This is a genomic window from Desulfovibrio oxyclinae DSM 11498 (genome assembly GCF_000375485.1).
Lineage (GTDB): Bacteria > Desulfobacterota > Desulfovibrionia > Desulfovibrionales > Desulfovibrionaceae > Pseudodesulfovibrio > Pseudodesulfovibrio oxyclinae.
Genome location: NZ_AQXE01000005.1, coordinates 1 through 57,671 on the forward strand (window position 1 = coordinate 1; position 57,671 = coordinate 57,671).

Annotated in this window: 45 protein-coding genes (1 of these 45 running past the window's edge); 19 read left to right on the forward strand and 26 right to left on the reverse strand. The window is 60.6% G+C overall.

Annotated elements, in window-relative coordinates; genetic code table 11:
• Positions 1 to 491: 491 nt before the first annotated feature.
• The 6 genes from lon to galE form a co-directional block, all read right to left on the reverse strand.
• A complete protein-coding gene (gene lon, locus B149_RS0106445) occupies positions 492 to 3,041 on the reverse strand; it encodes an endopeptidase La (RefSeq protein WP_018124362.1) in 2,550 nt (849 codons plus the stop codon).
• A gap of 85 nt (positions 3,042 to 3,126) precedes the next feature.
• A complete protein-coding gene (locus B149_RS0106450; RefSeq protein ID WP_040372346.1) occupies positions 3,127 to 3,399 on the reverse strand; it encodes an acylphosphatase in 273 nt (90 codons plus the stop codon).
• 1 nt (position 3,400) lies between these two features.
• On the reverse strand, positions 3,401 to 4,081 hold the full coding sequence (gene radC / locus B149_RS0106455; RefSeq protein WP_018124364.1) for a RadC family protein: 681 nt from the start codon (positions 4,079 to 4,081) through the stop codon (positions 3,401 to 3,403).
• Positions 4,082 to 4,117: 36 nt separating this feature from the next.
• Positions 4,118 to 5,116 (reverse strand): DNA polymerase III subunit delta, encoded by a 999-nt coding sequence (locus tag B149_RS0106460; protein ID WP_018124365.1) that lies wholly within the window; start codon positions 5,114 to 5,116, stop codon positions 4,118 to 4,120.
• On the reverse strand, positions 5,116 to 5,607 hold the full coding sequence (lptE, locus tag B149_RS0106465; protein WP_018124366.1) for an LPS assembly lipoprotein LptE: 492 nt from the start codon (positions 5,605 to 5,607) through the stop codon (positions 5,116 to 5,118). Before lptE ends, B149_RS0106460 begins: the two co-directional genes overlap by 1 nt.
• Before the next feature lie 64 nt (positions 5,608 to 5,671).
• Positions 5,672 to 6,646 (reverse strand): UDP-glucose 4-epimerase GalE, encoded by a 975-nt coding sequence (gene galE / locus B149_RS0106470; protein WP_040372365.1) that lies wholly within the window; start codon positions 6,644 to 6,646, stop codon positions 5,672 to 5,674.
• 166 nt (positions 6,647 to 6,812) lie between these two features.
• On the opposite strand from galE, the gene B149_RS0106475 reads away from it, so the two are divergent.
• Positions 6,813 to 7,685 carry a transglutaminase-like domain-containing protein gene (locus tag B149_RS0106475; RefSeq protein ID WP_018124368.1) on the forward strand — a complete coding sequence of 291 codons (873 nt, stop codon included), beginning with the start codon at positions 6,813 to 6,815 and terminating at the stop codon, positions 7,683 to 7,685.
• A 9-nt stretch (positions 7,686 to 7,694) separates the two neighbouring features.
• On the opposite strand, the gene uvrA is transcribed toward B149_RS0106475, so the two are convergent.
• The 5 genes from uvrA to B149_RS0106500 form a co-directional block, all read right to left on the reverse strand.
• On the reverse strand, positions 7,695 to 10,463 hold the full coding sequence (gene uvrA / locus B149_RS0106480; protein ID WP_018124369.1) for an excinuclease ABC subunit UvrA: 2,769 nt from the start codon (positions 10,461 to 10,463) through the stop codon (positions 7,695 to 7,697).
• A 69-nt stretch (positions 10,464 to 10,532) separates the two neighbouring features.
• Positions 10,533 to 10,994 carry a WbuC family cupin fold metalloprotein gene (locus B149_RS0106485; RefSeq protein ID WP_040372367.1) on the reverse strand — a complete coding sequence of 154 codons (462 nt, stop codon included), beginning with the start codon at positions 10,992 to 10,994 and terminating at the stop codon, positions 10,533 to 10,535.
• Positions 10,995 to 11,411: 417 nt separating this feature from the next.
• Entirely contained in the window at positions 11,412 to 12,194 is a 783-nt protein-coding gene (locus B149_RS0106490) for a hypothetical protein (RefSeq protein WP_156816769.1), read from the reverse strand.
• A gap of 826 nt (positions 12,195 to 13,020) precedes the next feature.
• Positions 13,021 to 13,629: an XTP/dITP diphosphatase gene (locus tag B149_RS0106495; protein WP_018124372.1), complete on the reverse strand. Its 609-nt coding sequence runs from the start codon at positions 13,627 to 13,629 to the stop codon at positions 13,021 to 13,023.
• A 45-nt stretch (positions 13,630 to 13,674) separates the two neighbouring features.
• Positions 13,675 to 15,153, reverse strand: coding sequence for a two-component system sensor histidine kinase NtrB (locus B149_RS0106500; protein ID WP_018124373.1), 1,479 nt, complete (start codon positions 15,151 to 15,153; stop codon positions 13,675 to 13,677).
• 109 nt (positions 15,154 to 15,262) lie between these two features.
• On the opposite strand from B149_RS0106500, the gene rimO reads away from it, so the two are divergent.
• The 3 genes from rimO (at position 15,263) to B149_RS0106515 (ending at position 19,078) form a co-directional block, all read left to right on the forward strand.
• A complete protein-coding gene (gene rimO, locus B149_RS0106505) occupies positions 15,263 to 16,582 on the forward strand; it encodes a 30S ribosomal protein S12 methylthiotransferase RimO (protein ID WP_018124374.1) in 1,320 nt (439 codons plus the stop codon).
• Positions 16,583 to 16,763: 181 nt separating this feature from the next.
• The gene (locus tag B149_RS0106510) at positions 16,764 to 17,954 is read left to right on the forward strand and encodes a pyridoxal phosphate-dependent aminotransferase (protein WP_018124375.1); all 1,191 of its coding nucleotides are present in this window, start codon (positions 16,764 to 16,766) and stop codon (positions 17,952 to 17,954) included.
• 242 nt (positions 17,955 to 18,196) lie between these two features.
• Positions 18,197 to 19,078 (forward strand): LysR family transcriptional regulator, encoded by an 882-nt coding sequence (locus B149_RS0106515; RefSeq protein ID WP_018124376.1) that lies wholly within the window; start codon positions 18,197 to 18,199, stop codon positions 19,076 to 19,078.
• A 596-nt stretch (positions 19,079 to 19,674) separates the two neighbouring features.
• Here the strand turns inward: B149_RS0106515 and folD are convergent.
• Positions 19,675 to 20,523, reverse strand: a complete 849-nt coding sequence (gene folD, locus B149_RS0106520; protein WP_018124377.1) for a bifunctional methylenetetrahydrofolate dehydrogenase/methenyltetrahydrofolate cyclohydrolase FolD — start codon at positions 20,521 to 20,523, stop codon at positions 19,675 to 19,677.
• A gap of 95 nt (positions 20,524 to 20,618) precedes the next feature.
• Positions 20,619 to 21,014: a hypothetical protein gene (locus tag B149_RS0106525; RefSeq protein ID WP_018124378.1), complete on the reverse strand. Its 396-nt coding sequence runs from the start codon at positions 21,012 to 21,014 to the stop codon at positions 20,619 to 20,621.
• Here B149_RS0106525 and B149_RS0106530 point away from each other — a divergent pair.
• The gene (locus tag B149_RS0106530; protein ID WP_156816770.1) at positions 20,996 to 21,508 is read left to right on the forward strand and encodes a hypothetical protein; all 513 of its coding nucleotides are present in this window, start codon (positions 20,996 to 20,998) and stop codon (positions 21,506 to 21,508) included. The two genes, B149_RS0106525 and B149_RS0106530, sit on opposite strands and share 19 nt — an antisense overlap.
• A 63-nt stretch (positions 21,509 to 21,571) precedes the next feature.
• On the opposite strand, the gene eno is transcribed toward B149_RS0106530, so the two are convergent.
• Complete coding sequence (gene eno, locus B149_RS0106535; protein WP_018124380.1) at positions 21,572 to 22,861, reverse strand: phosphopyruvate hydratase; 1,290 nt, start codon at positions 22,859 to 22,861, stop codon at positions 21,572 to 21,574.
• Positions 22,862 to 23,871: 1,010 nt separating this feature from the next.
• On the opposite strand from eno, the gene B149_RS0106540 reads away from it, so the two are divergent.
• Positions 23,872 to 24,645, forward strand: a complete 774-nt coding sequence (locus B149_RS0106540) for a polysaccharide deacetylase family protein (RefSeq protein WP_018124381.1) — start codon at positions 23,872 to 23,874, stop codon at positions 24,643 to 24,645.
• Positions 24,646 to 24,744: 99 nt separating this feature from the next.
• Here the strand turns inward: B149_RS0106540 and B149_RS0106545 are convergent, their stop codons facing one another.
• Together B149_RS0106545 and B149_RS0106550 are read right to left on the reverse strand one after the other, a co-directional pair.
• Complete coding sequence (locus B149_RS0106545) at positions 24,745 to 27,174, reverse strand: glycosyltransferase (RefSeq protein ID WP_018124382.1); 2,430 nt, start codon at positions 27,172 to 27,174, stop codon at positions 24,745 to 24,747.
• 26 nt (positions 27,175 to 27,200) lie between these two features.
• Positions 27,201 to 27,551, reverse strand: a complete 351-nt coding sequence (locus tag B149_RS0106550) for a TraR/DksA family transcriptional regulator (RefSeq protein ID WP_018124383.1) — start codon at positions 27,549 to 27,551, stop codon at positions 27,201 to 27,203.
• A 162-nt stretch (positions 27,552 to 27,713) separates the two neighbouring features.
• Here B149_RS0106550 and B149_RS0106555 point away from each other — a divergent pair, with 162 nt between their 5' ends.
• The 7 genes from B149_RS0106555 to B149_RS0106585 all read left to right on the forward strand — a co-directional run bounded on the left by B149_RS0106555 (position 27,714) and on the right by B149_RS0106585 (position 36,433).
• Positions 27,714 to 28,157: a DMT family transporter gene (locus B149_RS0106555; RefSeq protein ID WP_018124384.1), complete on the forward strand. Its 444-nt coding sequence runs from the start codon at positions 27,714 to 27,716 to the stop codon at positions 28,155 to 28,157.
• Positions 28,158 to 28,174: 17 nt separating this feature from the next.
• On the forward strand, positions 28,175 to 29,038 hold the full coding sequence (locus B149_RS0106560) for a UbiA-like polyprenyltransferase (protein ID WP_018124385.1): 864 nt from the start codon (positions 28,175 to 28,177) through the stop codon (positions 29,036 to 29,038).
• Positions 29,039 to 29,053: 15 nt separating this feature from the next.
• Positions 29,054 to 30,397 (forward strand): mechanosensitive ion channel family protein, encoded by a 1,344-nt coding sequence (locus B149_RS0106565; RefSeq protein WP_018124386.1) that lies wholly within the window; start codon positions 29,054 to 29,056, stop codon positions 30,395 to 30,397.
• Positions 30,398 to 30,432: 35 nt separating this feature from the next.
• Positions 30,433 to 32,568 (forward strand): ATP-binding protein, encoded by a 2,136-nt coding sequence (locus tag B149_RS17875; RefSeq protein ID WP_018124387.1) that lies wholly within the window; start codon positions 30,433 to 30,435, stop codon positions 32,566 to 32,568.
• Between the two features lie 107 nt (positions 32,569 to 32,675).
• Complete coding sequence (locus B149_RS0106575) at positions 32,676 to 34,379, forward strand: hydantoinase/oxoprolinase family protein (RefSeq protein ID WP_018124388.1); 1,704 nt, start codon at positions 32,676 to 32,678, stop codon at positions 34,377 to 34,379.
• Positions 34,380 to 34,410: 31 nt separating this feature from the next.
• Positions 34,411 to 35,745 carry a histone deacetylase family protein gene (locus B149_RS0106580; protein WP_018124389.1) on the forward strand — a complete coding sequence of 445 codons (1,335 nt, stop codon included), beginning with the start codon at positions 34,411 to 34,413 and terminating at the stop codon, positions 35,743 to 35,745.
• A gap of 46 nt (positions 35,746 to 35,791) precedes the next feature.
• Complete coding sequence (locus B149_RS0106585; RefSeq protein WP_018124390.1) at positions 35,792 to 36,433, forward strand: lactate utilization protein; 642 nt, start codon at positions 35,792 to 35,794, stop codon at positions 36,431 to 36,433.
• 164 nt (positions 36,434 to 36,597) lie between these two features.
• On the opposite strand, the gene B149_RS0106590 is transcribed toward B149_RS0106585, so the two are convergent.
• Both B149_RS0106590 and B149_RS0106600 read right to left on the reverse strand, forming a co-directional pair.
• Complete coding sequence (locus B149_RS0106590; RefSeq protein WP_018124391.1) at positions 36,598 to 37,941, reverse strand: glutamine synthetase family protein; 1,344 nt, start codon at positions 37,939 to 37,941, stop codon at positions 36,598 to 36,600.
• 267 nt (positions 37,942 to 38,208) lie between these two features.
• Positions 38,209 to 39,171: a radical SAM protein gene (locus B149_RS0106600; RefSeq protein WP_018124393.1), complete on the reverse strand. Its 963-nt coding sequence runs from the start codon at positions 39,169 to 39,171 to the stop codon at positions 38,209 to 38,211.
• A 102-nt stretch (positions 39,172 to 39,273) separates the two neighbouring features.
• On the opposite strand from B149_RS0106600, the gene B149_RS0106605 reads away from it, so the two are divergent.
• Together B149_RS0106605 and B149_RS0106610 are read left to right on the forward strand one after the other, a co-directional pair.
• A complete protein-coding gene (locus B149_RS0106605) occupies positions 39,274 to 40,404 on the forward strand; it encodes an efflux RND transporter periplasmic adaptor subunit (RefSeq protein WP_018124394.1) in 1,131 nt (376 codons plus the stop codon).
• A complete protein-coding gene (locus tag B149_RS0106610; protein WP_018124395.1) occupies positions 40,401 to 43,631 on the forward strand; it encodes an efflux RND transporter permease subunit in 3,231 nt (1,076 codons plus the stop codon). The genes B149_RS0106605 and B149_RS0106610 overlap by 4 nt, the downstream gene beginning before the upstream one ends.
• A 61-nt stretch (positions 43,632 to 43,692) precedes the next feature.
• Here B149_RS0106610 and B149_RS0106615 read toward each other — a convergent pair whose 3' ends face one another.
• From B149_RS0106615 to B149_RS0106650, 8 genes are all read right to left on the reverse strand, one after another.
• Positions 43,693 to 45,801 (reverse strand): methyl-accepting chemotaxis protein, encoded by a 2,109-nt coding sequence (locus B149_RS0106615; protein ID WP_018124396.1) that lies wholly within the window; start codon positions 45,799 to 45,801, stop codon positions 43,693 to 43,695.
• Between the two features lie 303 nt (positions 45,802 to 46,104).
• Complete coding sequence (glpX, locus tag B149_RS0106620; protein WP_018124397.1) at positions 46,105 to 47,088, reverse strand: class II fructose-bisphosphatase; 984 nt, start codon at positions 47,086 to 47,088, stop codon at positions 46,105 to 46,107.
• Between the two features lie 10 nt (positions 47,089 to 47,098).
• Positions 47,099 to 49,075: a transketolase gene (gene tkt, locus B149_RS0106625; RefSeq protein WP_018124398.1), complete on the reverse strand. Its 1,977-nt coding sequence runs from the start codon at positions 49,073 to 49,075 to the stop codon at positions 47,099 to 47,101.
• Between the two features lie 20 nt (positions 49,076 to 49,095).
• Positions 49,096 to 49,533 (reverse strand): ribose 5-phosphate isomerase B, encoded by a 438-nt coding sequence (rpiB, locus tag B149_RS0106630; protein ID WP_018124399.1) that lies wholly within the window; start codon positions 49,531 to 49,533, stop codon positions 49,096 to 49,098.
• Positions 49,530 to 49,826: a hypothetical protein gene (locus B149_RS0106635; RefSeq protein ID WP_018124400.1), complete on the reverse strand. Its 297-nt coding sequence runs from the start codon at positions 49,824 to 49,826 to the stop codon at positions 49,530 to 49,532. The genes rpiB and B149_RS0106635 overlap by 4 nt, the downstream gene beginning before the upstream one ends.
• A gap of 37 nt (positions 49,827 to 49,863) precedes the next feature.
• Positions 49,864 to 50,658: a hypothetical protein gene (locus B149_RS0106640; protein WP_018124401.1), complete on the reverse strand. Its 795-nt coding sequence runs from the start codon at positions 50,656 to 50,658 to the stop codon at positions 49,864 to 49,866.
• A complete protein-coding gene (locus B149_RS0106645; RefSeq protein WP_018124402.1) occupies positions 50,655 to 52,385 on the reverse strand; it encodes a tetratricopeptide repeat protein in 1,731 nt (576 codons plus the stop codon). Before B149_RS0106645 ends, B149_RS0106640 begins: the two co-directional genes overlap by 4 nt.
• Positions 52,386 to 52,404: 19 nt before the next feature.
• Positions 52,405 to 53,430 (reverse strand): sigma-70 family RNA polymerase sigma factor, encoded by a 1,026-nt coding sequence (locus tag B149_RS0106650; RefSeq protein ID WP_018124403.1) that lies wholly within the window; start codon positions 53,428 to 53,430, stop codon positions 52,405 to 52,407.
• 225 nt (positions 53,431 to 53,655) lie between these two features.
• Between B149_RS0106650 and B149_RS0106655 the strand changes: the two genes are divergently transcribed.
• The 4 genes in view from B149_RS0106655 to hpt are tightly spaced (at most 51 nt apart) and all read left to right on the forward strand, a layout consistent with a single transcriptional unit that may run on beyond the window.
• Positions 53,656 to 56,076, forward strand: a complete 2,421-nt coding sequence (locus tag B149_RS0106655) for a homocysteine S-methyltransferase family protein (protein ID WP_018124404.1) — start codon at positions 53,656 to 53,658, stop codon at positions 56,074 to 56,076.
• A 51-nt stretch (positions 56,077 to 56,127) separates the two neighbouring features.
• Entirely contained in the window at positions 56,128 to 56,646 is a 519-nt protein-coding gene (locus tag B149_RS17880; protein ID WP_018124405.1) for a TlpA family protein disulfide reductase, read from the forward strand.
• 12 nt (positions 56,647 to 56,658) lie between these two features.
• Positions 56,659 to 57,117: an N-acetyltransferase gene (locus B149_RS0106665; RefSeq protein WP_018124406.1), complete on the forward strand. Its 459-nt coding sequence runs from the start codon at positions 56,659 to 56,661 to the stop codon at positions 57,115 to 57,117.
• A 20-nt stretch (positions 57,118 to 57,137) separates the two neighbouring features.
• Positions 57,138 to 57,671, forward strand: partial view of a hypoxanthine phosphoribosyltransferase gene (hpt, locus tag B149_RS0106670; RefSeq protein ID WP_018124407.1) — the 5' portion only. Its footprint extends 6 nt past the window's final position; the window shows 534 of its 540 coding nt (coding positions 1-534); the start codon lies at positions 57,138 to 57,140; its stop codon lies off the right edge, out of view.

Consider the following 57,671-nt stretch of genomic DNA (forward strand, 5'->3'; position numbering starts at 1 on the left):
CCCCCGCCTCCCCTCGAACTCCCCTCCACCCCCTCTTCAAAAACCTTTGCCTTGCGCTTGCGCGCGGTGGACGGAAGACGGTTCGGGTTTTGGAAGACGGGAAGATTTCGAGGGGAAATGCAGGAAAGGGGAAAGAGGGGGAATGGTAGTCGAAAATTGCGACCTTTTATCGGTTGCCTTACACCGCGAGCACGCTGTCCCTCATTCATTCATACCGAAACAACCACACAACCCAAAGCTGTCCCCCTACCCCATTATTCCTTCTGCCAATTACTCCCGACAAACAGTTCACCGACCTCAGCCATCGCGCACCAGCGCAACACAAAGGTCTTTGGGGAGGGGAGAGGGGGAGTCTGAGGGGGAGAGGGGAACCCCTTTCGCGAAAGGGGTTCCCCTCTCCCCCTCAGTCCACACCCACACTCACAAAGGGAAAGCCCTCCCGCTGTACAGCGGGAGGGCTTTCCCTTTGTCTTGTTTGGCAGACAGCCGCGTTAATCGGTGGCAGCTGCGAGGGGCCAGACTTCGTCGACGCGTTCCACGAGTTTGATGGCGATGCGTTGCCTGAGGTCTTCGGGGACGTCGTCGAGGTCCTTGCTGTTCTGTTTGGGGATGAGCACGGTTTTCATGCCTCGGCTCACGGCGGCGAGGATTTTTTCCTTGATGCCGCCGACGGGCAGGACGCGTCCGCGCAGGCTGATTTCGCCGGTCATGGCGGTTTCGGCGTTGACGGATTGGCCGGAGAGCGCGGAGATGAGCGCGGTGACGAGGGTCACGCCGGCAGAGGGGCCGTCTTTTGGGGTGGCTCCTGCGGGCACGTGGATGTGTATATCCAGGTTTTCCGCAAAGTCCGGGTCTATGCCGTATTCGTCGGCCTTGGCGCGCGCTATGGACAGGGCGGCCTGTGCGGATTCCTTCATGACGTCGCCGAGTTTTCCGGTGAGGGTCAGCTTGCCTTTGCCGGGCATGGTGGAGACTTCCACGTGCAGCATCTCTCCGCCCACGGGGGTCCATGCGAGGCCGGTGGCCACGCCGGGGGGCAGGACGGTTTCGCGCTCGTCGTCGAGGAATCTGGGCGGTCCGAGCAGTTTATGCAGGGACTGCGGGGTGACCTTGAAGGGTCCTTTCTCGCCTTCTGCCTTGCGGCGGGCCATCTTGCGGCAGATGGTGCCCACTTCGCGTTCGAGGTTACGGAGTCCGGCCTCGCGGGTGTATTCGCGGGCCACGGCGGCGAGTGTCTTGTCGCCGATCTGGAGTTCCTTGTCTTCGAGGCCGTTGTCCTGCGTCTGGCGCGGGACGATGTAGCGTTTGGCGATGGCGACCTTTTCCTGCTCGGTGTAGCCGGGAATGCGGATGACTTCCATGCGGTCCAGCAGCGGGGCCGGGATGGAGTCGAGCATGTTGGCGGTGCAGATGAACATGACCTTGGACAGGTCGAAGGGCACGTTCAGGTAGTGGTCGGTGAAGGAGTAATTCTGTTCGGGGTCGAGCACTTCGAGCAGCGCGCTGGAGGGGTCGCCGCGGAAGTCTTTTCCGAGCTTGTCTATTTCATCGAGCATGACCACGGGGTTGCGCGTGCCGCACTGCTTCACGGCCTGAATGATGCGGCCGGGCATGGCGCCGATGTAGGTGCGGCGGTGTCCGCGGATCTCGGCTTCGTCGCGCATGCCGCCGAGGCTCATGCGGTGAAACTTGCGGCCGAGGCTGCGTGCGATGGAGCGTCCGAGCGAGGTCTTGCCCACGCCGGGGGGGCCGACGAAGCACAGGATCGGACCTTTCATCTTGGGGTTGAGCTTTCTGACGCTCAGGTATTCGAGGATGCGCTCCTTGACCTTTTCGAGGTCGAAGTGGTCCTCGTCGAGGATGGTCTTGGCTTTCTTGATGTCGAGCCGGTCGCGGGAGACCTTCTTCCACGGCAGCTCGGTCATCCAGTCCAGATAGGTGCGGATGACGGTGGCTTCCGAGGATTCGGCGTGCATGGATTCGAGGCGGCCGAGTTGTTTGTAGGCCTCCTTGAGCACGTCGCGGGGCATTCCGGCCTTTTCGATGGCGCGGCGGAGCTGGTCCATCTCTTCGTCCTGCGAGTCGGTGTCCCCCAGCTCGCGCTTGATGGCCTTCATTTGCTCGCGCAGGAAGAAGTCGCGCTGTGCCTTGTCCATGCCTTCCTTGGCCATGGACTGAATCTTGTTCTGCATGGAGGCGACTTCCACCTCCTTGACCAGCTGCGAGTTGACCTGTTCAAGGCGTTCGAGCGGGTCCTCGCATTCGAGGATGCCCTGTGCGTCGGGCACCTTCATGCGCAGGTTGGAGGCGATGAGGTCCGCGAGGCGTCCCGGCTCCTGAACGTTGTTGAGCACGCTCATGATGTCGGCCGAGGAGATGCCGCGCAGGGAGAGAATCTTTTCGCTCTGTTCGCGGGAGGAGCGCATGAGCGCTTCCTGCTCGGGACTCAGCGTGATTTCTTCGGGCTCAAGAATGGGTTCCACTTCAGCGAGGTGGTACGGATCGTCACTGGTGAACTGTTTGACGCGGGCGCGGGCCAGCCCCTGCACAAGCACCTTGAGACGCCCGTCCGGCATCTTGAGCATGCGCATGATCATGGCCACGGTGCCGGTGCGGTAGAGATCGTCCGGTCCCGGATCGTCCACGGTCTCGTCCTGCTGGGTGAGGATGAGGATGTAGCGGTTTCCGGAAAGGGCCGCGTTCACGGCCTCCACGGATTTCTCCCTGCCCACGAACAGCGGCAGGATCATGTAGTTGAAGACCACGATGTCCCGTACCGGGAGCACGGGCAGCGAGGTCGGAATATTCGGATGACCGGATTCGTTTTCTCCGTCGCCGAACACGGGCTTTCCGGGGCCGGAGGCCAGCGCTTCCAGCAGTTCGGGAAGGCTGGAGGAGCCCGGAAAATCACCGCTGTCGGAGCCGCCTTGCGAGCCGCCCTGCGGGCCGCCGGGCCGGATGGGGGCGCGGGTGGCCCCGGTCGGCTTGCGGCGCACGATGCGGCGCGGCTTGATCGGTGTCTTCTTTTTCTTTTTACTCAAAAGGAACACCCTTCCTTCATTGGTTTTTTCGGAGTTACAACCTAAGAACCCAAAACCATTTGGCAAGGGGTTGCGGTGAAAAAAATCAGCGTACTACGCGAAACGCCCCCTGGTGGGCGTCGGATTCGCGGTACTGTGTCTCCACTTCGGTGACCCGTGCCAGAGGTGGGCCGTCGTGGAGCCTTTCCAGAAATTCGTCCAGTTCGTCGCGGCTGCCGGAGGCCTCAAGCTCGACGTTTCCGTCGCTCATGTTGCGCACCCAGCCCGAAAGCTTCATTTCGGCGGCGAGGTCGCTGGTCCACGCCCGGAACCAGACTCCCTGAACCTTGCCTTTCACCACGGCGTGCATTGTCGGCATGTCAGATCATCCCCTTGTCGCTGAAGCTGAAAAAGTCCGTTTCCGATACGATGACATGATCCGCCACCAGCACGTCAAGGGCCGATGCGGCGCGAATCATCCCGAGGGTCAGCAGCTGATCGTCGTCCGATGGCGTCGGGTCGCCGCCGGGATGATTGTGAACAAGTATCACCGAGCGGGCCTTGTGCCTCAGGGCCAGCGCCATCACTTCCCTCGGATACGCTTCCACCCGGTCCACGGTTCCCGCTCCCACGCGCTCCCACGCGATGACGCGATTGCGTGTGTCCAGCAGTGCCACCCAGAACTCTTCTGTGCGGCAACCGCCGAGCCTCGCCATGGCGGCGCGGGCCACGGCGTCCGGGTCGCCCAGCACTTCCCGCGAGCGCATGCCGTCTTCGGCCACGCGGGCCAGCAGTTCACGCATCAGGTGCCACTGGGCGGTCACGGCGGGGCCTGCGCCCTCGAAGCGTTTCAGGTCTTCTGGCTGGGCCTGCATCACCGCGCCGAGGGAGCCGTATGCCTCCATGAGCGTCTTGGCCAGCGGCTTGGTGTCCCTGCGAGGGAGCACCGAGGCCAGCAGCAACTCCAGTATTTCATAGTCGGCCAAAGCGCGCGGATCGCGGGTCAGCCGCTCCTTCAGCCGCTGCCTGTGTCCGTGGTAGTGCGGTTTGTCCTTGCTCATGATGCTAGCGCGTCGGGCTTCGGGTTCGTATGATTATCATCTCCCGCCGGAACGGGAGCGGAACAGGTCCACGAGGCTGGCAATGAGGATGTCCAGCACTTCCTCCTGACGGCGGAGGCCGGTCTTGACGGAAAATTCGGCGTCCATGGCAAGGTCGATGAGCCGCTTGATCCCGGCCTCGCCCAGCATGTTGCCCTTGGCGGTGAGCTTCTTCTTCACGAAGGGATGCGCCTTGACCGCCTGCTCCTCGCCGTGGGTCAGCATCCACATCTGCCGCGCCTGCGAGGCGAGGTAGCCTATGAGGTTGAACAGCATGCGGTCCTGCGCCCGCTTGAGGTGGTCCTCCAGCACGCGCTTCCAGACATGGGCTTCGGCGCCGGGCTTGCCCAGCGCGTCCATGAGCTCGAAAAACTGCATCTCGCCCGTGGGGGCAACAAGGTCCAGATGCTCGCGTCGAACGGTCCGGTCGTCCATGACGGCCAGTTCGAGCTTGTCCAGTTCCAGACGGACGGCCACGGCATCCTCGGGCAATGCCTGCGCCAACAGGTTCTCCACGCCGGAGTCGAACCGAATCTGATTCTGCGAGGCCCACGAGCGCACGAAGTCGCGCATGCCGTTGCGGTCAAGCCCCGGCGACTGCCAGACCCAGCCGTTCTTGTCGGCGCGCTTGTATATCTCGCGCTTGGCGAGATGCGCGGGGACCGGCGCCTTTTGGGTCTTCCACTCGGATTCGAGGCAGAAGATGGGCCAGACATCGGAGGACGCGCCGGTGATGGCGTTGCCCAGCTTGTCCCACTGGTCCACCTTGAAGTTGTTGGCGCGCCGCACCACGAGCGCCTTTGGCTGCGAGAACAGCCCCTTGATGGTCAGGTCGGTCCAGAAGGCGTCCGGCAGCGGCACCTCGTCGTCGCCCCAGAAGACGCGCTTTTCCCACCCGGACACGCCGGACTGGGCCAGCATATCCTCGATGCGGGACTTGATGAGTTGCGGGTCGGGGCAGACCAGAAAAGAGTAGGCTGGACGTTTCATGGGCATCAGAAGTCGTTGGCCATGCGGTCCGCGAGGCGGCGGATGCCCAGCTCGGTGACCTTTGCGTCGGCCTCGTCCTCTTCCCCGGCCTGGAAGGGCCAGTCCTGAGAAATGGTGCCGGAACGCCAGATCACGCTGCCGTCCACCGAGGAACGGATGATGCCTTCGAACACGAACTTGGCGTCAGACTGAAGGGTTTCTTCATCCTCGCCCGTCACTGAAGCGCGGCGGTAATATTTTTCGATTTCTATGGTGATAAGCGCGTCGGCCCGCTCGCCGGAGGCCCATTCCGCGAGCCCGCGCCGGGTCACCTCGTCGCGCAGAAGGGAGCGCACGCGAGGCTCCAGCCACGAGAGCGGGGCCGGATTCTTCACCTCGGCGATGGCCAGGGTCCGGTACTGTTCGGGCAGCACGCTCTTGCCGCGTGAAAAGCCGTAGCCGCATCCCGCCACGGCGAGCAGGGTCAGCAGAAGCAGTGCGTTTCTGAAAAAGTGCATGGATTCTCCCTGATAATGGCGTTGGCTCCGGTGTAACCCGTATCGCCCGCAGAGTAAACGGAAGTCACGCCCAGTCGCGACGATGCCAGTTCCAGGCCGAGGCCACCACGGAACGAACGTCCTCGAACTGAGGATGCCAGCCCAGCACGCGCCCTGCCTTCTCCGGTGAACTGACCAGCGCGGGGGTGTCTCCGGCACGGCGCGGCGCTTCCTGCACCGGCACGTCCAGTCCGGTGACTTCGCGCACTACTTCGATGATCTCGCGCACGGAAAACCCGTTGCCGTTGCCGAGGTTGAACACGTCCGAGGGACGGCCGTCCGCCAGGTGGTCCAGTGCCCGCACATGCGCGTCGGCCAGGTCGGCAACATGGATGTAGTCGCGCAGGCAGGTGCCGTCCGGAGTGGGGTAGTCCGTTCCGAAAACCTTGATGCAGTCCCGGCGTCCGGCGGCTGCTTCGAGCACCAGCGGGATAAGGTGCGTTTCCGGGCGGTGGCGTTCGCCCACTTCGGCATCCGGGTCCGCGCCCGCGGCATTGAAGTAGCGCAGGGAAACGGAGCGAAGGCCATAGGCCGTGCCGTAATCGGCGAGCACCTGCTCAATGATGCGCTTTGACCATGCATATGGGGAGATGGGGTTCAGCGGATGCTCTTCCGCCAGCCGTTCGGTTTCCGGCTCGCCGTAGACCGAGGCCGAGGAAGAGAACACGATGCGCTCAACGCCGTGTCGGACCATGGCGTCCAGCAGGGTGAAGGTGTGCGAAACATTGTTGCGGTAATAGATGTCCGGCTTTTCCACGGACTCTCCCACGGCGATGAATCCGGCGAAGTGGACCACCTCGTCGATGCCGTGCTTCTCGAAAACCCTGTCGAGAAAGACGGAGTCGGCAAGATCGCCTTCTTCGAAGGCTCCCCAGCGCACGAAATCACGGTGGCCGGTGGAGAGGTTGTCCAGCACCACCACCTTGCGTCCGCGTCGCGCAAGTTCCTTGGCCGTATGTGAGCCGATGTATCCGGCGCCGCCGGTGACGAGAGTAGTCATTTCGTCGCAATATCCCACTCGGCCCGCGGATGCAACTTTCCGGGGGGCATGGAATGCTTGGGATGCCGGGGTGTAGAGATGTCGAGGTCGACATCGCGATTTTTCTGCAATAAGGAGTGTCGAAGATCGACCCATTGGGGAGAAGAACCGTCAAAAAGCAGGAAATATGAAGCGTACCAGTTATTTACGAATTATCTCCGCGTGCCTTGCCGTTTTTGCTCTTGTGGCATGGTACGGATTTCTGAAAAGGCCGTTTCCCTTTTTGGATGTCCATTACGTGACGCAACGCGCCGTTTTTGACGCCCCGCCGTCTCAAGGTGATTCGAATGGCTCGGTATACGCGGTCCCAGACCTTCCAGCACAGGTTCTTGACAAAGGCCGCGCCCTGCTGTCCAAGACAATTGGAAAAAGCTCACCCCCTCCTGAGGAATTGCTCAAAGCATTGGTATTCACGACACGAGAAGTAATGAACCAGACGGCAGGCGATACATGCCGTGCCCCTCACGAGGTTTTCGAAAGGTCACCTGATTTCCAAAGAATTTGCTCAGAGTACGCCAAGGTGTTCTGCGTGCTGTCACAGGCCAATGGCTATACAGCGCGTGCCATCTGGACGCAGGGGCACACCACCGCCGAAATCCATCTGCCGGGTGAAGGTTGGGTTCATGCTGATCCATACGGTAACATCGGTTTTCGAGATAAAAATGGAAACCTGTTGGGATTGCTTGAGTACCGCGCGTCACCTGAATCAGCTTCCTTGTTGCGGCTTGACAGTCACCCTGGACATAGGGGCCAGCCAGATTTCGTGGATTCTTTTGAGTCGGTCAGACATCTTTATGAATCCAATGAGTTATATCTGGTGCTTTTTGGGGGCAGTCTCTTTGGGTATCCTTCCAGTCACCGAGACCCCGTACGCATATTCCAGAGCGTGTTCAATGCGCGCGATCTCGGTGAGGGGATGCAGTTCCTTGGGGAGGGCGGCTCGCTGCCCATGGTCGGCAATTTCGGGCTGGATGCGGTCCGTCGCATTCCCCACCTGTAGTCCTTCTGCCTATACCAGAAACTTCCCTGTTACCGAATCCGGGTTGGCGATGATTTCCTCGGGGCTGCCGGAGGCCACGATGCGGCCGCCGTGTTCGCCGCCGCCGGGGCCGAGGTCCAGCACGTGGTCCGCGCTCATGATCACATCCGTGTTGTGCTCGATGACAATGACGGTCGCGCCCTTGTCCACCAGCTGGTGCAGCACCTTGATGAGCTTGCCCACCTCATGCATGTGCAGGCCGGTGGTAGGCTCGTCAAGAATGTACAGCGCGCCCGGCAGGCGTCGTTTGCCCAGCTCGCGGCTGATCTTGATGCGCTGGGCCTCGCCGCCGGAGAGCGTGGTGGCGGGCTGGCCGAGGTGCAGGTATTCCAGTCCCACCTGCTCCAGCACCGACAGCCGCCGCTTGAGCGCGGGATGGTTCTCGAAGAACGCCGAGGCCTGCCGCACGGTCATGTCCAGCACGTCCGCGATGTTCTTCTCCCGGTAGGTGACCTCCAGCGTCTGGGCGTTGTAGCGGCGTCCCTTGCAAGTGTCGCAGGTCACGTACACATCCGGCAGGAAGTGCATCTCGATCTTGAGCTGTCCGTCCCCGCGGCATTTCTCGCAGCGGCCGCCCTTGACGTTGAAACTGAAGCGACCAGGCTGGTAGCCGCGCTTTCTGGCTTCCTTGGAGCCCGCGAAAATCTTGCGGATTTCGTCGAATATCTTGGTGTAGGTGGCCGGGTTGGACCGTGGCGTGCGGCCGATGGGCGTCTGGTCGATGGCGATGACCTTCTCCACCTGATCCAGCCCCTCAATGCCGCCGATGCGGCCTGGATTGTCCGCCCGATGCCCCTGATGCAGCTGCAGATGCTTGTAGAGCGAATCCACCACCAGCGAACTCTTGCCGGAACCGGAAACTCCGGTGACGCAGGTGAGGGCTCCCAGCGGAATATCGACGTCCAGATCCTTGAGGTTGTTGGTGGAAACCTTCTTGAGCCGGATGTTGCCGTTGGGCTTGCGGCGTTCGGTGGGCACCTCGATGCGCAGGTCGCCGCGCAGGTATTTGCCCGTGAGCGAATCCGACTTCAACAGCCGTTCCGTATTGCCCTGATAGACGATCTCGCCACCGAGCATCCCGGAGCCGGGACCGAGTTCGATGACGTGGTCCGCGTGTCGGATGGTAGGCTCGTCGTGCTCAACCACCAGCACGGTGTTGCCGCGCTCCTGCAGCGAGCGAAGCGTGTTCAGTAAACGCTCGTTGTCGCGCGGGTGCAGGCCGATACTCGGCTCGTCCAGAACGTAAGTCACGCCCACCAGACCGGAGCCGAGCTGCGACGCCAGCCGGATGCGCTGCGCCTCGCCGCCCGAAAGGGTGGACATGTTGCGGCCGAGATTGATGTAGTCCAGCCCCACGTTGACCATGAAGCCAAGGCGGTGTGTCAGCTCTTTCATGAGCGGTTCCGCGATAAGGGTGTCATGGCCTTCGAATTCAAGCGATTCCAGCCACTCCAGCGCACGGCGGATGCTCATGCTCACGAATTCGAAAATGTTGACCTCGCCCACGCGCACGGCCAGCGCCTCGGGCTTGAGACGCGCGCCCTCGCACGCGGGACACGGGCGCGTCTGCCGGAAGCTCGCCAGCCAGTGGTCCCATGCGTCGGCCTGACGGTAACCGAATTCCAGAATCGGAATGACGCCCTGCCAGCCGGTCTTCTCGCTGCCATGGAACAGCGCGTTCCAAGCCTCGTCCGAGAAGTCGGCAAGCGGGGTTTCCGGCGTGAAGCCGTAAGTCTTGCCCAGCTTCTTGAGTGCGGGTCCGTATTGCTTCTGCCGATACGGGGACTTCCACGGAATCACGCCACCTTCGGAAAGCGAAAGTCCTTTGTTGGGTGCCACAAGATCCGGTTCGAAATACTCCATGGAGCCGATGCCGTTGCAGGTCCTGCATGCGCCCTGAGGGCTGTTGAAGGAGAAAAGCTGCGGGGTCAGGCGCGGAAGCGAGATGCGGCATTCCGGGCACGTGGAAAGCGTGGACATGGGAATCTCCTCCCCGCCGCGCTCACCGCCCACGATGGCGATGGTCAGCCGTTCCTCGCCCTGTTTCAGGGCCAGCTCCACCGAGTCAGCCAGACGCTTCTTGATGCCGTCCTTGATGACCAGACGGTCCACCACCAGCTCCACCGTGTGCCGCTTGTTCTTCTCAAGCTCCGGCACGTCGTCGAGGGTATGCACGGTGCCGTCCACGCGCACGCGCACGAATCCTTCCTTGCGCAGCTTGTCGAACAGGTCCTTGTGGGTGCCCTTCTGATGCTCGGCCATGGGAGCCAGGAGCATGAATTTGGTGCCTTCGTCGAGGTCAAGGATGGTGTCCACGATCTGGTCCGTGGTCTGGGCCTCGATGGGCCGTCCGCATTCCGGGCAGTGGAATTTGCCAAGCCGCGCGAAGAAAACTCGCAGAAAATCGTATATCTCGGTGACGGTGCCCACGGTGGAGCGGGGGTTCCGGCTGGTGGTCTGTTGTTCCAGCGAGATGGCCGGGGACAGGCCTTCCACCTTTTCCACCAGCGGCTTGTCCATCTGCGGCAGGAACTGTCTCGCGTACGCCGAGAGCGACTCCACGTACCGTCGCTGCCCTTCGGCATAGACGATGTCGAACGCCAAGGTCGATTTGCCGGACCCCGAGGGGCCGCAGACCACCACGAGCTTCTCGCGGGGGATGTCGAGGGTCAAGTCCTTGAGATTATGATGCTTCGCGCCTTCAATATATATGCTTTCGCGTCTGGGATCGGTGTTCATCAGGGCATGATAAGCATTCCTGAGAGAGTGGCAAGGAAGGATTCCGCATGAGTGGCTGAAAGTCGTTCGCTAGCCCTTCATCATCTGCTCCAGCCACAGCCGTGCCTCATCCGTGTCTTCCTCAGGCGCCCATGGTGCGAATTCCTTGTCCGAAGCCTTGGTGTACGGCCCCGGCTTGACCTCGAATGCCACCGTATCCGGTTCAAGGACGATCCAAGAATGCCAGACACCCGGTTCGATGTCGCCGCCAAAGACCTCGGAGCCGGCCCGTACCTCGAACGACTCGGTCACCTTGCCCAAACCATCAAAGACAAGCTGCCGTAACGCACCGGCAATCAGCATGAAACTTTCCGGTTTCGGCGGATCGACATGCCGGTGGGGGCGGATGTACGTCCCCGGCTGCATGCAGTTCAGCATGCGATGCAGCGAAGCATCCGGACCCTTGTGAAGCGGCTGGATGATGCGGCCGCGAGGGCTGCGGCGGGACATTTCCACGGCATAACGCATCAACTCCCCGTCAATGCGAGTCATTTGCCCTTCAGGGGCCGGTAGGGCCAACGGAAAATCCTTTTCGGTCATACTCATCCCATCCTTTTTGCCTGGCACAGGTACTTCATGTAAGCTTTGGAACTGATATGGGTAGTTCTCAGATTTAGTTATGGCGAGAAGAATGTCTAGGTTGTTGGCTTAAGCAGGCTCGTTTGATGGAGCAATTACATTGCTGGGACAATGGCTGGGATTGCATGAGAGCCTGTGCGCGAGTGTTAAAACAGCTCGGACCTTAGATTTATTTAGCGGGTCGGCACTATATAATCAGTCTTCGTCAAACATGAAGAAAAATTTCCTGGAGACAGTGAACGGCTAGGCTTAGAACGAAGGTGTTGCTTACACGGACAGCCTGCTTTTATTAAGGCGCTTTATGTGGACGAAGTCCCTATTCTTATAGTGTTATAATAGATGTTTAAGTTTTTTTGAGAATGTGATTAGAAGCAGGTAAGGGATACACAATAGTATGGGTATCAACCATTTTAACGAGTAAAATACCGGCTCCAACTGTGAACGTCTGGGTTGATAGTCGCGACTGCCTCTGGGACAAAGAGTGTAGCTGTCTTGGTAAATACTGCGTAAAACGCGAGACGCTTTTTGAGTATAAAAGTCAGCTATAATTTTAGGTTTTTTCTGTATTTCAGCAATTGAATAGGGAATCACGACACCGTAGTCGGGGTCAAGGACCATGCCTGCACCTTCGTCAAGGCCGACAACAACATGCCCGTTCAGGCCGATGATGGCTGGACTCATCCCTTTGTCCCGAAGTATTGCGCTCAATAAAATTGCATGTTGTGAACATAACCCCAATCCTCTCTCCACGATTTTATCTTTGCGGAAAAATTCATATAGTTGATATTGAGGGTAGATTTTTGCGAATAAAAAGATCAGCCAGTTCTCCCAAATTGGGAGACTGATGTTGGTTTTTTCAGGGTGTGTCGTGTCCCAAAAGTGCTTGATTCCGATGTGAACCAAGAACGTCATGCGGCGAGCCCAGTTGAGATCGCTTTCTCCAGTAAGAATTCTGGTTTCTTTAAAGAATTCTTCTTTGGTTATTGGGATCTGAAGCTCAGTAGGCCTCAATGACTGAGACAGCCCGTAGATGTTTACTATAATAAGGAACGCCCCCAGCACGAAGAGAAAGAAGGCGAGCCGTCGCCCGACACTTTTTTTTAAATCTACCAAGTAAATATACCTATAAAGAAAGGAGATGGTGTTCGTTTGAATCCTGCAGATAATAACAATAGTTGCGACAGCCTTGTTCACATGGTGACGTATTAACGGTCAAATGCTATCCGAAAAAGCTTCGATTATTAAAGTGATAATTGGTAGTGGAAAATGGTCGCTTGTTTCTCTGTATGCAAAACACCTACTGGTTCTCGCGAGCATGCCTGCCAAAGACCCATGCTTAAAGAAAATTCTGTGCTAGTTGTCATAAAAGTCAATAAATCCTGCTGTAAAAGATGTCTAAAACACGTTTTTAGAAAACATTCTTGAGGCAGGGCGATATATAGGGTGTTTGGCGTCGGGGTTCAATGTCGGATTGCTCGGTATGAGATTGTTTTCTGCGGCGCAGAAAAAAAGAAGGCAAAAACTGCGCTGCTTGAGGTGAGCCGCCGTTCTCGGCGAGTGGCTCTATGACGCGGTCACTGCTCCGGGTAAAACATCTGTGACTACAGCCCCCCACGACCTGCGTGACCGATTAAAGGAGCCTCTATGCCTCGATCGGCATTGCTGCGGCACTTAGTCGGCGGGAGTGTATGCTTTGTTGGAGGTCCGAAGGGAAATGTACGAACTGGGAAAGTCCTGTTTAGCTGAGCTCTGCTAACGGAGTTCGTCAGCCAAGACCCATAGAATCCTAAATCCCCGTCAGCGGGGTTGCAGCTGGTACGCGGATTATGCGGTCGCATGAATCCAACAGCTGCAACCCCGCTGACAACTCAGGGATTCCAAAGGGGGCCCGCCCTATGGCGGGGTGCAGGGGCAGCGCCCCTGCCGCCGGAGGATCTCTTTACGCCTGTGCTTTTTCCCAGAAGTCCGGCCAGGCTTCGAGGAGTTTGGTGATGGCTTCGCCTCGGTGTGAGCGGGAGTGTTTTTGTTCCGGGGTGAGTTCTGCTGCATGCAGTCCGGATTCGGGGTCGATGAAGATGACGTCGTAGCCGAAGCCGCCTGAGCCTTTGTACTCGTGGGCTATGTGGCCTTCGTAGGAGCCGTCGGTGGTGGTTTCGGCTCCGTTGGGGGCTACGGCTGCCATAACGCAGCGGTAGCGGGCGGTGCGTTTTTCGTCGGGGACGTCTTTGAGCTCGGCAAGGAGTTTTTCGTTGTTGGCGTGGTCGTCGCATTCTGGACCGGCAAAGCGAGCGGAGTAGACGCCGGGGGCACCGTTCAGGGCGTCTACTTCTATGCCGGAGTCGTCGGCTACTGCGACAAGACCGGTGGCTTTTGCCACTTCGCGGGCCTTGATGAGCGCGTTTTCCAGGAATGTATCTCCGGTTTCGGGGATTTCGCCGATTTCGGGAAACTCGTCGAGACTGCGTACGGTGAGACCGAAGAGTTGCAGCAGGATGTTGAATTCGCGGATTTTGCCTTTGTTACGCGTGGCGAGAACGATTGCGTCCATGATGTCGGCTTCCTTGATTGCTTCGTTTCAGGGGAGCCCTACATACTAGGAGGCGTCTTCTTGCGCAACTGGGCGGACGGCGGCGACCGGGGGCAGATTGAGAGTCACGGTGGTGCCGACCCCTTCATGGCTGACGAGTTCCACTTCGCCGCCCAGTTCGTCCATGATCTTCCGGATCATGGCCAGGCCGAGGCCGGAGCCTTTGCCCTTGGTGCTGTAAAAGGGGCTGAAAAGCTTGTCGCGTTTGTCCGGGGGAATGCCGATGCCGGTGTCACTGACGGTCAGGCGGACAAAACCGTCGTTCATGCCTGTTTCGATGCGCAGTTCGCCGCCTTCCGGCATGGCTTCCACCGAGTTTTTGACGAGGTTGATGAGGCTTTGGCGAATCTGATCCTCGTTGGCTTTCACCTTGGCCACGTTCGGGTGCAGATCGAGTATGAGCCGGATGTTTTTTTCATCAAAGCCGATTCCCATGACATTCATGGTGTTGTGTACGGCGTCGTTGAGGTTCATTTCTCTGGCGTCCGCATCGGTGGGACGCGTGAAATTCATGATGCTCTTGAGAATCTTGTCGAGCCGTTTGGATTCTTCGAGGATGATCTGGATTTTCTCGGTGGTCTTTTCGTCCAATCCTTCCGAGCGCATCAGGGAGTTGGCGAAGCCGGAAATGGAAAAGAGCGGGTTCCTGATCTCGTGCGCGATGTAGGTGGAGAGTTCGCCGATGGAAGCAAGTTTTTCCGACTGTTGCAGCCGCTGTTCAAGATGGGTGCGACGCGTGATGTCGCGGCGCATGGCCACGATGTGCGTCACCTGTCCTTCTTCGCTGGAGATGGGATATGTATATATCCTGTGATAATGGGCGCGCCCTTCGTGGTCCACGCTGGTGGCGGTGGACTCGGAAGATTGGCCGGTCTTTATGGTCTTTTCCAGCGCCTTTGCCTCATCGGGACCGAAGACCCTTTCCACCGTGCCGCCGACGATGGCTCGTTTCGGACTGCCCAGCCGGTCAGCAACGGTCTTGTTGCAGCCGAGGATGGTACCTTCCAGATCAAGAAAGAGTATTTCCTCATCGAGCTGGTCGATGATGGTCTTGAGCATGGTCTGGGTGTGCATGAGGTCGAGCTTGCAGGCCACCCATATTTTGTCTGAGGTGAGCAGGCGGATGAAAAAATTGGCACAGTCCCGTTCGACCAACGTGACATGGGCCGGGAGATTGGTGCGAAGCTCGGACTGCAGCGTCTGCCGCCCGGTGGCCTCAATGACCATGTTGATTTCGGGGTGGTCCTCCAGCATGCCCTGCCACGTCTTGTGCAAAGGAATGCCGTGAGCCTGCTCGTAGATGCCCGGCAGCGCGTTCTGGCCCGGCAGCGCGGCTGCCACGATGCCAATTTCGCGCAGCACCGCGTCGTTGGCCTGGTCTCGGAACATTTCCCAGAAAGCCAGAAGGGCCGGGATGTCTCCGATGACGCCTATGGAGTATTGTTTGTCCGCAGAGAGATCTTTGGTTATTGTATCGTCCAGCATCGGCACCCGCCTGTTTGACAGAATTCTGGTATTCATTCTACACGGCGTATCCGAAAGCGCAATGCTTAACTGAACCCCCTGTCGCAACTCGCGATCCACCGGAGGAAACATGAGCGAACCCGTTCGCGTCCATACCGTCAGCCTTGGCTGTCCCAAGAACCTCGTCGATACCGAACGGCTGCTCGGCGCTCTCGGCGGAGCCATGACTCCCGTTGACGAACCGAAGGAGGCCGACCTCGTTCTGGTCAACACCTGCGGTTTCATCCAGCCTGCCATCGAAGAGTCGGTGGAGACAATACTTGATCTGGTGGAGGAAGTGCGCGAGGCGCGCGAGTCCGGCAAGCGCCAGCCGGTCATGGTCGTCGCGGGCTGTCTCGTGAGCCGCTTTCGCGACGCGCTGCGCAACGAGATGCCCGAGGTCTCGCTGTGGCTCTCCACGGATGAGCTTGACTGCTGGTCCGACATGATCCGGGACGCGCTGGGGGCCGAAACCGACAAGACCATGCCGCGCAGGGTGTCCACTGCGCCCTCATTCGCGTATCTCAAGGTCGGGGAAGGGTGTTCGCACAACTGCCGGTTCTGCACCATCCCGTCCATCCGCGGTCCGCAGCACAGCTTTCCGCTCGAAACGCTGGCCGCAGAGGCCCGCCTGCTTGTAACCTCCGGCGTGCCGGAGCTGGTGGTGGTCGGGCAGGACTCCACGGCCTACGGTTCGGACCTGGGAATCAAGGACGGCTTTCGCAAGCTGATGGACGAACTGCTCATCATTGAAGGGCTGCACTGGCTGCGCGTCATGTACCTGTACCCGGCGGGACTTTCGGAATCCAACCTGAAATATCTTGCCACAATGGGCCGTCCGTTCGTGCCGTATTTCGACATACCCCTTCAGCACGCACACCCGGACATCCTCAAGAACATGGGCCGCCCTTTCTCGCGCGATCCGCAGAAAGTGCTGGAGCGCGTGAAGCGATTCTTCCCGGAGGCTGCCATCCGCACAACGTTCATCGTGGGGTTTCCGGGCGAGACCGAGGAGCATTTTCATTATCTCATGGATTTTGTCCGGGAACACCGGCTGCATCACGTGGGTGTGTTCCCGTACTGGCCCGAGGAGGGCACTCCGGCGGCCGAGCTGCCGGATCAGGTGCCGGACGACGTCAAGGAAGCCCGTCGCGATGCGCTCATGGCGCTTCAGGCGGAGATATCCGCCGAGCTGATGGAAGAGTATGTGGGGCAGGAGATCGAGATACTCGTGGAACGCCCGTCCCCTGAATGGCCCGGGCTGTATGAAGGTCGCGCATGGTTTCAGGCCCCGGAAGTTGACGGCAAGACGTACATCAGCGTTCCCGAAGGCACCGAGCTCACCCCCGGCACCTTCGTCACCGCCGAAGTGGAAAGCGCTTCCACGTACGACCTTTCCGTACTGCTGTAATAGCCGCCATCCTTTTCAGATGACTTCAAGCCCCCGTCCATGCGGGGGCTTTTTCATACCCGGGCCGTGCCCGCAAGAGTACTGCGAAGATCTGTCTCCGGAAGAAGCACAATCCCGCTTTATTCCCGAAATGAATTGCCGTATCCTCCCGTGACGCAAAAAACACTAGGAAGGAGAAACTATGCAGCTGGTTTCCGGACAAATAGGCGAATACATGGACAAGGCGTCATGGATTCGCAAGATGTTTGAAAAAGGTGCCGAACTCAAGGCCGAGTTCGGTGCGGACAATGTTTGCGATTTCAGCCTCGGCAACCCCGACCTGCCGCCGCCGCCGAGTGTGGGACAGGGACTGGCGGAAATGGCCGAGCAGGCCGACAAGCCTTTCGCCTTCGGCTACATGCCGAATTTCGGGTATCCCGATGTGCGCGAATCCCTGGCGGAGCACGTCTCGCGCGAGCAGGGAACTGACGTTCCGGCAGAAAATCTTATTATCACCTGCGGTGCAGCCGGAGCGATCAATGCTTTTCTGCGCACCGTCATTGATTCCGGCGAAGAAGTGGTCGTGCCTGCGCCCTTCTTTGTCGAGTACGGCTTCTACTGTGAAAACCATGGCGGCGTGCTCAAGCCGGTCCCGGCCAAGCCCCTGACCTTCGAGCTCGACATCGAAGCTATCGACAAGGCCATCACACCCAAGACCCGCGCCGTGCTCATCAACTCCCCCAACAATCCCAGCGGCGCCGTCTATTCCGAAGAGAGCCTCAAAGAACTGGCTGCCGTGCTCGAAAAGCATAACGAGGGTCGCAACCGTCCCATCTTTCTGCTTTCCGACGAGCCGTACCGTTTTCTGGCATACGACGACACCGAGGTCCCGAGCCTGTTGCCGCTCTACCCGTACACCGTTGTCTGCTCCTCGTTCTCCAAGAATCTGAGCCTCGCGGGCGCCCGCATCGGCTACGCGTTGGTGAACCCCGCCATGCCCGATTCCGAAGCACTGCTGGCCGGGCTGGTCATGTCCAACCGCATCCTCGGCTTCGTGAACGCACCGGCTATAGGACAGCGCCTTCTGCACCGCTCCCTCGGCTCCGGCGTGGACATCTCCGTCTACGACGAGCGCCGCAAGGCCATGGCCGAAGTGCTGGACAACGCTGGCCTGCGCTACACCATGCCCAAAGGCGCGTTCTATTTCTTCCCGGAAGCACCCGGCGGAGACGACGTGGCCTTCACCGAACTGTTGCTCAAGGAGCGCATCCTTGCGGTTCCCGGCAAGGGCTTCGGCTTCCCGGGGTACTTCCGTCTGACATTCTGCGTGGGTGAAGACGTGATCCGTCGCAGCGCCGAAGGCTTCAAGAAAGCCGTGGAAGCGGCGTCGTAAATGGCATAAACGAAAAGTGGAAGCCCGGACGGGCTTCCACTTTATCGCTTCGCAGGGGTTCGCGGCTCCCTCGAAGCTTGCCGTATGCCCACGGAGAGGGTAATGGGCTGCGGCGTGTGTTCAACTGTATTCCTCAGCGAGAACGAGTACACAATACCCACACCTCACGTTTTGATCTATTTGCAATGCGTGAAGTTCGGTTTCAGAAAAACTGATGCCTAAAAAATGCTATTTGGGAAAATATGGAACTGTATCAGCTCAGGACGTTCGTCACCGTGGCCGAAGAGGGCAGCCTGACCAAGGCGGCATCGCGTCTTTACGCCAGCCAGCCCGCAGTCAGCGCGCACATCAAGGCCCTTGAGGACGAGCTCGGCCTAGCCCTGTTCAAGCGCACCCCGCGCGGCATGGTCCTCACCGAGGCGGGAAAGGTCCTGCGCAAGCGTGCAGATCACATATTGCACCAGACGGACATCATGCTGGCCGAAGCCAAGCAGCTTTCCGGGGAGGTCTCCGGAGAACTGAGGGTTGGCCTCAACACCGATTCCGAGTTTCTGCGCATAACCGAACTGCTTGAACTGCTCGCGGAGCGGTATCCGGAGTTGAAGCTCCATCTCGTGCAAAGCTCCACGGAGGGCATTCTGCGGGAAGTCCGCGCCAGAAGGCTCGACGCCGGATTTGTCTTCTACGGCCTGCCGGTCAACGACCTTGCCACCGAGACGTTGGCGAAATCCCGCCTTCAGATTGTTGCTCCCGCCCACTGGAAAGACCGCGTCGAGGGTCAACCCGCAGAAAAGCTGCTCGAACTCCCGTGGGTCTGGCCCGCCACGCATTGCCCGTTCCGCAACATCCTTGCCGAAAACGCGGATCTCTTTCATACGGATCCCGCCAACCGCATTGAAGTCGATTCCGAGGACATCATCCGCCAGCTCGTCGCCGCTGGCAAAGGCCTCTCCATCATGCGCGAAGACGAAGCCCAGTCCGCCGTCAAGGCCGGAAAAGTCATCCTCTGCCTTGAAGACCGCGACTTCACCACCAACATCCTCTTTACCTATCTGAAAAACAGACAGGACGACCCGGCCGTTACCGCACTGGTTCAGGCTGTAAAGGACGTCTGGAAAGATTAGCAGCAACCAACCTCTCGGCCATGTTTTTCGATGGCCACAGCCCCACCTTCAATCCTCCTGAAAGGTCCGCCGCATGCGTACCTACTTGTACCAGTTGCAGGTTTCGGCCTGTCGGCCGACCTTCTTTTTTGCTGGCGCAGAAAAAAGAAGGCAAAAACTGCGCTACTTGAGGCGAGCCGCCGCTCTCGGCGAGTGACTCTATGACGCGGTCACTGCTCCGGGCGAAACGTTTGTGGCTACAAACACCACCCGGATCTGCGTGACCGGTCAAAAGAGCCTCTATGCCTCGATCGGCATTGCTGCGGTACTTGGTTGGCGGGAGTGGATTGTTAGTTGGGAGTTCCGAAGGGAAATGTCTGAACTGGGAAAGCTCTGTTTGGCTGAACTCTGCTAACGAAGCTCGTCAGCCAAGACGCACAGCCCCTAAATCCCCGTCAGCGGGGTGGCAGCTGGGACGCGAATTGTGCGGCCGCATGAACCCGGCAGCTGCAACCCCGCTGACAACCCAGGGATTCCAAAGGGGGCCCGCCCCTTTGGTCCGCCTGAAGGGCCCGCCGGAGGCAAAAAGCGCTCCAGCCCGCCGGAGGCACCCAACCTTATGCGTTCACGTGTTGTTTGAAGGCTTGGACGGTGTTGACCAGCAGTTGTGCGATGGTCATGGGTCCTACGCCGCCGGGCACAGGGGTGATGGCGTGCACTTTGTCTTTGACGGCATCGAAGTCGCAGTCGCCTTTGAGGCCGTCTTCGGTGCGGTTGATGCCTACGTCGATGACGATGGCGCCTTCCTTGACCATGTCTTCGGTGACAAAGCCGGGTCTTCCGAGGGCGGCGACGAGGATGTCGGCATCGCGGCATTCGGCTTTGAGATCTTTGGTGCGGGAGTGTGTGATCACCGGGGTGGCGTTCTTGGCGAGCATCATGAGTGCCTGCGGCTTGCCGACGATATTGGAGCGTCCGATGATGACGCATTTCTTGCCGGAGGGGTCGATGTCGTAGCGTTCGAGCAGGTTCATGACGCCTGCGGGGGTGCAGGAGCGGAAGCCGGGCAGGCCGAGGGTGAGTTTCCCGACGTTGACGGGGTGAAAGCCGTCCACGTCTTTTTCAGGGTCGATGAGTTCGAGGCAGCGTTGGCTGTCGAGCCCTTTGGGCAGGGGCAGTTGCAGCAGGATGCCGTCAACGGTTTCGTCGGTGTTGAGGTCGCTGATGAGTTTTTCGAGTTCCTGCTGGGAGGTATCCGCGGGCAGTTTGTGCGGCACGGAAATGATGCCGGCCTCGGCGCAGGCGCGTTCCTTGTTGCGGACGTATACCTGCGATGCCGGGTCTTCGCCCACGAGGATAACCGCCAGTCCGGGTGCGCGTCCGTGTTTGGGCGCGAGCGCCTCAACCTCTGCCTTGAGTTCGCCGCGGATGGTTTTCGCGGTCTCTTTGCCGTCGAGCAGAATCATGTCTCAAATCCCCTGATTGGATGACTGTAAAAAAGAACGGATGAAGAAAAGGCCGCTTCGCATGAAGCGGCCCTGTTCGTCAAGCTGTGCGGGGATTAGCGGCGTTTCAGGATCGTTTTGTGAACGCGCGGCTTGGGCGGCCCTTCGGTGTAGAAGAGCACCATCATGTCGCCGGGCAGCAGGCTCCCTTCGGCTTCTCCGTCCACGTGTTCCTGCATGATGATTTCATTGTCATCAGTGATGCTGCCGCTAAGTGCTTCGGAATACTTCTTCCCTCCACGAATCCAGTGTTTGGTGCCGGAAAAAAGCGGGCCGTCCTGTGATGTGATTTCGATGTACCCGTCAACGGCCTTGGGGTTTTCGACTTTCTTGCCGTCAAGATACATTTCGATCTGCTGCACGTCCCATGTTCCGACGATGGACTCGGCCGCAAAGGCGCTTGTTGCGGTAAAGGCAACCATACAGACCAACAATGCAATTGCTTTTTTCATACCCTCTCCCTTGTTTCATGCTGCGTCAGCCAATTCATCCTTGGAGCAACTTTGGCATTTCCCGGCTTTCATTGCACTTATTAAATGCCACCCATGGACATTCCATTATCTTGTTCTTCCCGAACACCAGTGCTATCCAAATTCAAAATCGGAAGGACATGATGCGCAGGGCTCTTGAATACACGTGGGTCGTCTTCGGGCTGGCTCTGGCCGTCAACAGTGGGCTGAAGCTGGCTGAATCGCTTCATGTTCCCGTTCATTCAGCGGCGCTGGCCGCCGGGATGCTCTTTACGCTCGCGGGCGTTTTTTCTCTTTTGCGTGTTCGCTTTGCACGGTTGATGCTTTGGGCCTCAGCACTGATTGCCGGCATATACTCCTTTAGCGCCATGCTCATGATCGGCACAGAATTTCCGCTCCCCATGGCGACGCTGGCTGTCCCCGTATTCGTTCTCGCACTCGCCACGGTCGCCAGCCTCAGAACAGGTCGAATCTGATATCATTCAAAGAAAAAGGCCGCCCCGACGGGACGGCCTTTGAATGTCGCAAAACGGCGTTTGCTAGTCTTCTTCGAACCAGCTTTCGCCAAGGATGGGGCCGAAGTAGACGCCGTCCTCTCCCAGCTCTTCCTCGATGCGGATGAGCTGATTGTATTTGGCGAGTCTGTCGGAACGGCAGAGGGAACCGGTCTTGATCTGGCCCGCGTTCACCGCCACCGCGAGGTCCGAAATGAAATGGTCTTCGGTCTCGCCGGAACGGTGGGAAACCACGTTGGTGTAGCTCGCGGTCTTGGCAAGCTCAATGGTGTCGAGCGTCTCCGTCACGGTGCCGATCTGGTTCAGCTTGATCAGGATGGAGTTGCCGCAGCCGCGCACGATGCCTTCGGCCAGAATCTCAGGATTGGTCACGAAGACGTCGTCACCAACAATCTGGATGCTCTCGCCGAGCTTCTCGGTCATCAGCTCCCAGCCCTCCCAGTCTGCCTCGGCCAGTCCGTCCTCAATGGAAACGAGGGGGAACTTGTCGCACAGCTCGGCGTAGTAATCCACCAGTCCGGCCGCATCAAAGTCGCGCCCTTCACCGGTAAAGACATACTTGCCGTTCTTGTAGAACTCGCTCGCCGCCGCGTCGATGGCCAGCGCGATGTCCGCACCCGGCTCGTATCCGGCTGCTTCAATGGCCTTCATGATGTACTGGAAGGCTTCCTCATGGGACTTGAGGTTCGGCGCGAAACCGCCCTCGTCGCCCACGCTGGTGACATGACCGTCGTTCGCCAGCAGCTTCTTCAGCGCATGGAAGGTCTCGGCACCCATGCGAAGCGCCTCGGCAAAGGTTTCGGCTCCCAGCGGCATGATCATGAATTCCTGAATGTCCAGGTTGTTCGGCGCATGCTCACCGCCATTGATGATGTTCATCAAGGGAACCGGAAGCAACTTGGCGTTGACACCACCCAGATACTGATACAGCGGCAGACCCAGCAGATTCGCCGCAGCACGGGCAACAGCCATGGAAACGCCCAGCAGCGCATTCGCGCCCAGACGCTCCTTGTTCTCGGTGCCGTCCAGATCCAGCAGCGCATTGTCCACCGTCACCTGACGCAGCGCGTCCATGCCCATGATGCGCTCGGCAATCTCGCCACGCACGTTCTCCACGGCAGTCTGCACACCCTTGCCGCCGTAACGGTCTTCCTTGTCACGAAGTTCCAGCGCCTCGCGGGTGCCCGTGGATGCACCGGACGGAACCGCAGCACGGCCACGCGCACCAGACTCCAGCACGACCTCCACTTCAACCGTGGGATTACCTCGACTGTCGAGAATTTCCCTTGCCCAGACTCCGGAAATAATGCTCATGGAAGACTCCTTATTCTTGAATGATTAAAGGCTGTTTTGATTACGATGCAGGGAATGTAAACGAAAACGCCTCACTATACAAACACCGAACAGCCCATGAATGTTATTATTTCACGTCAATTGGATAGTAAAGTGGTGCCTCCGGCGGGCTGGGGCGCTTTTTGCCTCCGGCGGGCCTTTCAGGCGGACCAAAGGGGCGGGCCCCCTTTGGAATCCCTGGGTTGTCAGCGGGGTTGCAGCTGCCGGGTTCATGCGGCCGCACAACTCGCGTCCGAGCTGCCACCCCGCTGACGGGGATTTGAGGGCTGTGCGTCTCGGCTGACGAGCTTCGTTAGCAGAGTTCAGCTAAACAGAGTTTTCCCAGTTCAGACATTTCCCTTCGGAACTCCCAACAAACAATCCACTCCCGCCAACCAAGTACCGCAGCAATGCCGATCGAGGCATAGAGGCTCTTTTGACCGGTCACGCAGGTCCGGGTGGTGTTTGTAGCCACAAACGTTTCGCGCGGAGCAGTGACCGCGTCATAGAGCCACTCGCCGAGAGCGGCGGCTCACCTCAAGCAGCGCAGTTTTTGCCTTCTTTTTTCTGCGCCAGCAAAAAAGAAGGTCGGCCAACAGGCCGAAACCTGCAACTGGTGCGAAACAGCAATGCCCCCGGCGGGCCCTTCAGGCGGACCCTTTCAGGGGGACCAAAGGGGCGGGCCCCCTTTGGAATCCCTGAGTTGTCAGCGGAGTTGCAGCTGCCGGGTTCATGCGGCCGCATAATCCGCGTCCCGGCTGCCACCCCGCTGACGGGGATTTGGGATTCTATGGGTCTTGACCTAACAGCTTTGAACTCTCTGGAGCCTACGCTCGCCATAGCCATAAATCGCCGTCAGCCACCCCGCCAAGACGTCTAAGAGCTTCAGCGATCCGAGCGCCCCAGATTCGGCTTGGCAAACCAAAAGATTTTGGAGATTCTTAAGAACCTTTTGCCAAAAAGGTTCTTAAGCCCCCGGAGGGAAATAATATATGATCATCAGACCGGGCGTATCTCCGATATGGTCCGAGCCGTTTCCGGACATGGCGGCTGCTCTGGATGCTGCGTTTGAGCGAGCGGCTTCAGGTGTTCGGATTTTTTTTCGTGCTGACGACGTGGCCGTTCCGTCGGCTGGCTTCAGGCGTATGGTGGAGATATTCAGGACACATGAAGTGCCTTTGGAGATGGCGGTGACGCCCGCGTGGTTGCGTAAGGACCGCGCTTTGGGGCTGATGCGGCTGTGTCCGGAAACGGAGCTGTTCCGGTTCCATCAGCATGGATGGCGGCATGTGAGCCATCAGGTCTCGGGCAAGAAAGGAGAGTTCGGGGCGGATCGAACGGAGGCGGATAAGCGAAAGGATTTGGTTCGGGGGGCTGAGAAACTGTCAGGAGTGCTCGGAAGCCGTTTTGAGCGGCGGTTTACTCCGCCCTGGAATCGATTCGACGCAGTGACGGCCGCTTTGCTTCGCGAATTGGAGTATCTGTGCGTTTCGCGTTCTGAGGGCGAGGAGCGCAAAGTTCCGCTGCCGCAGGGACTGCCCGACCATTTCGTGAATGTGGACCTACATACGCGCAACGAGAGCGATTCGGCGCAGTCGCGCAGAGCGTTGTTCGCAGAGCTGGTCGAGGCGCTGGAGTCCGGGCATTGCGGGGTGATGTTGCATCACCAGCGCATGAACGGGGCCGCGTTCGAGTTTCTGGATGCACTGCTGGCTGCCTTGGTTCGTTCCGGATCGAGGGCGGTTCGTTTTGCGGACATGGATTAGCGGTTTTCTGCAGGCGAAACGCCCCGTCGAGCCTTTGGGTTCGGCGGGGCGTTCCTTTTCGGGGCTGCTGTCGAAGCTGCTCCGTGGGGATGCTTTTTATCAGGCGGCGTCGCGGATGCGTGCGCCGAAGAGTTCCCATGTTTTCAGAAAGGTCTGGTCGAAGGTGCGTTCCTCCATGCTGCCACGGGCCTTGCGCCGCATGTAGGCGAGGCGTTCCGGGGCGTCTACGAGGTGCAGCACGGCGCGAATGAGGGCATCCGGGTCGGCTGCGGGGATGACCAGACCTGTTTCGTCCGGGTCGATGTTCTCGCACGGGCCGCCCTGATCGGTGACGATGCAGGGCAGTCCCGAGGCCTGCGCTTCCAGTACCACGTTGCCGAAGGTGTCGGTGGCGGAAGGGAACACGAAGATGTCCGAGCTGGCGTATGCCTGTGAGAGGGCCTCGCCGTGCAGGGCTCCCGTGAACACGGCAGGGGTGCCGCGCAGGGTGCGTTTCATTTCGTCAAGGTATGGTCCTTCGCCTACCACGGCCAACGACAGGCCGGGGCGCATTTTGGAGAGTCTGCGGAAGGCTTCGGCGAGGGTGTCGAGGCCTTTTTCGCGCGAGACGCGGCCCACGTAGAGCAGTTTTGTCCCTTCGAGCCTGTACTGGGTGAAGAAGCCGTTTCGTTTGGAGGGGTGGAACCGCTCCACGTCCACGCCTCTGGGGTAGGTAGTGATCTTGCCGGGATCGATGCCTCGCTCCACCAGTTCCTGCTTGGTGGCTTCCGAGGGTGCGTAGATGACCTGCATCTGGTTGTAGAACCAGGTCATGAAGCGCCAGCAGCCGTCTTCCATGGCGGTGTCTTCGGTGAAGGCGCGCACGTACTGCGGAAATGCTGTGTGATAGGTGCCGTGGAAGGGGATTTTCAAGATTTTTGATACGGCCAGCCCGGCCAGTCCCACGGGGCCGGGGGTGGCGGCGAGGATGCAGTCGAATTCGCGTTCAAAGCAGTATTCAAGCATTTCGAGCACCGGCGGGTAGCGCAGGGTCAGTTCGGGGTATTCGGGAATCTGGAATTCGCCTACGGGGTCGAAGTTGGCGAGTCCGGGACCGGATTTGTGGGAGCCGCTGGTGACCACGGTCATGCGCTTGCCGTGACGGGAGACGAGTTCCAGCTGGCTTCGGATGGTGCCCGCAACGCCGTTGACCTCGTCGAAGGTGTCGGTGAAGTGGGCGATCCTCAGGGGGCGCTGGAGATCCTGCCGCACGCCGAAGCGTTTCAGTGCCTGATTGCAGAAGCCGCGTTCGCGGCTGAACAGGTCGTAGCCGACGAAATACGGAGCCAGCAGGGCGTAGAGTGAACCTGCGGAGCCGATGGTGTGAAAGATGTCGAAGAGGTTTGCGCCCATGGCGCTGTCGAGGACCTTGTCCGCGAAGTTGCGCAGCACCCGGTTGGCGGAGCCGGAGATGAAACGGGCCACTTCGTTTTCCAGTGTCCGGGGTTCGCCCGCGCATCCCCGGGCCACCTTCATGAGGTCCGGATCGGCGGTGATGATCTGGGCGGCGTTCTTGAGCAGGGAGTCCTGCACGGAGTCCTTGCCGGGGGCGAGGGAGTGCAGGGCGGCGCGTCCGCGTCCCATAAAGCAGCGCAGGCGGTGAAGGATGCCGGTAGGCTCGCTGCTGCGTGCCGGATTCAGACCGTTTTCCGCAAAGCGTATGACCACGTGCTGCTTGGCGGCGTCGGACATGGCGGCCCGGCGTGTGTAAAACTGGTAGGCGATCCCGTAGAGATTGTGGGCCATGGTTCGCGGTGTAGCCGCTTCTCCGGCAGCCTCGCAACGTCCGGCGCAAATGGCGTCCAGCAGGGCCTGCTTGTTCGGTTCGCCGGTGAAGCGGGTATGCATGCGGGCGATGTTGATGGAGCTGTGGTCGTCCGAGCCGCCGACCATGATCTTTTCCCACGGCCGCTCACCCATGGGTTCAATGTCGTGAATGTCGGCTAGGCGTTCCATGTGTCTGGGGGTGAGGGAGTCGAGGATGGCGGAGAGCGATTCATTCTGACGAGCGTCGCGCGATCCGTTGGCCTCCACGGTGCCGAACATCAGCAGGGCCTGTTCGAGGTGTTCCAGCGTCATGCGGTCGTTCACGGCGAAGAGCGGGTGGGCCAGCGCGTGGACAATGCCCTGTTCATGGAGATAAGGCACGAGATCGAAGACGTTTTCGCGCGCTTTCTGTATGTCTTCGTGCTGTGCTTCGGTGATGTCCCAGGCGAGCACGTGGAGTTTGCAGCGGTCTTCGGGGAAGTAGGTGGTAATCTCTTCGCTGATGAAGGTGCCGGGCAGGTGGGCTATTTCGAGTGCGCCGTCGATGGTGTTGTGGTCGGTGATGGTGACGAGATCCATGCCGCGTTTCAGGGCTGTCTCATGGATGAGCTTGGGGTCGGTGAAGCTCTCCGGACAGCCGATCTTTTGCAGAATCCACTGCGAGGGGCGTTTGGAGTGGCGCGAGTGAACGTGCAGGTCTATCCTGCTGATCGTGTCGCCCATGGGGGATTCCTCCGTTTCGGACGTTGTTAGGCGCATGCGGGCAGTCCGGATTCCCTTTCGTGCTGGCAGGTGACGCAGAGGCGAGCGTCGGGACGGGCCGTGAGGCGTGCCTTGCCGATGGGCGCGTCGCATTCGCGGCAGAGGCCGAAATCGGGGGAGTCGATGCGTTCAAGCGCTTTTTCGATGCGGCGGATCTTTTCGATATCGCGCTCTTTCAGGGCCAGAGTCATGGTGTGGGCGGTCAGCTGGGACGCATAGTCCGCGTCGTCCGCAAAGTTTTCCAGAGAAAGGGGCGCATCTTCGCTGTGGAGACTGGTCAGGTTTTCGAGCGCTTCGGTCAGGCGGGCTCGGATCATCCTTTTGTCTGCTTCGTTCATGACGGACCTCCCGTTGGGTTCTGGTGTTATGACTGTCCTTGTCTACGCTTCCTGAAAATGATTGTAGTTGCGGCGGCGTTACGGTTGCGGGGAGCTTTTGTTGAGAAAACCGTATCCGCAAGGCGTTTACCAAAGGCGCAAACCGGAGTAGTCTCTGCGTCCATGAAATGGATATTCATCGCCATAGCGTTTGCGGCGGGCGCGTGCGCCACCGTTCAGGTCGGGGTGAACAACACCCTTCGCGCGGCTCTGGGAGACCCTGTCCCCGCGGCCCTTGTGTCCTTTGTGGTGGGCACGGCGGCGCTTGCGGGCTACGTGGTGCTCACGGGCACGCCCATGCCGCTGGTCAGGGCCGCTTCCTCGGGCCCCGGCTGGATGTGGTTCGGCGGGCTGCTCGGCGCGGTCTTCGTTGCTGCGAGCATTCTCGTGGCCTCCAAGATCGGCGCGGCCGGAGCCATGGTCTGGATCATCGCGGCCCAGCTGATAACTTCGCTGGCGCTTGATCACCTGGGAGTTTTCGGGTTCGACACCCGCGTGGTCAGCCCGCCCCGAATCGTGGGCGCGGTGCTGCTCTTTGCGGGCGCGTATCTCGTCAGCCGCTACTAACCGTACCGGAGTTGAAAATGAGCAAGATTTTGAAAAATATCGGAAAAGTCTGTCGCATGATCAAGATCGAGCATTCGGTCTTCGCCCTTCCCTTTGCCTATGCCGGGGCGTTCTTCGCCGCCGGCGGTTGGCCGGGCTGGCGGATCATGATCTTTCTGACCGTGGCCATGGTCGCGGTCCGCTCCTTTGCCATGGCCTACAACCGGCTTGCGGACGTGGAGATAGACGCGAAGAACCCGCGCACACAGGACCGGCCGCTGGTCAGCGGCGAGCTGACACCCCGCTTCACCATGCAGTTCATCGTGGCCTGCGCCACCATCTTCGTGCTGGCCTGCGCCGGGTTGAACTGGGTCTGCTTCGCCCTGTCCCCGCTGGCCCTGATCTGGTCGGCGTTCTATTCCTACTGCAAGCGTTTCACCCACTGGTGCCATTTCGTGCTCGGTTCCGTACTGGGGCTCGCTCCGGTGGCGGGCGGGCTCACCGTTACGGCAGAAGTTTCCCTGACGTCCGCCTTGCTGTTCTTCGGCGTGCTGTTCTGGGTGGCGGGGTTCGACCTGCTCTACGCCTGTCAGGACCGGGAGTTCGACCGGGAGGAGGGGCTCAACTCCATTCCCGCCAAGCTCGGCCTGCGCGCCGCTTTGGGCATCTCCTCGGTAAGCCATTTCGCCACGGCAGCGTTTTTCGTGCTGGCTGGCTGGGCCGCCGGGGCCGGATTTGTCTACTTCCTCGCCGCGCTGGGCGCCGGACTCTTTCTCATGTGGGAACATCGCCTCATCTCCGCCGAGGACATGAGCCGCGTCAACGTGGCCTTCTTCACCGTCAACGGCATCATCTCCGTCCTGCTTTTCGCGGGTGTTATCATTGATTTGGCACTGCGCTGAGGGTAGGTAGGGAACATGCAGTATTCCGCCAGCCAGCTCTTGGAAAAGGCAAAGGCCGCGACCGCTGAAATCGCGGACCGGGTGCTCGACTGGGAGGCCGCGCTTCAGGCCGGCCTTGTGGCCACAAGCCTCGCGCTGGCGCTGGTTGTGTGGAAGCCTGCCCGCAGGCGGCTGTTCGCCAAGGCCGAAACCGTGCACGGCGAATGGCTGGCGAAGATCGTGCGGACCTTTGCCCGTTCCGGCTGGCTGCTGCCGTTCATGCTGTTGTGCCGGTTGTGTCAGGAAAGTCTTGGCATGTTCGACCGGCCTGCCATGCTGGTTGGGGTGTTCACCAACCTTTCCGCCGCGTGGTTGGCGGCCCAGTTGCTTCGCAGCGTCATCGCGAGCCGCTTCTGGGGGCGTGCGCTGGCATATGCCGCGTGGGGTGTGGCCGCGCTGCACATCCTCGGCCTGCTTGAACCGGCTGCCGCATTTCTTGACGGGCTGGGCCTGAGCTTCGGGGAAACCCGGCTCTCTGCGCTGGTGCTGCTCAAGGGAGTGCTGCTGGGCGTGCTTCTGTTGCAGGCGGCCTCGGTGACTTCGCGCATCATGGAGCAGCAGATATCAGGCTCCACGCTTTCGCCATCGCTGCAAGTGCTGTTCGGCAAGGCGTTGCGCATAGGCCTGTATGCCGGAGTGGGGCTGGTGGTCATCAGCAGTATGGGCATCAGCATGACCAGCCTTGCGGTCTTCTCCGGCGCAGTGGGCGTTGGCATCGGCTTCGGGTTGCAGAAAATCTTTTCCAACCTCGTTTCCGGCGTCATTCTGCTGCTGGACCGCTCCATCAAGCCGGGCGACACCATTGAAGTGCAGGGCGCCTACGGCTTTATCCGCTCCCTGCACGCCCGCTACGCCTCGGTGCTCACGCGCGACGGCAAGGAATATCTCATTCCCAACGAGCACCTGATCACCAATCAGGTCATCAACTGGACCTTTTCCGACAATCAGGTCCGTCTGCGCCTGCCGGTCGGCATCAGCTATGAATCCGACGTGCGGCTTGCGCTGGACCTGATGCTTCAGGCCGCGCGGCAGAGCCCGAGGGTCGTCACCGATCCGGCTCCAAACGCCCTGTTGGTTGGTTTCGGCGACAGCAGTGTGGACCTTGAGCTGCGCGTCTGGATTGCGGATACGGATCAGGGTATCGGGGGTGTTCGCCATACGGTCCTGCTGGGTATTTGGGATCTTTTTCATGAGCATGGCATCCAGATTCCCTTCCCGCAGCGAGACGTGCTTCTCAAGCAGGACTCTTCGCTCAGGGTTTCCGTGGATAGGGGCGAGACCGAAAGCGAGAGTCCCGGCGGCAAAAAGCCCGATATATAATATTGATTTCCCGCTGCCGATGCTATGTCGGTTGTATGTTGAGCCTTCTCTCCCGTAGCGGCGTTTTTGCCTGTTTTACCGTCATTTTTCTGCTCGTGGCGGGTGTGTCCGCTACGGCCTTCGCCGCTGACGTAAAGCTCACGCCCGAAGAGCGGGACTGGATCGCCCGGTCCGGACCGGTGAAGGTCTGGGGTGGCGACTGGCCGCCGTATCAGTTCAAGGACACCGCCCGCAGCGGCATCTGCGACGGGTACCTCAAGCTCATAACCGAAAAGACCGGGCTGCGCTTCGAGGTCGTGCCTGCCGGGTATTCGTGGGATGAGATGCTGCGCCGGATGCGAAAAGGCACGTCCCAATACGACGTCATCCCGACTATCAAGCGTACCGAGGAGCGCGAAGAGTTTCTGCGCTTCACCCGTCCTTACCTTTATTTATCATGGGTCATCGTCATTCGGGACGACTTCGGATACGTGGGCGGCCCGGACGATCTGGCGGGCATGACCGTTGCCGTTCAGAATCGTTACGTGGTGCATCAACGGTTGGCCGAACAATACCCGCGACTGAATCTGATTCCTGTGCCGGATGCCGAAAAGGGACTTGAATCCGTGGCCCGGGGGAGCGCCGATGCCTTTGTGGGCAACCTCACCGTGACGTCATGGCTCATCGACCACAGGGGCTTCGACGTTCTCAAGGTGGCCGCGCCCATTACCCTCGGCAATCATGATCAACGGATGGCCGTGGCCCGTGAGGACCGCATCCTTGCCTCGGTACTGGACAAGGCGCTGGCCTCCATAACTCCGCTTGAACGACAGGCGTTGATGCAGGAATGGATGGCCGTCAGGTATGAACACGGCATGTCGCTTCGCAGCATCATCCGCTGGCTTCTGGTCCTGGTTCTGCCTCTTGGGGCGGCGCTGCTGGTCATGGCGTTTTCGAACCGCAGGCTCAGGCGGGAGCGGGACACGCAGCTTCTGATGCAGCGGGAACTGCAGGAAAGCCGGGAAGCCCTCGACCGTGTAATCAAGGGTATCCGTGCGGCCATCGTCACCGTGGAGCCACGCAATCTGAGCATTCTCGACGCCAACGAAGAGGCCGAGAAGCTGCTTGGCTGGAGCCGCGAAGAGCTCAAGGGCAGGGACTGCCGCTTTCTGTGCTGTAAAGGCGGCGACAAGAACTGTCCCGAACGGTGTCCGTTGCTGGAACAGGATATTTTCATGGGCGAATACCTCATTGCCCGCGCCGACGGCACCTGCGTTCCCATCATGAAGACCGTGGTCTCCGTGCGTCGCGAGGGGCAGGCCGCTTTCATGGAAGTCATGCTCGACATCTCCGAGCGCAAACGGCACGAGCGGGACCAGTTGCAGGCCTTGAAGCTGGAATCCATCGGCAGCCTTGCCGCGGGCATCGCTCACGAGATCAATACCCCGGCCCAGTTCGTTGGCGACAACGTCCGGTTCCTGAAGGAAGAGCTGGATCCGTTCATGAAGCGGGTCGCCGAGGCGGTGGAGCTCGCCTGTCCCGACCCCACGGCGTTGGACGACAAGGCTCGAAGCCGTTTCCTGAAGCTCTGCGAAGATTCGGGAATCGAGTTCCTGGCCGAGGAGGTCCCTCAGGCCATTCGGGAAACCCTTGAAGGCGTGGGCCGCATCACGGGTATCGTCCGCAGTATGAAGGCTTTTTCGCATCCCGATGAAGTCAACCCCGTGCCGCTGGACGTGACGGAGGCCGTACGTAATACCGTCATGGTCGCTAGAAACGAATGGAAATACGTGGCGGAAGTGAATTTCGACTTTGAAGAAAACCTCCCGCCGGTGCGCGTGGTCCCGGGCCAGTTCAATCAGGTGGTACTCAACCTGCTCATCAACGCGGCGCAGGCCATTGCGGAAAAGAACGCAGGCACGCAGCAGATCGGCTCCATCACCATTTCCGCCCGCCGTGACGGAAAAATGGTTCAGGTGAGCGTGACGGACACCGGCACCGGCATCCCCAAGGAAATGGACGGCCGCGTGTTCGACCCCTTCTTTACCACCAAGGAGGTGGGCAAAGGCACCGGGCAAGGGTTGGCCATAGCCTATTCCCTCGTGGTGGAGACCTTTGGCGGCGAGCTGTTCTTTGAAAGCGCCGAAGGCGAAGGGACTACCTTCCATATCCGCATTCCCGCCGAAGTCTGACCATTCCCCGACGAGCGGTGACCGTTCGCCGTATTGCCTGTGGACCGCGCTCCCGCGCAGGTGGTACGGTTCGTCCCGACGCTGGCAATCAACAGGAGACGAACGCAATGCTGCTCGGAATAGACGTGGGAGGAACCCATACCGACGCCGTGGCGCTGGAGGAGCGGGGCGGCTGCATGGAAACAGCCGCATCCTGCAAGGTGCCCACCGATCACGACGACCTGCTGGGATCGGTCACCGCGGCGCTCAGGGAAGTGCTGCGCGACGTGGACCCGGCCCGGGCCGTCGCCCTCAACCTGTCCACCACACTTTCCACCAACGCCATCGTGGAAGGCAAGGTGGAGGACGTTGGCGTGCTGGTGAGCGCAGGGCCCGGCATCGACCCGCACCTCTTCATGCCCTGCCGTCATTTCTATGCCCTCGATGGGTACGTGGACCATCGCGGCAACGAGGTTCGCGCCTTGCGCGGCGGACAGGTCCGCGAAGCCGTTGAAGCCTGCCGAAAGGACGGCGTGCGCGTGTTTGCGGCCGTGGGCAAGTTTTCCACACGCCACCCCCGGCACGAGCGGGTCATGCGCAACGCCCTGTGCGCCGTGGACGGCGACGAACCCTGCGAAGCCGCGGATTTCGTGACCATGGGTCACGAACTTGGCGGCACCCTGAATTTTCCCCGTCGCGTAGCCACCGCCTATTACAACTGTGCGGTCTGGCGCGTGTTCAACGAGTTTGCCGAAGCCGTGAAGCGTTCGCTGGACGACCTTGGCCTCGGACATGTGCGCGTCAACGTGCTCAAGGCGGACGGCGGCACCATGCCATTGGCCGAATCGCGGCGAATGCCCGTGCAGTCCATTTTTTCCGGCCCTGCCGCCAGCGTCATGGGCATCGTGGCCCTGTGCGACATCGTGCACGACTCCGTCATCCTCGACATAGGCGGCACCACCACGGACATCGCGGTTTTTGCCGACGGTGCCCCGCTGGTGGAGCGCGAGGGCATCGACATCGGCTCCCTTCCCACGCTGGTGCGCGCGCTCAAGGTGCGCTCCATCGGCATGGGCGGCGACTCTGCCATCTCGGTACTCGCGGATGAAGTGCGCGTCGGCCCGAACCGACTCGGTCCCAGTGCCTGCCACGGCGGAGAACGCCCGACGCTGACCGACGCCCTCAACTGGGTGGGTGAGTCCGAAGTGGGCGACGTGGAAGCCTCCAGGCACGCCCTGCGCGACTACGCCGCCTCGCACACAATGCCCGCCGAAGTCCTTGCCGGGCGGGCCGTGGAGTACGCCTCCCGGACCATCCACCGTGAGACTCGCGCGTTGGTTGACGAGATCAACGCCAAGCCCGTGTACACCATTCACGAGCTGCTGGAAGGAAAACAGGTCGTACCTCGCAAGATCTACCTCATGGGCGGCCCTGCCGAATCCATGCGCGGCCCGCTTTTCGAGCGTTTCAAGCTTTCGGTGGAAGTGCCCAGCGACTATGCGGTGGCCAACGCCATCGGCGCGGCCCTGACCCGCACCACGTGGGATCTGGAACTGTTCGCGGATACCGAACGCAACGTCATGTTCATCCCGTCGCTCTCGTATCGGGAGAATATTCCATCCAACTACGGACTGGAGCAGGCCCGGCGCGACGCCGTGAATCAATTGTCCATGCATCTGGACGCCATGGGCGTGAAGCTGGACAAGGACGAGGCGCAGATCACTCACGCGTCCAGCTTCAACATGGTCAAGGGATTCGACATGGTGGGCCGCAACATCCGCGTGCGCTGTCAGGTGCGCCCGGGCGTGACGCATCGCATGGGCCGGGTCTAGACCGCCGGCAGGACAAATACAGGGAGTACACATGCTCAAGGCTGACAAGTCCCTCGGAATCATATTCTTTCCGGCCTTCGACTGGGCCATTTCCCCCACGCATCCCGAGCGCGAGGAACGGCTGCTCTACACGCAGGACCAACTGCGCGAGGAAGGCATCTTCGACATCGAAGGCATCGACGAATACAAGCCGTCCGTGGCCTCGGTGGAGGACGTGGAGCGGGTGCATTTCTGTTTTCCGGATGTGCCGTCCGTGGCCACGCGCTCGCATATGGTCTCGGCCGGGGGCGCCATCCGGGCGGCGGAGCTGGTCATGTCCGGCGAGAAGGAGCGCGCCTTTGCCATGGTCAGGCCGCCGGGGCACCACGCCATGAAGGTGGTCCATGGCTCGCGCGGCTTCTGCAATATCAATATCGAGGCGGTGATGCTGGAGCACATCCGCGCCAGACACGGACGCAAGCGGGTCGCAATCGTGGATACGGACTGCCACCACGGCGACGGCACGCAGGATGTGTACTGGCACGACCCGGACACCCTGTTCATTTCCATGCATCAGGACGGGCGGACCCTGTATCCCGGCTCCGGTTTCCCCGAAGAACTCGGCGGCCCGTGGGCGCGCGGGCGCAACCTGAACATTCCCCTGCCGCCCGGCACCTCGGACGAAGGCTTTCTGGCGGTGATGGAGCGCGTGGTCATGCCCATTCTGGAGGACTTCGGGGCCGATCTGGTCATCAATTCGGCAGGGCAGGACAACCACTTTTCCGATCCCATCACCAACATGAATCTCTCTGCGCAGGGCTATGCGCGCATGAACGAGATGCTCGCCCCGGACATCGCGGTGCTGGAGGGTGGCTATGCCATTCAAGGCGCGCTGCCGTATGTGAATCTGGGGCTGTGCCTCGCCATGTCCGGCATGGACTATTCCGGCGTGCGCGAGCCGGATTTCACGCCCGATTCCGTGCATCAGGAAAAGCGCATTACGGAATACATCGACAGGCTCTGCGACGTGATGCCAGAACTGTATTTCAATCCGCCTGCCTTCGACGGCTCTGAAAAGGCCCGCGAGGGCGTTATTTCCGCAGGCTGGTTCGTGCGGCACAAGGACATTTACTACGACGTGGACAACATCTCCGAGGCGCAGACCGAGATGGTGCGCGAGTGCCCGGACTGTCGGGGCACCGTGCGGGTGGAGACCCGCTCCACCAACAATCCGCTCTGCCTCGGCGTGGAAGTCCCGGCCGACGCCTGCGATGCCTGCCGCGACGAGGGCTACCGGATTCTGGAGGAAGCTCAGCTCAAGGGCGGCTTCCGCTATATCCAGTTCATCAACCGTCGCGACGACGAGGTGGTACGGCACGGTTTCTAGCTTCCGGGGGTTCGGCCTGTGCCGAAAACGTGAAGGGGACAGTGAAATGGATGAGCAGATAGTCCAACGTACGGTCAAGGCGCTTGGTCGGAACGGTTTTCTCGTGCATGTGGCCGATGATCCGGCGCAGGCGCGCGAGATTATCCTTGCCGACATCCTGCCCGGCGTCGTGCCCGGACTGGTTTCGTACGGCGACTCCATGACGCTTCAGGCCACCGGTGTTCTGGACGACATGCGCGCAATGGCGGGAGCCGGCGGCTGGGAGTTTCTCGACACCTTCGGGCGGGGCATTTCGCGCGAGGAAATTCTTGAGCGCAGACGTCAGGCGCTGCTTTCCGAGCTGTTTTTTACCGGAACCAATGCCCTTACCGAGCAGGGGCAACTAGTGAATCTGGACATGATCGGCAACCGTGTGGGGGGCATTGTCTGGGGACCTCGCAATGTGGTCCTGACCATCGGCACCAACAAGATTGTGGACGGAGTGGACGCTGCCTTGACCCGTGTCCGGGATAAGGCCGCGCCGCTGAACGCCGCTCGACACGGTGCGCACACCCCCTGTGCGAAGACCGGCAAATGCATGGACTGCGACAGCCCGCATCGTATCTGCAATGTATGGACGATCACCGAAAAGAGCTGGCCCAAAGGACGCATCCGCGTCGTGCTGATTCGCGGCAACTACGGCCTGTAGTCGCAAACCTTTCCCTTTTTTCTCGCCGGAACTCACCACGCTTCCTTTGTTGGAATGGCCTGTAGTTGCAGTCCACCGCCTTTCTTGCGCCGCATGGCGGCCTGCGCACGAAAAAAGGCCCCGCCGGAGCGGGGCCTTTGAGGAGCGAGGGACGTCTGACGGTCTTACAGGACCGGCAGGTATTTTTCGAGTTCGAACTCGGTGACCTGGGTGCGGTAGTCGTCCCATTCGGCCATCTTGTTCTCGACCAGTGCGTTGTGCAGGTGGTCGCCGAGGACTTCCTTCATGAACTTGGACTTCTTCAGGGCGGCGGCGGCTTCGTACAGGGAGCCGGGCAGCGCCTTGATCTTGTTGCGCTTGAGCTGACGCTCGTTCATTTCGAAGATGTCGTCTTCCACCGGGGCGGCCAGCTTGTAGCCTTCCTCGATGCCCTTGAGACCGGCGGCAAGCTGCACGGCCCAGGCGAGGTACGGGTTGGCGGCCGGATCCGGGCAACGCAGTTCCATACGGGTGGCCATTTCCTTGCCCGGCTTGTACATGGGCACGCGGACCAGTGCGGAGCGGTTGCGGCGGGCCCAAGCAATGTAGACCGGAGCTTCGTAGCCCGGGACCAGACGCTTGTAGGAGTTCACCCACTGGTTGGTCACGCAGACGAATTCCGGAGCGTGCTTCAGGATACCGGCGATGTAGGACTTGCCCTCGGCGGACAGGTGGTATTCGTCGGATCCATCGTAGAAGACGTTCTTGCCGTTCTTGAAGATGGACTGGTGCACGTGCATGCCGGATCCGTTCTCACCGAAGATGGGCTTGGGCATGAAGGTGGCGTAGCAGCCGTGCTTGCGGGCGGTTTCCTTGACCACCACGCGGTAGGTCATGGCGATGTCGGCCATTTTGAGGGCTTCGTCGTAGCGAAGGTCGATCTCGTGCTGGGACGGAGCGACTTCGTGGTGGGAGTACTCGACGTTGATGCCCATGGCTTCCAGCGCGAAGATGATGTCGCGGCGGATGTTGTTGCCGAGGTCGAGCGGCGGAGCGTCGAAGTATCCGCCGTGGTCGAGAATCTCGGTGCCCTGATCATCGGAGAACAGGAAGAATTCGAGTTCGGGACCCACGTAGGAGGTGTAGCCCTTCTCGGCGGCCTGTGCCAGCACGCGCTTGAGCACGCCGCGGGAGTCGGCGGCAAACGGGGTGCCGTCGGGGTTGACCACGTCGCAGAACATGCGGGCGACCGGACGCTCGGTGGGGCGCCAGGAGCAGATCTGGAAAGTGGTCGGATCGGGCATGGCGACCATGTCGGACTCGTCGATGCGGCAGAAGCCGAGGATCGAGGAGCCGTCGAAGCCCATGCCTTCCTCAAAGGAAGCTTCCAGTTCCTTCGGGGTGATCTGGAAAGATTTCAGGGTACCGAGAATGTCGACGAACCAGTACTGGATGAAGCTTACGTCATAGTCCTTGACGGCCTTCATTACGTCGTCGGCGTTCTTGCAGTTGAAAACGGGGATGTCCATATTTTCCTCCAGGGGTTTCCAGGTTCTTTTCAGGCAAAAAATTTTTCCAACCGGACGGGCTCTCTATTATCAACCACCGTGCCAAATAAATAAAAGTCTTTTAATTCGGCATTTTGGGTTTTTGGGCCTGTAGGTGAGGCCGGGTTGAGAGGTCGTTAGTTGCCTTTTTTGTAAAAATCCTTTGCCAAAAAGCCGTATTTGTTTCCCAAAATTGTCAACACGCGAACAATGTAGCAGGTGCCGCTTTTTTCATCAACCACAAAAATGTCAATATGGAGCACTGCAAAGCCGAAAAAGGCGATTTTTCCCGTCGAATCGGCGTAATCCTGATCGTTGCATTGCCGTGAAGGCTTCGCAAAGTTCCTTTCTTGTCAGGAGACGATCCATTCCATCGAAAAGCATGGCCTGCGCGCAGGGGTGATATTGTCCCATGACGTTCACCCATGTGTCGGGAGATAGTTCAAAGAGCCACTTTCCCCAGTGTTCGGATCCGGAGCGACCTTCAGGAAGCACAAGGTGTCTGACGAGCAGTCCTTTGGCGGCAAGCCCTTGCTCAATGATGAGGTCTCCGGTCTGCCTGTACATTTCCCGGATGGCGGCCCGGGTCCTTTCGGGGTAGTCCGAGGCTCGAAGCAGCTCCGCGGCGATGTACGAATCCCACACTTTTGCATCGGGCATGTAGATATCCACCACCCCTTCGAGCATAGCCAGCGTATCCACACTGTCATATCCGCCGCAATTATAGACGATGGGCAACGAAAGACCGTGCTCCACGGCAACGGGCAGGGCTTCCAGAATCTGAGGCACCACGTGGGATGGCGTAACGAGGTTGATGTTGGCGCATCCGCGCCGTTGCAGGTCGAGCATCGCGCCTGCAAGGCCGTCGGGATCGGCCTCGGGGCCGGCGTCTGGAACGCGGCTGATGTCCTCGTTCTGGCAGAAAACGCAGCCGAGATTGCAGCCGGAGAAGAATATGGCACCCGAGCCGCCGCTGCCCACAAGTATGTCCTCTTCGCCGAAATGCGGACCGAAGCTCGCCACGTGGGCGCGCCGCCCCACACCGCAGAAGCCGGTTTCTCCCTGCGTGCGGTCCACGCCGCACTCCCGCGGGCAAAGGGTGCATTGGCGGAGTGCGCGAAGTGCGTCATCGATGCGTTTTTGCAGCTCGCCAGTCTCGTGCAGACGCACATAACCGGGCCTGCTGTGTGCCGATTCGTTATTCATGGGCATGAATAGTAGCCGAAAAAAAACTTTCGACAAGGGCGTTGGCAGGCTACCCCTTCCGTCGTGGGGGAATGTGGGCTATCCTGTGCCGAAAAAAGGGAATCGCCCATGAATCGTGCATACAAATTGTTGGCGGGGTTGCTGCTGGCCGCACTCTTGGCGGGCTGTGGCGGAGACATTGCGCCGGGACAGGGTGAGGCATCTGACAGCGGATACGAACCCGAATCCACGGCACAGGCCGTCACCGAAGAAGTTCGCGTTTTCAGCGAAGCGGTGGGAACCGTGCGGGCGCGCACCGATATCCGTGTGGAGGCGCAGATCACCGCGCGAGTGCTGGAGGTGAACGTGACACCGGGGACGGATGTCGGCAAGGGCGATACGCTGGTGGTGCTTGATGCGCGTGCGGCAGAGTCGCGTTTGGAGCAGGCCCGGCAGCGGCTGGAGTCGGCCAGAAGCGGCAGACGGCAGGCACAGCGAACCGTTGCCGCAGCGCAGGCGGCCTTCAATAAGGCAAAGTCCACCTATGAGCGAATGAAGAAGCTGCGCAGCGAACAGGTCATCACCGAAGAAGAGGTGGAGCAGGCCGAGACCGCCTATCTACAGGCTCGTGCCGAACTCAATCGGGCGCAGGCCGCCACAGAGGGCGCATCGGCCGACGTGGAACAGGCGGAAAAGGCCGTTCAGGAAGCCGAAATATCACTCGACTACACCACAATCACGGCGCAGGAGGCCGGTGAGGTCGCCAAACGGTTCGTGGATCCGGGGGATCTGGCTTTTCCGGGCAAACAGCTGCTGACGCTCCAGACCGGCGGAAGCCTTCGCATGGAAGCGCAGGTTCGCGAAGGGCTCATCGGCAGGTTGCAGCTTGGGCAGCGTGTACCGGTCGTGGTGGAAGCCCTGAAGCCGCAGGAGCGGTTGGAAGGCATAGTGGAAGAGATCGAACCGCTGGCCGATCCGACCACACGTTCGTTCGTGGTCAAGGCATCGGTGCCGGAACGTCCCGGTTTGTATCCGGGTATGTTCGGACGGCTGCTAGTGCCCATGGATATGCGTGCGGCAGTGATGATTCCCGAGGAGGCCGTGACGCGTGTGGGACAGCTGGAGACGGTCATGATACGCACGCCTGACGGCTGGCAGCGGGTGCATGTGCGCACCGGCGAGCAGCGCGACGGCCTTGTTGAAGTGCTCTCCGGCCTACAGGGCGGTGAGACAGTGGGCATCGGAGGGCCGGGCGCATGAGCGAACCGAAAGGGATCATCCCCGGCATAGTGCGCTATTTTCTGACCTCGCAGATGTCGGTCATCCTCATCGTGGCCGCGCTGCTCATGGGAGCGGCGGCCATTATGATCACCCCGCGCGAGGAGGAGCCGCAGATCGTGGTCCCCATGGCGGACGTCATGGTGCAGGTGCCCGGCGCCTCGGCGCAGGAGGTGGAGCGCCTTGTCACCGCGCCATTGGAGCGGCTGCTCTGGCAGATCGATGGAGTGGAGTATGTCTATTCCACATCGCGGCGCGACTCTTCCGCCGTGACGGTCCGCTTTTTCGTGGGGGAGAACCGCGAGGACTCGCTCATCAAGCTGCACAACGCCATCACCAAGAATCTGGACATGGTGCCGGGTGTGGTTTCGGGTTGGGCCGTTAAGCCGGTCGAGATAGATGACGTGCCCATCGTGACCCTGACGCTGCACGCAGAGGATGGCTGGGAGAACAGGTACTCCGGGCATGACCTGCGGCGCATGGCCGAGGAGCTGTATCACCGGCTGGCCGAGACCGAGAACGTTTCGCGTCTGAGCCTGCACGGTGGACAGCCCCGCGAGGTGCGTGTGGAGCTGCTGCCAAGGCGCATGGCCGGATACGACGTATCTCCCATGCAGGTGGCGGAGGCCCTTCGCGGTGCGAACCGCTCCCTGCCAGCCGGGGCGTTCGTACGTTCGGACGAACGGACCGAGGTGGTCAGCCGGTCCTTTCTGATGTCGCGTCAGCAGGTGGCCTCGCTGGTGGTGGGAGTCTCCGACGACCGTCCGGTTTATTTGCGCGACGTGGCCGAAGTGAAGGACGGCCCCGCCGAGCCGGAGAGCTACTCGCGCATCGGTTTTTCCTCACGCTATAAGCGCGAGCACGGTGCGGAGTCGGATGATGGCGGAGTTTCTGGCCCGGCAGTGACGCTGGCGCTGGCCAAAAAGCCGGGCACCAACGCTGTGAACGTGGCCCGGAGCATCCACGAGCGCATGGACGAGCTGCGCCGGAACGTGCTGCCGGACGGCGTGGCGGTACAGGTGACGCGTGATTACGGCGAGACCGCCCAGACCAAGGTCAACGACCTGCTGGAGTCGCTCTTTTTTGCCATCGTCACGGTGGTGGCCCTGTTGGCGGTGGCGCTTGGCAGACGCGAGGCGCTGGTGGTGGCCGTGGCCGTGCCCGTGAGTTTTTCGCTGGCCCTCTTCTGCAGCTGGATGCTCGGCTACACCATCAACCGCGTCACGCTGTTCGCGCTGATCCTTTCGCTCGGCCTCGTGGTGGACGACCCCATTACCAACGTGGACAACATCCAGCGACACATCCTCATGGCCCGCCGCAAACCGCTGGGTGCAACGCTTGCGGCCGTGCAGGAGGTCCTGCCTCCGGTAATAATGTCCACGCTGGCCATCATCGTCTGTTTCCTGCCGCTGTTCTTCATCACCGGTATGATGGGTCCGTACATGGCGCCCATGGCGGCCAACGTGCCCCTGACCGTGACCTTCTCCACTCTGGCGGCCCTGACCGTGGTGCCGTGGATGACCTACATGCTGCTGAAAAAGACCCCGGCTCGCGAGAAGGGCGAGGAAAAGGGCGACGACGATTCAGTGCCGCCCGTCATCCTCAGAACCTACCGCCGCGTGCTCGGTCCGCTGCTGGACAGCCGGGGCAGACGCCGACTGCTGCTGGCAGCGATCGCGGCGGGCCTGCTGTTGTGCGGGGCGCTGGTCCTGCTGCGGCTGGTGCCGCTGAAAATGCTTCCTTTCGACAACAAGAACGAGCTGCAACTGGTCATCGATATGCCCGAAGGGACCACGCTGGAGCGGACCGACCGGGCTGTGGCGGATTTCGAGCGGTACCTGTCGTCGGTGTCTGAGGTGGACAGCTGGGTGACCTATGCCGGGTCGCCCTCGCCCATGGATTTCAACGGCATGGTCCGTCATTATTACTGGCGTGAAGAACCGCATCAGGCAGATATCCGCATCAACCTCGCGGACAAGTCGCGGCGGCAGGCGCAGTCTCACGCCGTGGCCCTGCGGCTGCGCGACGGACTGACGGCCATTGCCGAGCGGCACGGCGCGGTTCTGAGTATCGTGGAATCCCCGCCTGGGCCGCCGGTCATCGCCACCCTGACCGGAGAGGTCTACGGCAGGCCCGGGCAGCCTTACGAGGAACTTGTGCAGGGGGCGCGGCATCTGCGCGAGGTCATGCGCAGCGAGCCGGGCGTGGTGGACACGGATACTTCAGCCGAGGCCCCGCGGATGATCGTGGATTTCGTTCTGGACAAGGAAAAGGCGGCGCTGCACGGCGTGGATGCGGAGGATGTGGTGCGCACCATGAGCATGACGCTCGGCGGCGAGACCGTATCCGCCGTACACGTGCCGGGTGAACGGCAGCCCCTGCCTGTGCGGCTGGTGCTGCCCACGCACCTGCGTACCGGCAGCGAGAATCTGGGGGAAGTGCAGATGAAAACCGCTTCGGGCGGGATGGTCCCGCTTGTGGAGCTGGGCGAATTTGTCCCGGTGCCGGCGGAGCAGCCCATCTGGCACAAGAACCTCAGGCGCGTGGCGTATGTCTTTGCCGAAACCGCCGGAACACCGCCGGGCGAGGCCGTCATCGACGTGGACGCGAAGCTTGAGGACTCTCCGCTGCCACCAGGCCTGAGCGTGGACTGGGCCGGGGAGGGCGAATGGAAGATCACACTTGACGTGTTCCGCGATCTGGGCATCGCGTTCGCGGCGGCGTTGGTTGGCATTTATGTGCTGCTCATCGCCCAGACAGGCTCGTTCGTCATGCCGCTGCTGATCATGTCCGCGATCCCGCTGACCATGCTCGGCATCCTGCCCGGATTCTGGCTGCTCAACGTGGTGGCTGGCGGAACCGTGGGCGGTTACGGCGATCCCGTGTTCTTCACCGCCACCAGCATGATCGGCATGATCGCGCTCGGCGGCATCGTCATCCGCAATTCCGTGGTGCTCATCGACTTCATCCAGAAGTCGCGAGCCGCCGGACGTGACCTGCGTGAGAGCATCATTCTTTCCGGTGCGGTGCGGCTGCGGCCTATCGTGCTCACCGCGCTGACCACGGCTCTGGGCGCATGGCCCATCACTCTCGACCCGATCTTCTCCGGGCTGGCGTGGGCGCTTATCTTCGGACTGGTGGCCTCCACACTCTTCACCCTCGTGGTGGTCCCCAGCGGGTATTACGCACTTTACGGCCCCAAGGACTGATACAAAAAAGGCGGCCCCGGCAATGTGCCGGGGCCGCCCGTTCCATTCAGGGAAGAGGCTCTTAATAGCGCTCGAAGTTGTCTCCCGGTGGCAGAGCGGCGGGCTTTGCCTTGCGTTCGCCGGAGCCGCTGTTATCCAGCCGGAAATAACTGACTGCCTGCAAGAGCCTGTCTGCGTTTCCGGCAAGTTCGTCGGAGGCCGCGGAGACTTCCTCTGCTTCCGAAGCGTTCTGTTGGATCGCGCTGTCCAGATCGCTCACTGCGGAGTTCACCTGCTCGGCACCGGAATTCTGCTCACGGCTGGAGGCGGCGATGGTCTTGATCATCTCGGCGGTGTCGATGATGTCCGGCACCATGCGCTGCAACATCTCTCCGGCCTCGTTGGCCACTTCCACGCTCTGCCCGGAAAGCTCGCTGATCTCGGCTGCGGCCTGACCGGAGTGTTCGGCCAGCTTGCGCACCTCGGCGGCGACAACGGCAAAACCTTTGCCGTGTTCTCCGGCGCGTGCGGCCTCGATGGCGGCGTTGAGAGCCAGCAGGTTGGTCTGTCTGGCAATCTCTTCCACCACGGATATCTTTTCCGCGATCTGCTCCATGGCCTTCACGGTCTTGGAAACGGCTTCGCCACCCTTTTCCGCGTCTGCTGCGGCCTTGCGCGCCTTGGCTTCGGTCTCACCCGCATTCTCCGTGTTTTGACGAATGCTGCTGCTCATCTCTTCCATGGAGGCCGAGATTTCTTCCACGTTGGCGGCCTGATTGGATGCGCTCTCCGCAAGGGAGGTGGAGGTTGACGCCAGTTCGCCGCACCCGTCCGCCACATCGTTGGCGTTGTGATTCACGGTGTTCATCACGTCGTTGAGACGGGCGTTCATGGAACCGACCACGTAGCCCAGTTCCAGCAGCTCGTCGCCGAGGATGCTGCCCCGGATGCCTTTTCGTTCACGCGGCTTCTCCTGAGGCAGGTCCTTTCTGCCAAGGTCGCCGCGGTTGATGCGGTTGAGCGCGTGCATGACGATGCCCAGCTTCTTGGCGATGCTGCTGGCAAAAAGCAGGCCGAGAATCCCGCCAATGACGATCATGATCAGCCCGACGCCGAACGACCAGTTCTTGGCGCTGGTGAGCGCTTCATCGGCGGCGCGTTGGCCCGCAAGGAATTCGCTGATGGGGGCGGAACCGATGATGACCCAGTCCCACGGCTCGAAATATGTGGCGGAAAGGATGAGCTTCTGACGGGCCGTATCGCCGGGCATCGCTGCGGTGGCCTGAATCGTGACGGTATTGCCGCCAGCATCTTTGGCTTTATCGATGAGTTCACGGTAGGTTTGCCCGTCTTCGCCCTGCGTAATGACGCTTCCTTCAACGGAGTCGTTCTTGTGCATGCGTACGGTTCCGCTTGCCCCCCCGGAGCCGGCGACCAGTGTGAGGTAGCCGCTGTCGCCGACCTGAACCGCCTGAAGGCCCTGCTTCAGCTCATTGACACCCTGCTGAAGGATGCCGACGTACAGACAGCCGATAACATTGCCGGAAACGTCGCGGATGGGCTTGTACTGGGTGAGGTACCATGCGTTGACCACATAGGCGGTGCCTCGGAAGGTCTGCCCGGAGCGGATGGTCTGCGCCACAGGGCTGGAAGACGGGATGTAGGTCCCGATGGCGCGTTTGCCGTTGGTTTTGAGGATGTTGGTGGCGACGCGCAGCAGATCTCCCTGCTCGTTCATGCGCTGAAACACGGTACAGGTGGCCCCGGTCAGGTCCATTATCTTGTCCACCACCGGCGTTCTGACATCCGGATCGGCGTTCTTGCCGAACCATTGGTCGCCAACGGCAAGTCTGCGCAGTTCCAGACTGTCTGCTTGCTTGGTTATCTGGTTGGCCGCATTCCATTCGGCCGTTTCATCAAGCAGTTGCATCCCGCCGCGCCGTTTGACTATGTCTTCAAGCACGTTCATGGAGCTGTCCAGCTCCTTGGTCAGCGTGGCGTGCTGGGTCTTGAGCAGCGTGCTGGCATCCTCGACGGCGAGGGAGGCTTCCTTTCTGGCCTGCGCATCGAAGTGGGAGCTGAGCCTTTCGTCTATGGCATTGCTCTGCCAGAAAATGATTCCTAGGATTCCCGAGGCGGTCAGGAAAACCAATAGAACGATCATGCCGGAAATCTTTGGCCCGATGCGCATGCTGTACTCCTTGCTAAACCCGTGTAACTGTCTATTATTTATGGATCATGTTTTTCGTCCAAAAACAAATGTATCACTTTAACCGTTAGCTCCGGATAGGTAATTTGTCTATTAGTAACTGTAAAAAGTGGTGTCATATTGAAGATAAGTCGATTTTCAATGCAACGTAGCGCGAAGTGCAGGAGTGTGTCCGGTCGATTTTTCGCCACGCATTGTGAGACGATGTTGTATGCTTTACAGTGCAACAATAAAAAAGGCCGCTCCATATGGAGCGGCCTTTTTTATTTGATATAATAACTGTTGCTAGTCGTACTGGACAGCGCTGAACTTCATCAGGGATTCCCAGTCGTGGATGGCTTCCACGTAGCGGATGGTTCCCGTCTTGCCGCGCATGACCAGCGAGGAGGTCTCGGCGCCGTGGCCGGTGTACTTCACACCTTTGAGGAAGGTGCCGCCGGAAATGCCGGTGGCGGCGAAGAACAGGTCATCGGAGCCCACGAGGTCCGCGACCTTGTAGACGCGGCGCAGGTCCATGCCCGCTTCGGCCAGTGCGTTCTTCTCGTCCTGACGCTGGGGATCCAGCTTGCAGAACATCTCGCCGCCCATGATGCGTATGGCGATGGCGGAGAGAACGCCTTCGGGGGTGCCGCCGGTGCCCATCATGACGTCAACTTCGCTGCGCGGGTCGATGGCCATGAGGGAGCCGGTGATGTCGCCGTCCGTGTGCAGCTGGATGCGTGCGCCGGATTCGCGGATCTCGCTGATGAGCTTCTTGTGGCGCGGCTTGTCGAGGACGAAGACGACCAGATCGTCCACGTCTTTTTCCAGCGCCTTGGCGATGTATTTCAGGTTGTGCTGCGTGGGGGCTTCGATGTCCACCACGTGTTTGGCCTGAGCCGGAACGACGAGCTTCTGCATGTAGTAGCTCGGGCCCGGATCGAACATGGCTCCGCCGGGGGCCACACCCACGACCGAGATGGCGTTGGGGCGGCCGAAGGCCAGCAGGTTGGTGCCTTCCAGCGGGTCCACGGCGATGTCCACCTTGGGGCCGTTTCCGCGTCCGAGGCGCTCTCCGTTGAAGAGCATGGGCGCGTCGTCCTTTTCTCCTTCACCGATCATTACGGTGCCCTCAAGGTCGAGGGAGTTGAAGCAAAGGCGCATGGCGTCCACTGCAGCCTTGTCGGCGGCGTCCTTGTCTCCGCGGCCCAGCCAGCGGGCACAGGCGAGTGCGGCGGCCTCGGTCACGCGGACGAGGTCCATGGCAAGGTTTTTCTGGGGGGCTTCCATGGGTATTCTCCTAGAATTTTTCCTTGATGATCCGGGCGAAGTTGTCCGGGGTGAATCCGTACTTCTCCGAAAGCAGCTTGCCGGGAGCGGACTGGCCAAAGTGGTCCAGGCCGAGAACGACGCCGTTGCATCCGACGTATTTGTACCAGGTTTCCGGGCGTCCGGCCTCTGCGGCGGCACGTGCGGTCACCTCGGGCGGCAATACCTCGGTTTTATACGATTCCGGCTGTTCGTCAAACAGTTTGAAGCTGACCATATTGACCACGCGAACCTTGCGGTCCAGCAGCTTGGCGGTATCGAGCGCCAGGGCCACTTCCGAGCCGGAAGCCATGATGATCAGGTCAGGGGTGCCGTCGCAGTCCTTGATGACGTAGCCGCCCTTTGCGGTGCCTTCGGCCATGGCCGGATATTCGGCCGGGTCCAGCACGGGCAGGCCCTGACGGGTCAGGAACAGGCAGCTGGGGTGCTTTTCGGAGCGCAGCGCCATGTCGATGCAGCGGGAGGTCTCATTGGCGTCGCAGGGGCGCATGTCAACGAGGTCCGGGATCAGCCGCAGGGAGGCGATGTGCTCGATGGGCTGGTGCGTGGGGCCGTCTTCGCCCACCCAGAAGGAGTCGTGGGTGAAGATGTACATGGCGGGCAGTTCCTGCAGCGCGGACATGCGAATGGCGTTGCGGCAGTAGTCGGAGAAGGTCAGGAACGTAGCGCCGAACGGGATGATGCCCCCGTGCAGGCACAGGCCGTTCATGATGGCGGCCATGGGGAATTCGCGAACGCCCACGGCGAGGTTGCGCGCGCCGTAGCCGTCGATGCCGAAGTTGCCCACGGTCTCGCGGTAGTGGCCGGTCTGGTTCGACGGGTCGAGGTCCGCGGAGCCGCCCATGAGGTTGGGCAGTTCGTCCATGACGGCATTGAGGCAGGCACCCCACGCCTTGCGGGTGGCGATGGTTTCGCCCGGCTCAAAGGACGGCAGTTCGACCTTGAGCGCGCCACGGTCCTGATTGATCTGTTCCCAGAGCTTCTTGAATTCGGGGTCCTTGGCGAGCTTGGCGTCAAGGTTTGCCTGCCAGTCGGCCACGCGCTTCTTCATGTCGGCCTGACGGGAGCGGAAGTGTTCCACCGCGTCGGACGGAACGTGGAATTCATCGGCGGGCAGGCCGAGCTTGTCCTTGGTGGCCTTGATCTCGTCGGCCTTCATGGGTGCGCCGTGGGTGTTGTGATCGCCTTCCATGTTGGCGGAACCCTTGGCCATAGTGGTGTGACAGACGATGAGCGTGGGTTTTTCGGTCTCCAGCTGTGCGGTGGCGACGGCCTTGCGGATGGCGTTGTGATCGTGGCCGTCCACGTCCAGCACCTGCCAGCACATGCCTTCGAACACCTTGCGGTAATCGGTGCAGTCGGCGCGGTTGGTGGGACCGGCGAGCTGGATCTTGTTGGAGTCATAGAAAACGGTGAGCTTGCCGAGCTTCCACAGACCGGCAAGCGAGGCTGCACCGAGAGCGATTGGCTCCTGCAGGTCGCCGTCGGAGCTCAGGGTGTAGGTGTGGTGGTCGCAGACGTCGCTGCCGAGCTTGTCGCGCAAAAACGCCTCGGCCACCGCAAAGCCGACGGACATGGCGAAGCCCTGTCCGAGCGGACCGGTGGTGGCTTCGACGCCCGGCGTCAGGTGCGATTCGGGATGGCCCGGAGTCAGGCTGTCGAGCTGGCGAAAATTCTTGAGGGCGTCCATTTCCAGAAAACCGGCCATGTGCAGCAGGCTGTAAAGGAGCATGGATTCGTGCCCGGCCGAGAGGATGAACCGGTCGCGGTTGAACCACTTGGGGTTCTCCGGATCGTAATTCAAAAAGTCGGAATAGAGCAGGGTGGCGAAATCGGCCGAGGACATGGCCCCGCCGGGGTGACCGGAGTTGGCCTTGGCCACGCCGTCCATGATCAGACCTTTGATCACGGCAACCGTTTTCTGGTCCATTTCGGTGTTGATAGTCATTTGGTTATGTCCTTGCGGGGCTATTGTTTGACACTGTCGATGAGATCGACGCGACGTTTGTGGCGGTCGCCTTCGAACTCGGTTTCCAGAAAGATCTTCAGGATGTCGAGGGCGGCGCCGATGCCGGTGACGCGTTCGCCCATGCAGATGATGTTGGCATCATTGTGGGCACGCGCCAGACGGGCGTGAAATTCGTTGCTGCACACGGCCGCGCGCACGCCGCTGTAGCGGTTGGCGGTCATAGCCATGCCCTGACCGGTGCCGCAGACGAGGATTCCCGTGACGCCGTCCTGCACCATTTCGGCGACCTTGGCGGCATAGATCGGGTAGTCGCAGCTATCCAGGCAGTCCGGGCCCAGATCTTCCACTTCGTAACCCCATTCGCCAAGCGCCTTGACGAACGCGGCCTTCATGTTGAATCCGCCGTGGTCCGAACCGATGACGATTTTCTTGCTCATTTTGCTCCGTCCTGCTTCTCGAACTCGCCGCGAAGCGTTGCGATCTCTTCCTTGAGGAATTCGATCTGCTTCAGGCAGAGTTCCTTTTCCTGTTTTTTCCCTCGCGGTGCTTCCGCGATGTGGCCGAGCGTCACATATTCTTCTTCGAGCTGTTTTTCAAGTCGGCTGATTTCGAAGCGGCGCATGCCCTTGCCCAGAAGTTTCTTCATCTCGCGCCACCATGTGGACAGGCCGAGTTTGAGGGTCTCGCCCAGGGTCTGCGTTGCGGTCTGTTGATCGTGCCGGGTGGTCATGTTACACGCTCCTTGTCGAAATTGTGGTCAGGGCCGCTCATTCGGCCGGGGGAAACGCGCACACGGCGCGGATAACGGTTTTATCCGGTAAATCCAGTTCAAGGGCTTTTTCGTTCCACGAAGTGAGCATAAGCTCTCGGTTGCGGATGCGCAAGACACCCCGGTCGCCGTTTTCGAGGGTGAAAATGATGCGCTCGGGTGCGGGGCCGTCATCATAGCCGTCGATGTCGGCCCGCCAGGGGATGACCCTTCCGGCCCGGCGGATTTCCCCTTCCATGCGCAGGGGACGGCCGAGGGAGTCGGTCTGCAGCACGGATACGGGACCCTCTTCGAAGGTGTAAGTCGGCCGGTCCTTCTGGACCATGGCGATGGCGTAACGATTCGGAACAACCGAGTGAAAGGTGCCGCCGGACAGCCGCGCAAGATCGCTCAGGGAAAAAGGCAGCGGCAGGCCCAGCGCCATGGCCGCGATGACCGGATCTTCGCACCAGTAAGCGGTTTCGCGGTCCGGGTAATAGGCCAGCAGGCCATTCTCGTCCTCGCGCATCAGGGCTACGGTGGAGCCGAAGCCGGCAGAGGCGTTCAGTCGCAGCGCGCCGTCGAGTTCGCCCCACAGGTCGATGCTCAGGCGGCCGCTTTGTTTCTTGGGCAGGGTGCGGGAAAAGAGAAAGGATGCCTCGGCGCGGATGCCTTCCGCCGGAAGCGGGGCAAGATAGGTGCGCGTAAAGGCTTCCCACGCCTTGTCCGCCTCGGGCGGCGGCAGCGGGGTAGGCTTGGCGCAGGCCGTGAGCAGCAAAGCGCCCATGAGCATCAGCGGCAGCAGTCGCCTCATTGCAGCCCCTTGATCTTGGCCTTCACCGCATCCGGGTCGGAGTGGCCGAGTTCGATGGCCTTGCGGTAAGCGGCGCGGGCTTCGGAGTTCTTGTCGAGAGCCGCGGCGATGTCGCCGTAATGGTCCCAAAGATCGGGGATGTTTGGCCGCTGCGTTACGGCCTCGTTGATGTATTTCCACGCCTTGTCGTATTCGCCCAGCTTGTAGTGTACCCAGGCGAGGGAGTCGGCGATGAAGCCGCTTTGCGGATCAAGTCGGTAGGCCGCCTGAACCAGCACGAGCGCACGGCGCAGGTCACGGTTTTCCTCGGCGAGAGTATAGCCCACGAAGTTCAGGGCCTGCGGATTGTCGGGATGCGCGGCCAGCATGGTCTCCATGTACTCAAGCGCATCGTCCCGGCGGCCCATGGTCTCCAGAAGGGCACCCTTTTCGTACATGAGTTCCGGGTCGTCATGTTTGACTTTCAGCCCGGCTTCAAGGGTGTCGAGCGCCTGCTCCATGCGGTCGATCTCCACGAGGATGGCCGCTTCAAGAAGGTAGAACTGGTTGTTTTCAGGAAAGAGTTCGCGACCCTCGCGCGTCAGTTCGAGGGCTTCGTCGGAGCGGCCCACGGAATGCAGCAGCCTGCCGCGAAACTCCAGTGCGCGGGAATAAAAAGGGTGGCCTTTTTCGATCTTTTCGAGCGCTTCGGCGGCCTTGATGCCGTCGTTCTCGCCTTCCCATGCGATGACCGCCTTGTAGAACCAGTATTCGCCGGGCGGGTTGCCGTCAGAGGCCAGTGCGTCGAGCACGGTTGAGGCCTGCGCGTGGAATCCTTCGTTGAGAAAAAGGGAGGCCGCGTCGAGCAGAAACGCTTTGCTGTTGGGGCCGTCCAGCGAAAGGCGCATGGCCTCGTCCACGTTGTTCAGCTTCAGGTTGAGCAGGATCACCCGCAGCCGGACCTCGTTGCGCACATCACCCATGGACAGGATGCGGCGGTAGGTCTTCTCGGCTTCGGAGTACTTGCCCACTGTTTCGTAAAGATAAGCCAGCTCTGCCAACGCTTCGAAATTGTTCGGGTCTTGCTTCAGAGCGTTCTTGAGGTCGGCTATGGCCAGCTGCGTCTCGCCCAGCCGGGCGCGGGCGCTGGCGAACAGCAACAGCACATCCGGGGTGCGGGCCTCCTTGGAGAGCCGTTTCAGCTGATCCAGCGCCTCGGCGGGCATCCCGGAATCCAGATACGCTTGCGCCAGACGGATGCGCACCTCGTATTCCTCGGGGTGTGCCTTGACGTAATCTTCAAGAATCGTGAGGCCCTTCTTGCGCTTGCCTTCCTGCATCCACGAACGGGCCAGATAGGTCGTCAGAAGCGGGTTCTCGGGGAATTTCGCCAGCCCGTCGGTCAGGATGTCGCGGGCTCTGGCTCCGGCGTCCGGGCTGTTCCAGTACAGGCTTGCCAGCTCAAGGTAGAGCTGCGGGTCCGGCTCGGCCCCGATGACGCGGCGCAGGGCATCGGCCGCAGAGGTGCGAAGTTCCGCGAGCGTTGTCTGGTCCGGTGCTTCGCCGCTCATGCTCAGGCGGTTTATTCTGGAAAGATAGTCCTGATACAGCAGGTAGTTGTACGTGGTTCTGGCTTCGAGGGACTGCGGCGCGGCTTTGACCGGATCGCTCGGCGCGGGGGCGGTCTTCGGCGCGCAGGCCCCGAGCAGGAGGCACAGGGCCAGGGGCAGGAGTGCGGTGCGCTTCATCGGGTCTCCATGGTTTGGGCTATGCCTCTTCCTCGATCCAGTCGCGGGAGAAGTCCTTGACCGCCTCGGCGAGGTGCTCGCGAATCTTGGTGAGCAGGCGGGCCTCAATCTGCCGTACGCGCTCGCGGGTAACGCCGAAGCGTTCGCCCACTTCCCGCAGCGTCACGGGATTTTCCGAAAGCAGCCGCTCGCGGAGAATGACCAGCTCCTTCTCGTTGAGGATGGGCTCAATACCCTTGATGTTTTGCAGCAGGATCTCGGTGATTTCGTCGTTGGCGAGCTTTTCTTCCACGCCGGGGTCCAACGCGGGCAGGAAGTCCATGCGCGTGGCGTCGGATTCCTCGCCGATGGGCGCGTTGAGCGACATGTCGTTGCGCGACAGGCGCTGGTCCATCTCCTCGATGTCCGAGGGGCTGACGTCGAGCTTTTCGGAGAGCAGCTCGGTGGTGGGGTCGAAACCCATGGTCTGGAGCCGCTGGCGTTCCTTGTTCAGGTTGTAGAACAGCTTGCGCTGGGTCTGCGTGGTGCCCACCTTGACCATGCGCCAGTTGTCCATGATGTACTTGAGGATGTACGCCTTGACCCAGAACGCCGCGTAATAGGAAAACTTGATGCCCTTTTCCGGATCGAATTTCTGAACGGCCTTCATTAGACCTACGTTGCCTTCCTGCACCAGGTCGAGCGCGTTCTGCATCCAGCGCCGCTGGAAGTCCATGGCGATCTTGACCACCAGGCGCAAATGCGAGGACACCAGCCGGAACGCGGCGTCCTGATCGTTGTCGTCACGCACGCGGCGGGCGAGCTCCAGCTCCTCTTCGGGCTTGAGCATGGGAAAGCGCGCGATCTCCCGCAGGTACAACTGCAGCGGGTCGCGTATGGAGACCTCCGAACTCTTGCGGTCAAAGGACGCGGGCAGGGTCGGGGTCTTGGTCACCGGAAGAAATTCGTCTCGCGACGCTTCCTCTTCGGAGATGATCTCGGGATCGATCTCTTCTTCTTCGGTGATTTCGATTTCGGGATCGATGCTCTTCTTATCGGGTGCCATTGTCGTATCTGGGGTATATTCGGCGGGCAAATGCGCCCGTTTTCGATTTTGGAACAATAAAAAATGAGCGTATATTTTTTATTTGTCCTTTTCAATGTTTTTCGCTAGGGCCGGACTCTCCCCCAATGTCCGGAGGCTTGATTTTTCGCGACTTCCGGGTTATATCAAATAATCTTGATATTAGAATGAAGCTCCCCGCGTCCGGGGACGGCACTGGAGACCATCGTGGCTGATTTCAGGAAAGCGCTCGCAGACGACAAGGTATATTTCTTTGACGGCGGTTACGGAACCCTGCTTCAGAGCAGGGGACTGCCCGCCGGACTTTCCCCCGAACTGTGGGGGATGGAGGCGCCGGACGTCATCCGCTCGGCCTATGCAGACTACGTGGAGGCCGGGGCCGACCTGATCACCTCCAACACCTTCGGCGGCTCTGCGCCCAAGCTGGAGGGCAAGGCCGACGTCTTCGAACTGAACCGCCGCATGGTGGAACTCGCCCGCGAAGTGGCAGACGGCCGTTCCTTCGTCGCCGGCTCCGTTGGGCCCACCGGAAAGTTCGTGGAGCCGCTTGGTCCCTTGAGCTTCCGTGAAATGGTGGATATCTACCGCGAGCAGATTCGGGGTATCGTCGCCGGCGGTGCGGACCTGATCCTTGCCGAGACGCATTTCGATCTTGCCGAGATCAAGGCCGTGGTCGTGGCGGCGCGCGAGGTTTGCGACCTGCCCGTGGCCACCTCAATGACCTTCGAGGGTTCCGCCTGTCTGACCGGCACCTCGCCGCAGACATACGTGGATACCATGCAGAACCTTGGCGTGGAGCTGATCGGCACCAACTGTTCCGCAGGCCCGGAGCAGATGTACGACACGCTGGTGCAGTGGCTGCCGCGGCTTGAAACGCCGGTTTTCGCCGAGGCCAACGCCGGTCTTCCGGAGCTGGACGAAGAAGGCAATACCGTCTTTCGTCTCGCGCCCGAGCCGTTCGCCGAACAGGCCGTGAAATTTCTGGACGTTGGTGCAAAGATCATCGGCGGCTGCTGCGGCACCACCCCGGACCATATCCGCGCCCTGCGCGCCAAGGCCGAGGGCCGCAGCTGGGCCATGCCGCAAAAGACCGACCATGCGAGCACCGTGGTGACGTCGCGCGCCGTATCCGTGCCCCTTGGTTTCGACCATCGCTCGGTCATTATCGGCGAACGCATCAACCCCACCGGCAAGAAGCTGCTCACCGAAGAACTTCAGGAAGGCCGCTTCAACGAGGCCATGCGCTTTGCCACGGAGCAGACCGAGCTTGGCGCGCCCGTGCTCGACGTGAACGTGGGGGCGCCCATGGTCGATGAAGGGCAGCTGCTGCCGGAGCTGGTCAAGTCCCTCGTGGCCCGCTACCAGTGTCCGCTTTGTATCGACTCCAACGACTCCGACGCGGTGGAGAACGCCCTGTGGAACTATCCCGGCTCGCCGCTGGTCAACTCCATCACCGGCGAGCCCGGCAAGATGGAACGCCTCGGGCCGCTGTGCCGCAAGTTCGGCGCGCCGTTCATCCTGCTGCCGCTGGAAGGCAAGAAGTTGCCCGTAACCGCCGCCGAACGCATCGAGGTGCTGGAACGGCTGCTGGCGGAAGCAGACGCGCTGGGCATCCCGCGCCGCCTGATCGTGGTGGACGCGCTGGCGTTGACCGTGTCCTCCAAGCCGGAAGCGGCCCGGGCCAGCCTCGAGCTCATCCGCCATTGCAAGGAAAACCTTGGGCTGGCCACTACCATCGGCCTGTCAAACATATCCTTCGGCCTGCCCGCCCGCGAACTGCTCAACTCCAATTTCCTGGCCCTCGCCATGGGCGCGGGGCTGACTTCCTGCATCGCCAACCCCAACTCCGCCCGGCTGCAGGAAACCCTGCACAGCGTGGAAGTGCTGTTGGACCGCGACAAGCAGGCGCAGCGGTACATCGAAGGCTACTCCGACTGGACGCCGGGCACGGCCGCACCCGCGGCGACCGGCGGGGGAGCTTCGGCCTCCTCGGGATCGCAGGATGATGCCGACCCGGTGTTCTCCGCCGTTGTCAAGGGCGACCGCGACGCCATCCTCGATCTGGTGGAGAAAAAGCTGGAGTCCGGCATGTCGGCCATGGATCTGGTGAATGACCTGCTCATCCCCGGCATCATGGAGGTGGGCGAGAAGTACGAGCGCAAGGAATACTTCCTGCCGCAGCTGCTGCGTTCCGCCGAGACCATGAAGACCGCCTTTGGTCGTCTCCAGCCGCTGCTTGAGGCCGAATCCGAGGGCGGCAGCAAGCCCGTGGTCATCATGGCCACCGTCGAAGGCGACATTCACGACATCGGCAAGAACATCGTATGCCTGATGCTCGGCAACCATGGCTTTGAGGTAATCGACCTCGGCAAGGACGTGCCCGCCGAGCGCATCGTGGAAGCCGCGGTGGAGCACAAGGCCAGCATCATAGGACTTTCCGCGCTCATGACCACCACCATGGTCCGCATGGAAGACACGGTGAAGCTGGTGCGCGAGCGCGGCATGGACGTGAAGGTCATCATCGGCGGCGCGGTGGTCACCGAGAAGTTCTGCAACGCCATCGGCGCGGACGGCTGGAGCACGGATGCGCTCGACGCGGTGCGAATTGCACAGAATCTGGTGCAGTAAGGTCGGATTCTTGCACTTTGATTCCGCGACGATCCCTGCTATGATGATGCGATGAAAACCGCACGCTTCATCCATGCGCCCCTCATGGCGCTGATAATTCTGTTGGCCGGGTGTCTGCCTTCGGCCGCCGAATATCCTGTGCTCGACCCCTCCGCCATGGAGGCGAAACTTTCGGAATCCAAGGGGACGCCGACGCTGGTGGTCTTCTGGGCCACGTGGTGTCCGCCCTGCATGAAGGAAATCCCCGAGCTTGAACGCTACAAGCGCGAGGCGGGCGACAGCGTGGACATTCTGGCCATTTCGGTGAACGACGGGCCGGAGCAGATCGACAAGTTCTTCGGCGGCGAGACGCCCCTTGACGTGTACCGCGCCACGGAAGGTCTCTTGCGCAAACGTCGCATCAGCGGCATCCCGCGCAGCGATTTCTATAACGCCTCCGGAGAGCATCTTTACAGCTTCGAGGGCTACAGCCCCGAAGTGCTGCACACGCTGATGCGCAGCCTCACGCATCCGGACGAGTTCTCCGCTGCGGAGCATGACGCCCTGCGCAACCGTTTCCCTACAAAATAACGGACCCCGAACATGATAATTCGCAAGGCGAAAATTCCGGACGTCAGGGCCATTCACACCCTGCTGCTTCGGCAGGAAGATCACGAATCCCTTGTTCTGCCTCGCTCCTTCAGTCAGCTGTACAGCCACCTGAGGGATTTTTTCGTGGTGGAGGAAGACGGCGAGATCATCGGCTGCGTGGCCCTCTCCATCACCTGGGCCGATCTGGCGGAGATTCGCTCGCTCGTGGTGAGCAAGGACTGCCGGGGGGCGGGGCTCGGGCGCAAGCTCGTTGAAGCCGCCCTGAGCGAGGCCCTGACGCTTGGCATCTATTCGATATTCACGCTGACCGAGGTGCCGGGATTCTTCGAGCGCATGGGCTTTGCCTACACCGAAATGGAAAACCTCAACCAGAAGATATGGGCCGACTGTCTCAACTGCCCCAGGTTCCCGGACCTGTGCAACGAGACGGCCATGACCATTGAACTGTAAACCCGACGGGACCGATAGCAATGGGCCATAAGCTGACCCCCTTCATCACCGGCGAAACCATCCGTGAACGCATCGACGTTCTCGGACGCGAAATAGTGCAAAGCTACGAAAACAACGAAGAACCGCTCGTGTGCATCTGTGTGCTCAAGGGCGCGTTCCTGTTCTTCTCCGACCTGATCCGCAGGGTGGACAGGCCCATGGAAGTGGACTTCGTGCGGCTGGCCAGCTACGGCTCCGCCACTTCCCGCAGCGAGGACGTCATTTTCTCCAAGGATCTTGAGGTTCCCATCGAAGGCAAGGATGTGCTGGTCATTGAGGATATCGTCGATACCGGACACTCCATGGACTTCCTGCTGCACGTGTTGAAGCGGAGAAATCCCAAGAGTTTGAAAATTTGTGCGCTAATTGATAAGCATGAGAGACGTGAGACAGGCGTCCAGGTGGACTTTGCCGGATTCAACCTTTCGGAAGGGTTCATTGTGGGATACGGTCTGGATTACGCTGAACGCTACCGCGAGCTTGACGGCATCTACGAACTCTCCACCGATGCCGGA

What these genes read in the sequence shown, in the direction of transcription:
- B149_RS0106640 (WP_018124401.1), bottom strand. Translation starts at nt 50,658, where the DNA reads ATGAGGCGACTGCTGCCGCTGATGCTCATGGGCGCTTTGCTGCTCACG.
- B149_RS0106510 (WP_018124375.1), top strand. Translation starts at nt 16,764, where the DNA reads ATGCAGCTGGTTTCCGGACAAATAGGCGAATACATGGACAAGGCGTCA.
- B149_RS0106575 (WP_018124388.1), top strand. Translation starts at nt 32,676, where the DNA reads ATGCTGCTCGGAATAGACGTGGGAGGAACCCATACCGACGCCGTGGCG.
- B149_RS0106515 (WP_018124376.1), top strand. Translation starts at nt 18,197, where the DNA reads ATGGAACTGTATCAGCTCAGGACGTTCGTCACCGTGGCCGAAGAGGGC.
- B149_RS0106485 (WP_040372367.1), bottom strand. Translation starts at nt 10,994, where the DNA reads ATGACTCGCATTGACGGGGAGTTGATGCGTTATGCCGTGGAAATGTCC.
- B149_RS0106600 (WP_018124393.1), bottom strand. Translation starts at nt 39,171, where the DNA reads ATGCCCATGAATAACGAATCGGCACACAGCAGGCCCGGTTATGTGCGT.
- galE (WP_040372365.1), bottom strand. Translation starts at nt 6,646, where the DNA reads ATGACTACTCTCGTCACCGGCGGCGCCGGATACATCGGCTCACATACG.
- rimO (WP_018124374.1), top strand. Translation starts at nt 15,263, where the DNA reads ATGAGCGAACCCGTTCGCGTCCATACCGTCAGCCTTGGCTGTCCCAAG.
- B149_RS0106585 (WP_018124390.1), top strand. Translation starts at nt 35,792, where the DNA reads ATGGATGAGCAGATAGTCCAACGTACGGTCAAGGCGCTTGGTCGGAAC.
- B149_RS0106475 (WP_018124368.1), top strand. Translation starts at nt 6,813, where the DNA reads ATGAAGCGTACCAGTTATTTACGAATTATCTCCGCGTGCCTTGCCGTT.
- B149_RS0106500 (WP_018124373.1), bottom strand. Translation starts at nt 15,153, where the DNA reads ATGCTGGACGATACAATAACCAAAGATCTCTCTGCGGACAAACAATAC.
- B149_RS0106550 (WP_018124383.1), bottom strand. Translation starts at nt 27,551, where the DNA reads ATGAACGAAGCAGACAAAAGGATGATCCGAGCCCGCCTGACCGAAGCG.
- B149_RS0106580 (WP_018124389.1), top strand. Translation starts at nt 34,411, where the DNA reads ATGCTCAAGGCTGACAAGTCCCTCGGAATCATATTCTTTCCGGCCTTC.
- B149_RS0106530 (WP_156816770.1), top strand. Translation starts at nt 20,996, where the DNA reads ATGCAATTGCTTTTTTCATACCCTCTCCCTTGTTTCATGCTGCGTCAG.
- B149_RS0106560 (WP_018124385.1), top strand. Translation starts at nt 28,175, where the DNA reads ATGAGCAAGATTTTGAAAAATATCGGAAAAGTCTGTCGCATGATCAAG.
- B149_RS0106635 (WP_018124400.1), bottom strand. Translation starts at nt 49,826, where the DNA reads ATGACCACCCGGCACGATCAACAGACCGCAACGCAGACCCTGGGCGAG.
- B149_RS0106495 (WP_018124372.1), bottom strand. Translation starts at nt 13,629, where the DNA reads ATGGACGCAATCGTTCTCGCCACGCGTAACAAAGGCAAAATCCGCGAA.
- radC (WP_018124364.1), bottom strand. Translation starts at nt 4,081, where the DNA reads ATGAGCAAGGACAAACCGCACTACCACGGACACAGGCAGCGGCTGAAG.
- B149_RS0106540 (WP_018124381.1), top strand. Translation starts at nt 23,872, where the DNA reads ATGATCATCAGACCGGGCGTATCTCCGATATGGTCCGAGCCGTTTCCG.
- B149_RS0106545 (WP_018124382.1), bottom strand. Translation starts at nt 27,174, where the DNA reads ATGGGCGACACGATCAGCAGGATAGACCTGCACGTTCACTCGCGCCAC.
- B149_RS17880 (WP_018124405.1), top strand. Translation starts at nt 56,128, where the DNA reads ATGAAAACCGCACGCTTCATCCATGCGCCCCTCATGGCGCTGATAATT.
- folD (WP_018124377.1), bottom strand. Translation starts at nt 20,523, where the DNA reads ATGATTCTGCTCGACGGCAAAGAGACCGCGAAAACCATCCGCGGCGAA.
- B149_RS0106605 (WP_018124394.1), top strand. Translation starts at nt 39,274, where the DNA reads ATGAATCGTGCATACAAATTGTTGGCGGGGTTGCTGCTGGCCGCACTC.
- B149_RS0106450 (WP_040372346.1), bottom strand. Translation starts at nt 3,399, where the DNA reads ATGCCGACAATGCACGCCGTGGTGAAAGGCAAGGTTCAGGGAGTCTGG.
- tkt (WP_018124398.1), bottom strand. Translation starts at nt 49,075, where the DNA reads ATGACTATCAACACCGAAATGGACCAGAAAACGGTTGCCGTGATCAAA.
- rpiB (WP_018124399.1), bottom strand. Translation starts at nt 49,533, where the DNA reads ATGAGCAAGAAAATCGTCATCGGTTCGGACCACGGCGGATTCAACATG.
- B149_RS0106590 (WP_018124391.1), bottom strand. Translation starts at nt 37,941, where the DNA reads ATGGACATCCCCGTTTTCAACTGCAAGAACGCCGACGACGTAATGAAG.
- glpX (WP_018124397.1), bottom strand. Translation starts at nt 47,088, where the DNA reads ATGGAAGCCCCCCAGAAAAACCTTGCCATGGACCTCGTCCGCGTGACC.
- B149_RS0106610 (WP_018124395.1), top strand. Translation starts at nt 40,401, where the DNA reads ATGAGCGAACCGAAAGGGATCATCCCCGGCATAGTGCGCTATTTTCTG.
- B149_RS0106525 (WP_018124378.1), bottom strand. Translation starts at nt 21,014, where the DNA reads ATGAAAAAAGCAATTGCATTGTTGGTCTGTATGGTTGCCTTTACCGCA.
- B149_RS0106665 (WP_018124406.1), top strand. Translation starts at nt 56,659, where the DNA reads ATGATAATTCGCAAGGCGAAAATTCCGGACGTCAGGGCCATTCACACC.
- lptE (WP_018124366.1), bottom strand. Translation starts at nt 5,607, where the DNA reads ATGCACTTTTTCAGAAACGCACTGCTTCTGCTGACCCTGCTCGCCGTG.
- uvrA (WP_018124369.1), bottom strand. Translation starts at nt 10,463, where the DNA reads ATGAACACCGATCCCAGACGCGAAAGCATATATATTGAAGGCGCGAAG.
- B149_RS17875 (WP_018124387.1), top strand. Translation starts at nt 30,433, where the DNA reads ATGTTGAGCCTTCTCTCCCGTAGCGGCGTTTTTGCCTGTTTTACCGTC.
- eno (WP_018124380.1), bottom strand. Translation starts at nt 22,861, where the DNA reads ATGAGCATTATTTCCGGAGTCTGGGCAAGGGAAATTCTCGACAGTCGA.
- B149_RS0106615 (WP_018124396.1), bottom strand. Translation starts at nt 45,801, where the DNA reads ATGCGCATCGGGCCAAAGATTTCCGGCATGATCGTTCTATTGGTTTTC.
- B149_RS0106555 (WP_018124384.1), top strand. Translation starts at nt 27,714, where the DNA reads ATGAAATGGATATTCATCGCCATAGCGTTTGCGGCGGGCGCGTGCGCC.
- B149_RS0106565 (WP_018124386.1), top strand. Translation starts at nt 29,054, where the DNA reads ATGCAGTATTCCGCCAGCCAGCTCTTGGAAAAGGCAAAGGCCGCGACC.
- B149_RS0106645 (WP_018124402.1), bottom strand. Translation starts at nt 52,385, where the DNA reads ATGAAGCGCACCGCACTCCTGCCCCTGGCCCTGTGCCTCCTGCTCGGG.
- B149_RS0106460 (WP_018124365.1), bottom strand. Translation starts at nt 5,116, where the DNA reads ATGCCCATGAAACGTCCAGCCTACTCTTTTCTGGTCTGCCCCGACCCG.
- B149_RS0106650 (WP_018124403.1), bottom strand. Translation starts at nt 53,430, where the DNA reads ATGGCACCCGATAAGAAGAGCATCGATCCCGAAATCGAAATCACCGAA.